Origin of the sequence: Streptomyces sp. NPDC007907, assembly GCF_042959365.1 — a bacterium.
Classification (GTDB): domain Bacteria; phylum Actinomycetota; class Actinomycetes; order Streptomycetales; family Streptomycetaceae; genus Streptomyces; species Streptomyces indiaensis.
Genome location: NZ_JBIBKR010000001.1, coordinates 397,010 through 453,191 on the forward strand (window position 1 = coordinate 397,010; position 56,182 = coordinate 453,191).

Below are 56,182 nucleotides of genomic sequence, written 5' to 3' on the forward strand. Positions count from 1 at the left end.
GTCGCCTTCAGCAGGGCGTCTCCGGCCGCGTGGCCGAAGGTGTCGTTGATCTGCTTGAAGCGGTCGACATCGGCCAGTACCACGACCGCCCGCGGGTCCCGCAGCAGCGCCGTGGCGCGGCGGGTGAACGCCTCGCGCGTCCGTAAGCCGGTCAGCGGGTCGCGGCGGGCGACGTTCAGGCGCCGGCGCAGCCACAGCGTGTGGGCTGTCCAGCCGGAGGCGACCGGAGCGGCCGCGGCGAGCATGGTCAACAGAGTGTTCATGCAGCCGCCCCCTCAGTTCCCTCGTCGTCGCCGTCGATGGAGTGCAGGCGGCGTCCCTCGGCCCGTTCGGTCAGCAACAGGTCACGCAACACGCGGGAGTTGGCCGCAGAGCAGTGCAGCGTGGTCCGGATGGCTTCCGCGTTGATCGCGTCATCGGCCCAGTCGGACGTAGCTTCACGCGCCTCGATGAACAGTTCCGCAGGGGTTCGCGGGGTCTTGCCGCTCTTGGCCTTGCCCTTGGTGCTGGCCGGGCGCTTGCGTGGCGCCTTGGGCGCCTCCGGCTTGGACTCCTCCGCCTGCGGCGGAACGGGCGGGACATCCTCGCTCGCCGGGGCCAGCTCGCCCAGCTTCAGGAGCACGCGTTCCGGGCGCGGGGTCTTCGCCCGCCACCGCCGACCGTGCCGGTCCCGCAGCCGGGCGCGGGCCAACTGCCGCTCACGCTCCCGCTTCAGCGCCTCCGAGTACGACGTGATCTCCCACAGCGTCATCCGCCGCCACAGGGCGAACGTCGACAGCGGGGCGAGCATCCAGCGGGAGAACCGCACCTTCTCCATCCGCCGGCCGGTCGCGGCACCGATCCGTACGGCGTAGACGTGGGCGCCGATCTCGGAGAACACCACCCACAGCAGCGGCATCGTGCCGTGCGCCACCTTGGCCCACAGCGTGTGCCCGGCGGCGACGTTCAGCCCGCAGGTGATGAGCGTGAGGACCCAGGGAACGAATCGCACCCACGCGAGCGCCATATCCATCCGGATCAAAAGCAGGTTGGCGACGGTGAACACCGGAATGGCTACGTCGATGCCGACGGGCAGCATCCACGGCTCGCCGAAACCCCAGTTGGCCGCTGCGGCCGACACGGCGTCGAATGAGGCGATCAGCCCCAGGGCACCTACACCCGCCGCGGCGAGCGCACCCAGTCCGGCAAGGCCCATCTCCGGCTTCGTCAGCGGCGGAACCGCCGGACGCCCCGTCTCGGTTGCGGTTGTCATGCCGCCGCTCCCTTCCGGGACGACCGGCGTCGGGTCCCCGGGCGCGCCAGCGGGACGACGTTGAAGAGCTCCGGGGCGTGTGCCTCGATCACCTCGGCGGCGATTCGCGCCACGTCGTCCGGAAGGCTGCGGTACTCGGGGTCGGCCAGGATGTCGCGCGCCGCGTCCAGACGGGCCGCGCGCTCTACTTCGGTCTCGCCCTCCACGCCGAGCCACAGCTCAACCGGTGTGCCAAGGGCCAGTTCCACGAAGTCCTCAGCTGAGACGGCCTGTTGATGGCCGACGTACGTGCGCATGGATGTTCTCCTAAGTCGATGGGCAGGGAGGACCGCGGCGGAGGGCGACCTTGCTGGGGAGTCCCAGCGCCATGGTCGTCATTCAGATTGACCTAGGTCAATCTGGCTGTCAAGAGAGTCTGAGCGAAGAGCAGAGATTGACCTAGGTCCGGCTACTCTCGAACCCATGGAGCAGAGCCCAGAAGCGCCCAAGCACACGCCCACGGCCAAGGAGATCGCTGCGGAGTTCCGCGAGAAGATCACGGGCCCCGACCGCGAGTACGCCCCGGGAGATCAGCTCCCCGCGGCTCGCAAGCTCGCCAAAGACCTTGGCGTGCAGCTCATGACCGTGCAGAGCGCGTTCGGCCAGCTCCGCGACGAAGGGTTGGTCCTCACCCAGCAGGGCCGCGGGACGTTCGTCCGTGACCCCTCGATGCCGCTCGGCACCGAGCCGGGCAGTAGCCCCGCGTTCACCGCTCTGGCCACAGAGCTCAGCTCGATTCATGACGCTCTTCGTCTGCTCGGTGAGCGATTGGACCGCCTTGAACGGCTTGTCGGCGATGGGACTCCACCCTCGCCGTGAGTTCGTCCGCACGCTGTAGCAGTCGTTCAACCGTGGCGTGCGCCTTGCTCAAACTCGCTTCGATCAAGGCAAGTTCCGTGGGAGTCAGACCTCCCAACTCGCCGCTTCGCTCATTGATCCCTGACATGGCAATGAGCATGCGGCCGGAAATGGAAGAGGACCCGGACAGACTGTCCGGGTCCTCTTTCCTTGCAGGTCACGCAGGTTGACGACTCGTCATCGCGTGGCTTCCTCCACGGCGTCCAGCACTGCGGCCCACGGAAGTTCACGCCCCGCCGGCGCTTCCCTCGGCTCGTACAGCGGCCAGACGTCGGGGCCATAGACGACGCGCACTCCCCCGGCCCGAAGAGCGTCGATGTGGCCTTGCCACGCTGGATGGCGAGCATGCGCAGCGTTCACCCGCGGGAAGACGACGACCGGCAGACCGAGGGTGCCAATAGCCTCGCCAACCTGCGTCAGTGCCTGGTTGTCCATCAGGCCAGTCGCAAGCTTGGCGACCATGTTGGCGGACGCGGGAGCGACCACGTAGCAATCGACCGGCGGATGCGGCCGGGACTCACCGGGCAGGCGCGGTTCGTCGCGTACGGGTAGGCCGGTGAGCTTCTCCAGCCGCTCAACCTCCCCGCTCATCCGCAGCCACTGACCTGCGGTCGGCGTCAGCGTGACGGCCACCTGCCATCCGCGGTCCATCGCGGGTTCGACGAGACCGGTACGCAGTGCCTCTACGCCCCCGGCCGCCGACCCGACGACCCCGAGCACCCCGCGCTTGCCTGGACTCACTGCACCGCCCTGCACCGTTGCGCCATCACGAACACCTCGGACGAACGCCAGCCGCCCGTCACGGGAGACTGCTTGATCAGGTCCCGCAGCGTCTCGCGCACCCTCGGATTGTTGCGTACGAGCTGCGGCGACGTGCGCTCGGCCGTCCGCAGCTCCGCGAACGCCTCGTCTCCCTGGCCGGCGAGGGATAGAGCTCGCGCGTAGTCGATGCGGTGGGAGACGCTGCGCTCCTGCGGCATGTGGTCGACGTTGATCCGGCCGTGTTCCACCACGTACGAGACGTTGTCGAGGTCCAGCTCAACGGACAGGCGATGGAGCAGGACGTTCGTCGGCCCGAATCCGGTCTGCCAGTAGTTTTCATCTGAGCCGAAGTCGTCCGCGAGTTCTTCGGCACGGCCCAACAGCCCTGTGGCGGTGGGCCGATCCTGATGCCGCGCTGCCGCGACTGCGGCACGCAGGTGGATCATCCCGAGCAAGCTGAGCGCGGCCGGGTCACTCTCCGTCACCTGGGACGACAGCCACCTCGCCGCCGTGTTACCCAGTTCGAGAGCGTCGTCGTAGCGCCCGCTGGCAAGCAGGGCATGCGTGCCTGACCGGGCCGCGGATGCCAACACGAGCGGGTCGTCCGACTCGTCAGCGGCTCGCATCGCGCGCTCTGCAGCGAGCCACGAGATGTCAGACTCACCGATCTTCGCGAGCGTCGTAGCGGCGAGGTGGTGTGTACGGGCCGACACTGCCCAGCAATCGCTACGGTCGTCGCCGCGGCGCGCCGCGCGATCCTCCAACTCCTGTGCGGTCTGAAGCAGCGCGGGCAGAGCGGCGATGACGCTGCCGAGCCGTCCGCCCTGGTAGTCGTTCCATGCCTGTTCCACACGTACGGCCACCGGGGCGGGTGTCGGCAGCTGAGTCTCTGCCTCGGGGCCGAAGAGCAGACGCGAGAGGCGACGCGGGGTCATAAGGGCGTCGCGTACGGCGGGGACGTCGTCCTGTTGGCGCTCGTCTTCCATGAGGACGGTTTGTCCGAGCAGGTCTCCAAGGGGCACGCGCAGGACGCGCGCCAGCTCCGTGAGCATGTCGATGCGCGGCGGGTTCCGGCGCCCGGTCTCGATCTTCGCGAGCCAGTCGGTGCTACGACCGACCAGGCCGGCCAGCACCTCTTGCGTGTAGCCACGGCGCTTCCGGTAGAACGCGATGCGCTCGCCGATGCTGAGGTGATCTCCAAGACCACGCATGGGGTGTTGCCTCCCGCTGCTGAGTAGGGGGACTTTCAAGGTACCGACGTGGCGGGGAAGGCGTAAGTGATCTCAGCCCTGACCGCTTATGACCAGCGTGCGGCACTGAACAGGCGAGGACCCGGACGGATTGTCCGGGTCTGATGGAACCATGCCGGGAGGTGTCCACACTGTCCGGCTGTCCGGTTATGGCTCCCACCTGCACAAACACCCCGGACAGCCACAACAGATGGTGTCCGGGGTGTCCGCGCTGGAGTCGAATTCAGATGTCGCGGACGAGTCGAGGCCTGGGGGAAGGAGCGGTTCACGACATCAACGTGCGCACACGCCTCCCCCTCACCCCGGACAGCTCAAAGTGCAGGTGTCCGGGCTGTGCGGTCACATACGGCCGTGCAGCTAGTTATGGCAGCACTCGAAGATGATCATCAATTGGCACTGTTGACGGGGGAAGTGTCGTGATCAGGAGCTCGTCAGCAGCACGCTTCCCAACCTTGCCAGCCGCCGAATATCGCGTACTTACCAGCCTCTTAGTGATACGCCAACGCCGCACCCCTAGATTCACTCGGTCAGATTCCAAGGGATTCATACGGTCACGCGCGTATAGCCATGTACTATCAGTAAGTGATGGGTGGTTATCATAGCTCAGCAGCCATCTGAACTGAGCCTTAGTCCTAAGGTAATGAGCGAGACTGAGATGCAGAAATTCTGTGCCCTTTCCTGAGTCCACTCCTCCGGAACTACCGTAGCCACCTCGCGGGTCAAAGGAAGTTCTGTACAGCATTGATGACTTATCAATATACGGCGGATCTAGATAGGCGATCACTCGTGACGGAAGTAGTTGCGGATACCGCTCCGGAACATCATCTAGCGTACGCCTCCAGTCCTTCCGCCAAACATCGACAAGTCGCCCGACATCGTACAGATGACCAACGTACCGAACGCGCTCGGCAAGGGCTTCTGGATTCCATCGACACCCGATGGGGTATTTACTTTCTTGTGCTCGACCGCCAATAGGTCCAGCTTTTCCGTGCAAAATCCCCGAGAAAGTAGTTCGATTTAGGAAAAGGCATTGCATAGCAGCCGCAAGGCGACGGTCGCGCGGCGCCATATCGGCCGACGGCCTCCAATTCCTCCAGTAGTCCCATCGCTCGACAGCAGCAGGGCCCCCGCGCCTTACAAAGCGATTCCACTCATCGTACATACGGTCCACCAGCCGCTCTGTGTCCTCGGCTGCAACCTGCCAAAAAGCGGTAACGAGCGGATCGGCGTCGGCGAGTAGGATGCGATCAACGGTACCGTCGCCGATCATCCGCAGTGAGGCAGAGGCTCCCCCGGCAAAGGGCTCCACGAGCAAATTAATCTCAGGGACCTCGCGTGACTGCTTCGCTGAAGTGATCACTCGCGCGATCACAGGAGCAAGTGCAGACTTGGCGCCTGGGTAACGAAGGGGAGACTGGTAGCGCCCGCGTGCAAGACCGTGATCCACTGAGGCCAAGTTCGCGGTAATCGCCTTTTCATGGCCGTTGATCGCGTCACCTGTACCCAAGAGCGCAGCAGTTCGCGCCAGCTCATCGGTTGTAGTGGCCGCGATCGGCTCTGTCAGGGTGGACATGCTCGTATTCTGCCTGATAGCGCCGCCACTTGGTACATGCTGCTACCTCTTGAAGTAGGTCGGTGGCTGCACCGCCTGCAAGTCAAGCTTAAGCCCCGGAATGTTCTGCTGAGCCATCATGGTCAGAACCGAACGACCAACTCCGAGCGGGAGCGCTGCCGCGGAGTGCGCCAACGCCACAGGAATGACCGCATGTTGGTACATACGGGTTCGCAACGAGTCCAGCACCTCGCAAATCAGACGAAGCGTCGGGTACGCGTCCCAGCCCTCGGCAGCGCTGCTGCCATCGTAAGGACTGACTCCGGGTGCCGCAGGCACCGTGATCACCAGTGGGTCGCCGGCCTGGGTGCGATAGATGAATCTCCGTCCGTAGAACTCATCCACCCCGTAGTGGTTACTCTCCGACCGGCCCGAGATCCGATTGATGTAGTCGTTAGTCAGGCGCATCACGTGGCCAACAGGAATCCAGTCAGCGATCTGCTCTGCGTGTTCTACGAATGCTCCGCTCTTCTCAATCCCGACCATCAGCGGAGCAACTAGGTTCTGACCCTTGCACCAACTAGCGAGATCTCCAAGGTGTTCGACAAAACGTCGCTTGAGCGGTGCCAACGGACCGTGCAATGCGAGAGGCCCATCCGTGACAAAAAGCGTATGCCGGAGGACCTCAGGAGCCGAATCCGCGAAAAAGTTCAGATAGCACAAGGTCATCAGCCGCTCAGCCACGCTCATCACACGGCCCATGGGTGTGAAGTTGGAGCCTTCTACGTTGTACTCTTCGTGCGTGCGAAGCGCGTCAGAAAGGTACAGCGTGCCGCCGCAGGATGGACAACTACCACCACTCGCTGCCACGGTAAGCTGTGCTCCATTCGGGGCGGATTCACCGCAGTTGGGACACACTCGGAGAGGAATACGTTCCGCACGAGCTTTTCGGGTTCCGTGCAGCGCGAGAAGGCCGTCAGCCAGAGTCATGGTGGTACTGGAGTCGAACCGAGAGCTCATGAGGAAAGCATCGAGCTCACTTCGCCACGTATCGACCCCACTCATTCCGGGTCGCACGAGTTGCGACCCGGGCAGCGCAACGTCGAACGCGTACTCTGTCTGCGCCTTTCGAACAGCGCGGGGGTCGATGTAGCGCTCAACAGCCAGGGCTCGGAAAGCGTCGAGCTGCACCATTGAGCCAGCTACCCTCAGGTAGCCAACCTTGACGGTCGGATGGTCGCGTGTAGCCTCAACCTCAGTATCTGATCCGTCAACTGTGATGGAAAAGTCGACATCTTCCGGGTCACCCACGCGAGGTAGGCCTTCCAGGGGAAGAGACAAACTTTCGATCTCGTCCTTGCTGTTGGGCCTGGAACTCGTTATCTCCCACCGTTGCAAAGCGGCCTTCACCGCTTCGTTTCGGACGGTGTCCACATGGCCGAGGCGAGAGGCCTTCTCTCCGGGGTACGGCATGAGTCACCGGTCGCTTTCTGCCGGTGAAATATTGGCCAGGCCAGCCGCCTTGCGAGCCTCGTTGACCATTGCATGGTCAAACTTGGCAATCTGTGCAGGGACGATGTACTTCCCCGAGTACGTCTTCATACGGACGAAGCCCACGTCTTCTGCACGAATGATGCTCGGAGCCCAGACCCTGAAGTCGTAATAGTGGGAAAGCTCGCGAGTTTCGTGATCTGAGTTCAAGTGCGCCACTAGCCAGTTAGATGTGTTGGACAAGATGCGCTTGTCAACAGACGTAACTTCTTGCGTGGCGTAGATCAACCCCATCTTATATTTTGCAGCTTCCTTGGAAAGCCGCACCCAAGGGTCTTCAGCCACTTCCCGTCCTCCACGCTCAAACAGGTTGTGAGCTTCCTCTACTACGATCTGCATTTCCAGCGGGTCCGCATCCTCTCGGAACCGCTCACCCGCCTTGTTGAGCAAGTGTGTAACAATCCGCTCCGACATGACCTTGGCGACAAGCTCATTGCCGCTTGACAGGTCAACAATCGATAGACGACCCGCGACCATGTCCTGCCAGAGAAGTTCCGCTACGTCTCCTGCCGACTCGGCGCCGTGAAATGGCCGAATCGTCCTGATAGCTGACGTTACACCCGTGTATTCATAGACCCCAAAGATATCCGGGAAACGCGAATTCTCGTCGTGCCACTTCGGAAACTCGGCGGATCGCTTACCCACCCAGTTAGCAAGAGCTAGTGCAGCGGTAGGCGAGTTGACGGCGTACTTACCCCTCCCGGCCGGCACAATGGCATTCGGGTTTTCCTTGAGGAAAGCATCAGCCTTTTCCTGGGGCAGAGCAACGTTGAGCGCCGAGAAGCGAGGGGTTGTGAAGCCACATTTGGCGAGCAACCCGTAGAAGGCTACGAGCGCCCAGCCCCAACGGTTATGGGCGCTAAAGTCCTGACGGTCGGGTTCAGTCAGGTCTGCGGAGCGAAAGCTCTTGGCGTAGTTAGTGTTTACCTGCGCGGTCGCGTCGCTTACGAGGCTCCATGCGGCCTCCAGCACGTCGCGGTCATAGAAGTTTAGTCGAAGTGTCTTCTCGCGGGAATCGCTCGGATCCGGAACAACCTTGTAGATTCTCACGGTCCGATCATCGTCGCCCAGCAAGCGGAGCCCCGTACCGTCCTGCCGATTGACGTTTGCATACTCACCCTGAGGGTCGAAGATGAGCTGACCTATTGAACGCTGATGCTCAGAGGCGTATCGATGAACGGCTGTCACAAGCGTCTTGATGGTATTGGACTTACCTGTCCTGGTCATACCAAACACTGCGGTCTTGCGCCCAACGAAGTCCGAAACGTCAATGCGAACGTCTGCCTGGTCAGTGCCAGCAATCAGCGCCTTACGCCGCGTGGCAGCGAACCGGACCTTGCCAATGGCGAGGGAATCGCGTTCGTCGGCGGCCGCTGGGTACGAAGCTAGCCACGACAGGACGTCAGTCGACGGCAGGAATACCTGATATCGAGCAGAGACAACAACATTGTCGATATCGGCGCCATACTCGACTCGCGCATCTCGTGCATCTGTCTCGGTATAGAAGGTTCCCAAAACCTCACAGTCGAAGGCAGACTGCTGGAGCTCGTTCCGCGTCAGGACGTCCGTGACGTCATCAAAGTCAACTCCCGAGGCACCAGCGTCGCGTACGACGGCAAGCCGGGTTTGAATGAGCTCAGACTCGTTGGGAAGCGGCGCAGTGCCACGAACACGGAGCAAGATGATCTCTTGATCTTCAAGGATGAACCCAGCCTCCGTGCTGTCCCCGGCCACTGCAAGCAGAAAGCCACCCCGAGGGACGCCGCCAGCCTCATGCTTCTTGAAATCGTCAGTAAGGACCACAGCTGAGTCGTAGTCCAGCCGGAAGATTCCGCCGACCGGCTTACAGCCTTGATTGATCAAAGCCGTCAGAGGCTTCCTGAGCTGCGTCGAGTGCTGAACCTTCGCCGCGATCCCTGTCACGCAGTCCCTCCCTCATCCCCCCGCGCACGAGCGCGACGCTACGTCCGATGTCCCCAGTAAGCGCGGCAGATCGTACTGCTGCCTACTGACAGTCAGTTTCGGCGTCAGCGACTATGTGTGTGGCAAGTTCAGCCCAAGTGACCGAAATTGATCGATTGGCTCATACATAAGACCGCGTCGCCCCTTCCAAACCGGCTGATTGCATCCCTTGCCTTCATAAACATCAGATATAGCCCAAAGTGCACCTTTCCGGACTGTGCGGTTAAATCGGCTGTAACACTCAGGGGCGTCGCTCCACCCGCATAGGACAATCTGTTCGTCGAATGGCGTGAGCCTCTCGGAGGGACGCCGCGGTATCTCGAAGCGCTGCTATGCGCTGCACCGTCTCCGCTCATCGGTGCGCTCGGGGCACCAGCGGTAATAGCTGTCGTCGAGGTTGCGGCTGTGCGTTGTCCGGCCGTGCTTGGGTCGCCATCCACGCCAGTAGCGGGTGTTGCAGCGATTGCACAGCGGCGCGCGTACAAAGCCGTGCGTGTGGCAGTGGTCCCACACCGCTGCCCTCACGGTCATGCAGCTCGCGCACATGAACTGTGCAGCGGTCGGCCAGTTCCGTCGGCCGGCGGGATCGACCCGGTAGTGCTCACCGGCCAGCTCGCCGTGATACACCACCGCGTCCGCGTCGCTGCCTCTCGCGCCGTAGACGACCGCGGTGCGGGTGACCTCGCCTTGCTCGGCCACCACTGCATCGCCGACACGCTCGAACCAGCCTGCGGCATCCTGTCCGTGGTGCTGCCCCAGACATGAGCACTGGCATTCAGCGCCTGTTGCTTCCAGACATGCCCTGGTGCATTGCGACAGCCTCGACATATCTCGGTAGAGCACGATGAACCCGTACCGGTCGACCGCCGCCGTCACCAGCCGCACGAGGCTGCTGCGCGGCAGGTTCCATCGGTCGCCGTTGAACTCCGGGGAGCGGATGCCCACTGTCTCGTGCAGCCAACGGCGGTTGCCCTTCCGGGGCGGGATCTTGGCGATGACTTGCCCGTTCAAGGGGAGCCACACCATCGCCACCGCTCCGATCCCGGGTTCCGTGACTACACGTCCATCGACGATACGTACCGGTAAGTCGGCCATCATGATCCAAAGGTGACATGCCCATTGGCAGTTAGGAACCCCGCCTCCAAGCATGGGACCGAGGCCGGCGGTTCCGCTCGGATGCAGGCACCACCTCGCAGGACAGCGCCCCCAAGTGTTGCAGCCCGTCGGCGAAGTGTTACAGCCCGTCGGCGGAGCCGACCTCTCAATGGGCGCAGGAGCCGGAGGCGACTTCCGACTTCGCACTATCTGCGATACGGGAGGGCACGTCACGCCTCCCGGGATCAAGGAACCTGCTGTTCAGAGCCCATTCGCAAGCCGAACTCTGATTGTGCTCCGGAGCCGTGTGCGCAGGTTCGAATCCTGCCGGGGGCACCTTGGGTTAAGGTGCCTGAAGACCCCGCCATCAGCGCTTTTGCTGGGGCGGGGTCTTCGCATATGTGCCGGCGTGTGCTGCTCGGAGCGGCTGTGTCTCGGGGGCTGTTGACGCCGTGGGCTGACCGTGGGGCAGGAATTCGCAGGTCTGGCCCGGGAAATGGCGGGACCCCCGGACTGTGGTCCCGGGGCCCCGCGGTGCAAGTGTCGGAGGGTTCAGGTTCTCTTCCCGCCCCGCGAGTGTCGTGGCGTTGGTTTTCATCTGGCCGCCAGAAGTGCCACTGCGGGACGGTGATCCGGAGCGTTCCGTCTCGTGCGCGCTCATGACCGGGCGGTGCCGGCCACACTGCTCGGTCATGAGGTGACGCCTCAGCTGTTGACGAAGTCGCGTACCTGGCCGTAGACGGTCGGGTCCGAGCCGATGGCGATGTGGCCGAGGCAGGCGGTCTGGGTGTTCGTCGCACCGCTCAGGGCGACACTGCTGTCCGGGTTGATGACGGTGTCGCAGGGCGACCACCAGGTGCCGTAACGCGGGGTGCCCGGCGTTTCGTCCCCGGAGTTCAGCGAGGTGACGAAGGCGGACCCTATGCGCATCTCGATGCAGGAGGTGTAGCCGCATCCGTTGGCCCAGTCAGTGCCGTGGTTGGGACCGGCCAGCGAGACCCAGGCGTCGATCTTTCCGCTGCCTCCCAGGTTCTTGGCGTAGTACCGGCTGGACAGCCCGCCCATGGAGTGGGTGACGACGTCGACCTTGGCTGCGCCGGTGGCCGCGAGCAGACGATCCACCTCAGCGGCCAACTGCTGGGCGGTGGTGGCGTTGGACTGTCGCCAGTCGTAGCTCCACTGGTCCAGGTGGGACGACGGCCAGCCGTCGGCCCTGAAGGCGTCGGCCATGGTGTTCCAGTAGGAGCCGGACGAGCTGTACCCGTGGACGAACAGGACGGGGTGGCTGGACGGGCCGAAACTCGATGTACCGGCGGCGTGGACCGGAGCAGCGGAGGTGAACGCCAGCAGAGTGCTCACGACGGCGGAAAGCACGTACTTATTCAACGCGTACCTCTGGTGATCGGCGGCTCTGTGGGGGGAGGCCGCGAGGAGGTTACTTCCCAGTAGGTCAGCGGAGTCAATAGCCGCGCAGAAATCAGTACAGGGTCGTTCACCTGTACTTTCGCTCCATGTCGTAGCGTTTTCCGAGCCTGGCCGTCGTCGACCGGCCCCTGTGTCTGCGGCCGTGCATGACGCAGCCTGCCGGTGCTGCGCGCAGGCCCCACGCAGCCCGCACAGCGGTGCTCAGCCAGCCGTGGACTGTCCGTGGACCCGCCTGGTTTGCTGTCGCGGTTGCTTCGAGAGCAGGTCGTGAACAGGCCAAAGCCGACGGCGCCCAGGGCTGCGTGGATCCAGCCCCAGGCCGTCGGGTCGAACGGGGAGACGTGATGTGCGCGTCGTGGTGAAGACGTCGTCGTCGGTCATCCCCGCTACGCCGCGCCCGATGGCGATGATGCCGGTGATTCGTCAGCATGAGGGCCGAGAACGCCGTCAGCCGGTGGCCCTTCGTTGAGTGGTGCCGGGCCCACCCGTGCGCAGCGGTCATGCCCCGCTAGCGCATTCTCACGTCGTCCGGCGAGGGGTGGCCGCCGGCCAGGACCAGTTCCTTCGCCCTGCGGAACTCCTCGTCCGTGATGTCGCCGCGGGCGCGGATCTCCGACAGCTTGGCGAGCTCGTCCACGCTGCCGGAGCGGTTCTCGCCGCCCTTGGCTGTCTCCCGGACGTAGCTCTCGAACGCCTCCTGCTGGGCGCGCGCCTGGGCGGCCTCGCGGCGGCCCATGTTCTTGCCGCGGGCGATCACGTAGACGAAGACCCCGAGGAACGGCAGGACGCAGCAGAACACCAGCCAGCCGGTCTTCGCCCAGCCGCTCATCGAGTCGTCCCGGATGATGTCGACGACGATCCGGAACAGCAGGATGAACCACATGATCCACAGGAAGATCCAGAACACCGTCCAGAAGGCGCTCAACAGTGGAAAATCGTAGGCGAGATACGTCTGCGCGCTCATGGTCGTCCTCCGTTCCGGGCGCGGTCGGCGCGGGGGACCCGGCCGGTGGCGCATGCCGTGTCTCAGCGTGCCCACGGCAAGACGGGGAGGGCTTCACCCGTGAAGGGTGAGGTGCAGGAACGGCGAATTGCCACTTTCGCCCCATCCGCACCGGTGTTCTACGGTGGAGAGGAACGACGCTGCTCATCCCCTCACCACCATCGAGGTGACGGTTATGACCGAGACCACTCAGCGCAGGAACACAGCGGGCAGGCAGGACGGGGCGCCGTCGCAGGGCGGCAGGGGCGCTCCCGGCACCCGCGGGAACACCGCCATCGCGGACACGGTCGTCGCGAAGATCGCGGGTATGGCGGCCCGTGAGATTCCCGAGGTGCACAGCCTCGGCGGAAGCATGACCAGGGCCTTCGGGGCTGTGCGTCAGCGGGTGCCGGGCGGGGGCAGCGGTGTCACCCAGGGCGTGAAGGTCGAGGTGGGCGAGCGTCAGGCCGCCGTCGATCTCGACGTGGTCATCGAGTACGGCGCCGCCATCGTCGACACCGCCGCGGACGTACGGACCAACGTCGTCAACGCTGTGGAGCGGATGACCGGGCTGGAGGTCGTGGAGGTCAACATCGCCGTCGACGACGTCCATCTGCCGGACGAGGAGGACGAGTCCGAGGAGCAGGAGGGCCGGAGGGTCTCCTGACCGACCCGAGGGCCCGAGCGGCCCGGGCGGCCCGAGCGGTCTGACTGCTGGCACAGGGGCCTTCCGCACGAAGCCCTTGCCCCCTCGCCTGCCCGTCTGAGGGGTCTTCCTCGGGAGACCCCTCCTCCTTCGCCGGACCCCCCTGACGGGCCTTCCTCGAGACACCCTCGGTTTCGCCCCTCAGTACACCTCCGGGACCGCCCCCGCACCGCACGGCAGGTGCACGCGGTCACCGTGGCCGCAGTGGACGACGCGGTCGCCGAGGCCGATGCGGTCGGCCTCGGCGAGGAACGCGGACAGGGGCGAGCGCATCACCGTGTAGTCCTCGTAGTGCACGGGCAGGACGAGGCGGGGGTCGAGGCGGCGGGCCAGTTCGGCGCCCTGGGTGCCGTCCATCGTGACCACGAAGCCTCCGGGGAGGCGGGTGCCGCCCAGGTGCAGGACGGCGAGGTCGGCTGCCGGGAAGCGGTCGGCGATCTCGTTCAGGCCGTCGTACACGAGCGTGTCGCCCGAGATGTAGAGGCGCATGCGGGGTGGCCCTCCGGCGGGGCCGAACTCCAGCATGCTTCCCATCACCGGTGGCAGCAGCCCGCGCAGCACCGCCTGGCCGGCGTGCCTGCCGGGCAGGGCGGTGACCGTGACCTGGACGCCGTCCCGTTGGAGGGTGATCCCCTTCCAGGTGCGCAGTCCCGCCGTCCGGTGGAAACGGTGCACTGTCCTGAGGCGGCGGGCGGCGTGCGGAGTGGTCAGGATCGGCACGGTGTGGTCCAGGTGCCGGCGGGCCCGGCGGTCCCAGTGGTCGCCGTGCAGGTGTGACAGCACGACGGCGTCGAGGCGGGGCAGTTCGTGCACGTCCAGGGCCGGTTCGGTCAGGCGGCGGCTCAGCAGGCCGTAGCCGAGGTGGGCGTACTGACCCCGGTGGAGGAAGTTCGGGTCGGTCAGCAGGGTCAGCGGGCCGTACGACAGCAGCACCGTCGCGTTTCCGATGAAGTGGACGTCGAGTGCGTCGCCGGTGCCACGACCCGGCCCGTTGCCGGCGTGGTTATCACTGTGGTCATCCGTGGGCTGCGGCATGCTTCCTCCGGTCTCCCCGGCTCCTCCGGTCTCCCCCGGCTCCCCCGGTTCCGCGCCTCCGCCGGTTCCGCGGTCTTTCCGGCCTCCCGTCCCCCGCGTCTCCTTGCTCTTCCCCGACGGGCGGCCCCCGGCGGAAGCCGGCCAGTACCGGGCGCGCGGGCTGTCAGGCCGAGCGCTTGCTGTCAGGCCGAGCGCTTGCGGGACGTCGACTTCTTCGCCGCCGTCTTCTTCGTGGTGCTCTTGGACGCCGCCTTCTTCGTCGTCCCCTGGCCCTGTGCGGACTTGGCCGTCGACTTCTTGGCCGCCGTGGTCTTCTTGGCCGCCGTCTTCTTCGCGGTGGACGTCGACTTCTTGCCGCCGGTCTGCTTGGGGGCCGCCCGGGCCGTCTTGCGCTGCGGGAGCGGCTTCACCTCGGCGTGCTCCGCCTCCTCGCCCCGGGACTCGCGGGCGGCGCGGACACTGCTCTCCAGGGCCGCCATCAGGTCCAGGACCTTGCCGCCCGTGGCCGGTTCCGGGGCCTGCGGCGGGGCCTCGCCGGCGGCCTTCGCGGCGATGACCTCCTCCACGGCCTCGCGGTACTCGTCGTGCAGGTCCTCCAGGTCGACCTCGCCCAGGGTGTCCATCAGCGCGTCCGCCAGGTCCAGCTCCTGGTCGCGGACGGTGACGTTCGCGTCGGGGGCCAGGCCCTCGGGGGCGCGGACCTCGTCCGGCCACAGCAGGCCGTGCATGGCGATGGCCTCGCCGACGACCCTGAGCATGCCCAGCCGCTCCCTGCCGCGCAGGGCGAACTTGGCGATCGCCACCTTGTTGCTGCGCTTCAGCGCCTCGCGCAGCAGGGTGTACGGCTTCGCCGCGGGGGCTCCGCTCGCCTGGAGGTAGTACGCGGCGTCCATCTGGAGCGGGTCGATCCGGTCGGCCGGGACGAAGGCGACGATCTCGATGGTCTTGGCCGTCGGGATGGGCAGGCTCGACAGGTCCTCCTCGGTGATCGGGATGATCGAGCCGTCCGCGTCCTCGTAGCCCTTGCCGATCTCCCCCTGGGTGACCTCGCGGTCCTCCAGTTCGCAGAATTTGCGGTAGCGGATGCGGCCGCCGTCCTCGGTGTGGATCTGGCGGAAGGAGATCGAGTGGCTCTCGGTGGCGTTCACCAGTTTGATCGGAATGCTGACCAGGCCGAACGAGATGGCGCCGTTCCAAATGGATCTCACGTGCAGCACCCTTCCGGTCACTCTGGGGAGTGTTCGTCATGGTTTGCGTGGGATTCTTATCGTATGGCGCCTATCACAGTGGTGGAGGGGCGACGGGTCGCTCTCAGCAATCTGGAGAAGGTGCTGTATCCCGCCACGGGCTTCACCAAGGGCGAGGTGCTGCACTACTACGCGACCGTCGCCGAGGTCCTGCTGCCCCATCTGCGGGACCGGGCGGTGTCCTTCCTGCGCTACCCGGACGGGCCGGACGGGCAGGTGTTCTTCACGAAGAACGTGCCGCCGGGTACGCCCGAGTGGGTCACCACCGCCGAGGTGCCCCGGGTCGAGGGGCCGTCACGCATGGTCCTGGTGCAGGATCTGCCGAGCCTGATGTGGTCGGCGAACCTCGTGACCGAGTTCCACACCCACCAGTGGCTCGTCGGCACACCGGACGAGGCGGACCGGATCGTGTTCGACCTCGATCCGGGGGCGCCGGCGAGCATCGTCCAGTGCTGCGATGTCGCCCTCTGGCTGCGGGAACGGCTCGCGTGCGACGGCCTCGAGGCCTACGCCAAGACCTCCGGCTCGAAGGGGCTGCACCTGCTCGCCGCCGTGCGCGGGGCCTCCTCCGAGCGCGTGTCCGAGTACGCCAAGGCACTCGCCGTCGAGGCGGAGAAGGCCATGCCCCGGCTCGCACTGCACCGGATGACCAGGAGCCTGCGCCCGGGGAAGGTCTTCGTCGACTGGAGCCAGAACGCCGCCCGCAAGACCACGGCGACCCCTTACACCCTCCGGGCCCGCCCCGAACCGACCGTCTCGGCGCCGGTCACCTGGGGGGAGATCGAGGAGTGCCGCGCCCCCGGGCAGCTGGACTTCCACGCGGTCGACATCGCCCCGAGGGTCCAGGACTACGGCGACCTCCTGGCCCCGCTGCTGGACCCGGACGAGGCCGGGACCCTGCCGTAGCGGGGCGACCGGCGGCTCACACCGCGGAGTGCGCCGACCAACTGCTCGCGCCGCGGAGTGCACCCCTACCAGCCGCTCACGCCACGCAGCACGGAGTGCGCCTCGGCCAACTGCTCACGACGCGGAGTACGGCCCTGCTCCCTCACACCCGCACCCACGTATTCCGGTCACGCGCCATCGCATGCAAGGCCTCCACGTCCGCCGGCTTCAGCACGCCGCCCCGTCGCGCCAGACCCTCCACCTCCGCCGCCGTCAGGACGTCGACCTCACGGGGTGCGGTCGGGATCGTCAGGGCGCCCGGGTCCACCAGGGCGAGCACGGGGCGGACCTCCGCCGTGAGGGCATGGGTGGCGCGCTCGGCGTCGGTGCGCAGGCGGCGCAGCAGGGGGTACGGGTCGCGGCGGCCCAGGGCGATCATGGGGTCGGCGACCCGGACGCGCTGCTTGCGCGCGTGCAGGGCGTGGACGGCGTAGAGGCCGCCGGGGCCGATCAGCAGGTGGTGGATGCGGTCGCCGCCGGGGAGCGGCACGGAGTGCAGGGTGTGCCAGCCCGCACCGTCGAGGCGGTCCAGGGCGTCACCGACCGTCTGCTCGGCCGCCAGGGCCCTGCGGCGCGGGTCGGGACGGAGCCGGTGGGTGGGGCCGGGGTCGCGGTCGAGGGCGACGACGAGGGCCTCGCCGGGGCGGTTGGGGGCCAGGTCGTCGTCGGGGTGGAGGGCGAGGCGGGCCAGCTCCGCGGGGGTAGGCACCGGGGGCGCCCCCACCGTCACGGGGCCGGTGATGAAGGGCCCGAGCGCCCTGAGGACGTCGTCCTCGCGGTCCCGGCCGAGCAGGTTCACCCGGGCGGCCTCACGGTCGTACCAGGCGATGTTCCGGCCGTCCGGGAGGCAGACGTAGAGCCGCTCCCGGCCGTGCCGCCAGGTCGGTATGACGCGCAGTCCGTTCATGCACCATCACCCCAGTCCATGGGAACAGGCGGGGTGCTGCGGGGGCAAGAACCTGGTTACCTTGGAGAGGAGTTGGGCAGGCGGCCCGCGGACCCTCGGGCGGTCATGGTGGGGAGGCGCCGTTGCGTACCCGCAGTAAACCGGACGTCCCCGCCCCGGAGAGTCCGTGGAGCGAGGTCGTTCCCGGGCTCTGGATGGGCGGTCACGAGTACACAGGGGCCTTGGGGCACCTGGAGTTCGCCGTCGTACGGGACGAGTTCGATCTCGTTCAGACGCTGCTGCGGCTGCCGGGGCACGGGCCCGATCCGGGCGTCCGGCACCATGTGTGGCCCATTCCCGACGGGCCGCTGGACGGGACGCAGCTGGCCGGGGTGATCCGGCTGGCGGAGGCCGCGTGTGAGGCGCTGGAGGAGGGCCGCCGGGTCCTCGTCCGCTGCTTCCACGGGTACAACCGCTCCGGTCTCGTGGTCGCGCACGCGTTGATGCGCCAAGGCAGCTCCGCGGAGGCGGCGATCCGGCTGATCCGGGCCCGTCGCTCGCCGTGGGCGCTGCACAACGACCTGTTCGTCGAGTATCTGCGGGCCGGGCTGGCCACGGCCCGGCTGCTGGAGGAGCTCACGGAGTAGCAGAACGCCGTACGGCTGCACGCACACGGCCCCCCTCTCGCGCAAATGGGACTTCCCCGCGAATAAGGTGTACGCGGCCGACCGTCTCATGTATGGCGCGGCCGGGCCGTCTCGTGCATGGCGTCACGTGCATGGCGCGGCCGGCCGTCACGTCCGGCGGGTGTCCGTCCGTACGCCGGCCGTGCGCCAGCCGTAGGCCCGCTCCATGTCCGCCGTGTGATCACCCGTGAACCCGGACCGCCAGGAGTGCAGTGCCCCTCAGCCGTCCCGGACAGGCCGCCCGCCGCCTGGCCGTCGTCGCCCCCCTGCTGGCCGCTGCCGTGGGCTGCGGGGACGCCGGCGGTCTGGAGGGCGCGGGGCCGACCCCAACGGCACAGGGGCCGGCCCGGCTCTGGCCGGAGCTGACGCCCGCCTCCAGCCCGGCGTTCGAGATCGGGGAGGTGAACACCGAAGTGGTCAAGGGGGTGAGGGTGCCCGGCGACGACATCCGCCGTGTCGACCCGGTCCGGATCGTCCGGGCCGAGATCGCCGGGAACCCGGACGACTTCGACGGCCCGAAGGCGCCCTACCGGGACACCAGGCGCGAGATGGCCGACTGCGGGCGGGGCCCGGGGCATGGGAAGTGCCCGGTGCTCAGGCCGTACTACCGGGACCTGACCGGCGACGGGCAGGACGACCTGACGCTGGGCTTCCCGCTGCTGCCCGGGAAGACGACCGCGGTGCGCGTCTACACCGTCGAGAAGCACCGGCTGGTGCAGGTGATGGCATGGGAGGACGCGCTGAGCGGTGTCGAGCTGGCCGGGCGTTCCCTGGTGATCCGATCGCCGTCGGAGGTCGCGGGCTACGAGTACCGCCTGCAGTGGACCTGGGACCGGGACCAGAAGGCCATGCTGCTCACCCACGACGAGATGCTGCGCACCGGTCCGCGCCCGCACTCCCGGCACCCCTCGTCCTCCGCCGGCGGTTCCCGGTCCGCCTCGCCCAACGCCTCCCCCACTTCCTCCACCAGCGTCTCCTCCACCCCCTCCCCCACCGTCTCCCCCTCGGCGAGCGGCGGATGAGGCCCGTACTCCCCCAGTGGTCCGGGACGCTCGCCGCGAAGGCCGCCGCCTTCATCACCGTGATGTGCTGCGCGCTCGCGGCGCTGCTCGGCGTCCTGGTGCACGTGCAGGTGACGAACCAGACCGTCGGCCAGGCCCGTGACCAGGCATTGCAGCGCCTGGCACAGGCGACCCGGCGCTACGAGGCCGGGGACACCCTGTGGCGGGGCGCCGGTGTGGATCCGCCCGAGCTGCCCGGGCAGCTGCGGGAGCTGGCGGTGGACGGGGACCGCGGCACGATGGTCGCCGACAGGCAGGGGCGCCCCGCGATGTGGGCGGCGGGGCCCGTCGACGGCGGGCGGGCGCTGGCCGTCGCCGTCGACTACTCGCAGCAGGCCCGCACGATCGAGGGCCTGGACCGGGCGATCGTGTGGTCGTCGGGCCTGGCCATCGGGGCGACGCTGCTGGTCGGGGCGTTCGCGGTGACGCGGGTGACGCGGCGGCTGCACACCACGGCCCGGGTGGCCCGGCGGATCAGCGCGGGCGACCTGGACGCCCGGGTGAACGATCCCCGCACGGGCCCCCGCACGAAGGCCAGTCCGCAGGACGAGGTGGCCGCGGTCGCCGCCGCGCTGGACTCCATGGCGGCGTCGCTGCAGGGGAAGCTGCTGGCCGAGCAGCGGTTCACGGCGGATGTCGCGCACGAGCTGCGTACGCCGCTGACCGGGCTGCACGCGGCGGCGGAACTGCTGCCGCCGGGACGTCCGACGGAGCTGGTGCGCGACCGGGTCGCGGCGCTGCGCACACTCACCGAGGACCTGCTGGAGATCTCCCGGCTGGACACCGGCCGGGAGCGGCTGGAGCTGGACACCGAGCGGTTGGGGCCGCTGGCCGAGCGGGCGGTGCGGGCGGTCGGGAGCGGCACAGAGGTGAGGGTCGTACGGGACGTGTCCGTGGAGACGGACCGGCGGCGGCTGGAGCGGGTGCTGGGCAATCTCGTGGTGAACGCGCACAAGCACGGGCGTGCGCCGGTGGTACTGACCGTGGACGGTCCGGTGGTGACGGTTCGCGATCACGGGGACGGGTTTCCGGAGTACCTGGTCGCGCACGGCCCGCAGCGGTTCCGCACGGAGGGCGGTACGCGGGGGCACGGGCTGGGGCTGACCATCGCGCGTGGCCAGGCGGAGGTGCTGGGTGCGCGGCTGGAGTTCGCGAACGCGCCGGAGGGCGGCGCGGTGGCCACGCTGAGACTGGCGGCGGAATGAGGGTCCGGAGGGCGTCCTCCTCTGGCCCAGCGTGAGGGGCGGTGCCCGCAACCCGCTCCTAATGTGGCGATTAGTCAGCTTCAGCACCTTCGCCACCACATGGAGGTATTCCCCATGCCCCTGCGTTTCCGCCTCTGCATAGCAGCCGCCGCCGGGCTCCTCGCCGCCGCGGCCGCCATCACACCTGCCGCCGCCGCGCACGACGACTGGGACCCGAACGGCGGCGACGGCAACAGCAGCAGCTGGCCCGGCAACGGCAACGGCAACGACGGCCAGGGCAACTGGAACGGCAACGGCGACAACGGCCAGGACAACTGGAACGGCAACGGCAACGACGGCCAGGGCAACTGGAACGGCAACGGCGACAACGGCCAGGGCAACTGGAACGGCAACAACCAGCACGACCCGAACGGCGGAAACGGCGGAAACGGCGGGAACGGCGGGCAGGTGCAGGGCCTCTACAGGGGCGTCGTCACGGCGAGCACGCTGGCGCTGCGCAGCGCCCCGAACCGCGGTTCGCAGATCATCCGGTACGCCCACCAGGGCGACGTCGTCAGCATCTTCTGCAAGACGGGCGGCGAGACCGTGGAGGGCAACCCGCTCTGGTACCTGCTGACGGACGGCACCTGGGCCTGGGGCGCGGCCCGGTACATCGACAACATCGGCCCCGCGCCACGCTGGTGCTGACACTCGGTCACTCAAAGACACACAAGTCGCACCGTCTGGGTAGGTTCCGGACATGAGCAAGGCCGGAATCACCGTGGCGACGGCGGACCCGCCCACGCCCGCCGTCCGCCGCCTCCCCCGGCGCCGGGGCATCGAACTCGCCCTCATCGTGCTGGCCGTCCTGCTGTCGGTGTACGGCTACTGCGCCGTCGGCCTCGCCCTGCACGGGACACTGCCGCCCGGTGCCGCCGGCTACGGTGCCGGCCTCGGCGTGCTGGCACTGCTGGCCCACCTGGCGGTACGCCTGCGCGCCCCGTACGCCGATCCGCTGCTCCTGCCGATCGGGGTGCTGCTCAACGGGCTGGGCCTGGTGCTGATCTACCGGCTCGACCTGGAGACCCCGGGCGACCGGGCGGCCCCGACCCAGTTGGTGTGGTCGACGCTGGGTGTGGCCCTGTTCATCCTGGTCGTGCTGCTGCTGCGCGACCACCGGGTGCTTCAGCGCTACACGTACGTCTGCGTGGTCGCCGCCCTGGCCCTGCTCACGCTGCCGATCCTGTTCCCGGCGGTGAACGGCGCCCGCATCTGGATCCGGATCGCCGGATTCTCCATCCAGCCGGGCGAGTTCGCGAAGGTGCTGCTGGCGGTGTTCTTCGCCGCGTACCTGGCGGCGAACCGCCACGCGCTGGCCTACACCGGCCGCCGCGTCTGGAAGCTCCAGCTGCCCACCGGCCGCGTCCTCGGTCCGATCGTCGCGGTCTGGCTGGTCAGCGTGGGCGTGCTGATCCTGGAACGCGACCTCGGCACGTCGCTGCTGTTCTTCGGCCTGTTCGTGGTGCTCCTCTACGTCGCCACCGGCCGCACCGGCTGGATCGCGGTCGGTCTGCTGCTGGCCGCGCTGGGCGCGGTCGCGGTGGGCCGGCTGGAACCGCACGTGCACAGCAGGATCGAGACCTGGCTGCACCCCTTCGCCTCCATCGAGGCGGGCGAGGGCGCGAACCAGCTCGCCCAGTCGCTGTTCGCCTTCGCGGAGGGCGGCATGCTCGGCACGGGCCTCGGACTCGGCCACTCCTTCCTCATCGGCTTCGCCGTGAAGTCGGACTTCATCCTGGCCACCGCGGGCGAGGAACTCGGCCTGGCCGGCCTCAGCGCCGTCTTCCTCCTCTACGGACTGCTGGTGGAGCGCGGCTTCCGGGCCGGGCTCGCGCAGCGCGAGCCCTTCGGCCGGCTGCTCGCGGTCGGTCTCGCCTCACTGGTGGCGCTCCAGGTGTTCGTGATCGCGGGCGGAGTGACCGGGCTGATCCCGCTGACCGGTATGGCGATGCCGTTCCTGGCGCAGGGCGGCTCGTCGGTCGTCACCAACTGGGCGATCGTGGCGCTGCTGGTCCGGGTGAGCGACTCGGCCCGGCGCGGTTACGACGGGCAGGACGCGCAGTGACCCGGCACATCCGGCACGCCGGGTACTTCTGCGTCCTGCTGCTGGTGGCGCTGCTGGTGAACGCCGCCCGGGTCCAGGTCGTCCAGGCCCCGTCGTACGACCGCAACCCGGCCAACCGGCGGCCCGACATCGCCCGCTACGAGCAGCCGCGCGGGGACATCTGGGTGGGCGGGCGCCCGGTCACCGGCTCCCGGGACACCCGCGAGCACCTCCGCTACGAACGGACCTACACGAACGGACCGTTGTACGCCCCGGTCACCGGCTTCGCCTCCCAGCTGTACGGGACGACGCTCCTGGAGAGCACCGAGGACGGTGTGCTGTCCGGCGCGGACCCGATGCTCGCGCCGTTCCCGCTGTGGAACGACTTCACCCGGGCGCGCAACGCGGGCGGGGACGTCGTGACGACGCTGCTCCCGGCGGCGCAGCAGGCAGCGTTCCGGGGCCTGGCGGGCCGCAAGGGCGCGGTGGCCGCGGTGGAGCCGTCGACCGGCCGGATCCTGGCCCTGGTGTCCGCCCCGTCGTACGACCCCCAGCCGCTGTCCGGCAACGGCTCCGCGGCGGCCCGGGCCTGGGCGCGGCTCACCGCGGACAAGGACAAGCCGATGCTCAACCGGGCGGTGCGGCAGACGTATCCGCCGGGCTCGACGTTCAAGGTCGTCACCACGGCCGCCGCGCTGGACGCCGGTGTGGTCACGGACCTCGAGGCGCCGACCGACTCCCCCGACCCCTACCGCCTGCCCGGCACGCGGACGCGCCTGACCAACTCATCGAAGGGCTGCGCGGACGCCTCCGTGCGTGAGGCCTTCACGTTCTCCTGCAACACGGTGTTCGCCAAGCTCGGCGTGGAGGTGGGCGTGGCGGGCATGACGGCCACGGCACACGCCTTCGGCTTCAACAACGGGGGGCTGAGGATCCCGTTCCCGGTGGCCCGGTCCACGTTCGACACCACCCTCGACCAGGCCCAGCTGGCCCTGTCCTCGATCGGTCAGTACAACACCAGGGCCACGCCGCTGCAGATGGCGATGGTCGCTGCGGCCGTGGCCAACGGCGGCCAGGTGCGGGACCCCTACCTGGTGGAGCGCACGACCCGGGCGGGTGGCAGCACCCTTGCGACGGCCGGTTCGCGCGGCATCCGCCAGGCGATGTACCCGTCCACCGCCGTCCGGCTGCGGGCGATGATGCGGGACGCGGTCGAGAACGGCACCGGGCGCGGTGCCGCCATCCCCGGCGCCAAGGTGGGCGGCAAGACCGGCACCGCTCAGCACGGTCTGGGCAACTCGGGCATCCCGTACGCCTGGTTCGTCTCCTGGGCGCAGGGTGCGCGCGATCCGGCACCACGGGTGGCGCTGGCGGTCGTGGTGGAGGACGCGGAGGCGGACCGCGGGGACATCAGCGGGGGCGGCGACGCGGCGCCGATCGCCCGGGCGGTGATGGAGGCGGTACTGAAGTCACCCTGACCCGCGGCCCAGTTGCTGAGACGGGGCTACCGGGCCGCCGGGCGCCCGACCTACCGTTCGGTCCATGACTGAACCCGCCGCGTACGAACTCGCCCAGGTCAACCTCGGCCGCCTCAAGGCCCCGCTGGACTCCCCGCAGTTGAAGGACTTCGTCGACAACCTCGACCCGGTGAACGCGGACGCGGACGGCGCCGACGGATTCGTCTGGCGCCTGCAGGGCGAGGCGGGCGACGACGCCACGGATGTGCCCGTCTTCGGCGACTCCTGGCTGATCATCAACATGTCCGTGTGGCGCGACACGAACGCCCTGACCGCTTACATGTACCAGGGCCGGCACCGGGAGATGCTCGCCCGGCGCCGGGAATGGTTCGAACGCGTTCAGGAGGCCATGGTCGCCCTCTGGTGGGTCCCGGCGGGGCACCGCCCCACGGTCGCCGAGGCGGAGTCCCGCGTGCTGCACCTGCGCACGCACGGCCCGACGCCGTACGCCTTCACCCTGCGGACGTCGTTCCCGCCCCAGGGGGCGACGCCGCTGCTCGGCGAGGTGCCGGAGGGCCTGGGCTGCGCGCTCTGACGGCCGCTCAGCCGCCGGCCGCTCGGCCCGCGTCGATCGCGCCCCGCACCTCGGCCACCCGCTCCTTCTCCTCCGCCGCGAACCGCTCGGCGTCCAGCTTCTCGGCGATCTCCTCGTCCTCGGACATCAGCAGGTCGAGGTTGGCGTCGCCCATCTCCAGGACGCCCAGGTCGACATAGGCCTGCTGGAGGCGTTTGCCCCACAGGCCGATGTCCTTGACGCAGGGGACGATGCGGCTGAACAACAGCTTGCGGAACAGGGTGAGGAACTCGGACTGCTCGCTGTACTCCTCCGCCTCCGCCTTGGGGATGCCGAAGTTTTCCAGCACCTCGACGCCTCGCAGCCGGTCGCGCATGAGGTGGCAGCCTTCGATGACGAACTCCTCGCGCTCCCTCAGCTCCGCGTCCGTGAGCTGCCGGTAGTAGTCGCGCAGGGCCATCCGCCCGAAGGCCACGTGCCGGGCCTCGTCCTGCATGACGTACGCGAGGATCTGCTGGGGCAGCGGCTTGTCCGTGGTGTCCCTGATCATGCCGAACGCGGCGAGCGCGAGGCCCTCGATCAGCACCTGCATGCCCAGGTAGGGCATGTCCCAGCGGGCGTCGCGCAGTGTGTCGTCCAGCAGGGACCGGAGGTTGTCGTTGATCGGGTAGAGCAGCCCGATCTTCTCGTGCAGGAAGCGGCCGTAGATCTCGGCGTGCCGGGCCTCGTCCATGGTCTGGGTCGCCGAGTAGAACTTCGCGTCCAGATCGGGGACGGACTCGACGATCCGCGCGGCGCAGATCATCGCGCCCTGCTCCCCGTGCAGGAACTGACTGAACTGCCAGGAGGCGTAGTGCTGCCGCAGCTGGCCCCGGTCCCGCTCGTTCAGCTTGGCCCAATGCCTGGTCCCGTACAGGGACATCGCCTCGTCCGGGGTGCCGAGCGGATCGTAGGGATCCACCTCCAGCTCCCAGTCGATGCGCTTGTGGCCGTCCCACTGCTTGTCCTTGCCCTTCTGATAGAGGGCCAGGAGGCGGTCGCGGCCGTCGTCGTACTCCCAGTTGAAACGGGCCGCACCGCTCGCCGGCACCTGCCGTACGGGCTCTTCCGGTTCCATGGCGTACAGGTCGAAGCTCGGCATGTCCGCAGGCTCACACGAGGTAGACACCGGGTCAACAAGTAGCGCGCAGGGGATTGACCAGCTTGCTGACAAGCAGTCTCATAAGTACATCAGTGACGTGTGCACAACGAGGTGGGCAACCATGACGACCCTGACGGAAGCCGACGCGCTCGACGGCCTGCGCGACGCCCTCGGCCTGCTGAAGGACCGGGAGCAGGTGGCCCAGCGGCTCCTCGACTCCTCCGCCAAGCATTCCTTCGACCCGGACAAGGAGCTGGACTGGGACGCGCCCTTCGAGGAGGGCAAGTGGTTCTGGCCGCCGGAGCTGGTCTCGCTCTACGACACCCCGCTGTGGAAGCGCATGGGCGAGGAACAGCGCATCCTGCTCTCCCAGCACGAGGCGGCGGCCCTGGCCTCCCTGGGCATCTGGTTCGAGATCATCCTGATGCAGCTGCTCGTCCGGCACATCTACGACAAGGCGGCCACGAGCGCGCACGTCCGCTACGCACTCACCGAGATCGAGGACGAGTGCCGCCACTCCAAGATGTTCGCCCACCTGATCTCCCACGGCGACACGCCCTGGTACCCGGTCAGCCGCACGCACCAGCAGCTGGGCCGCCTGTTCAAGACCATCTCCACCACCCCCGGTTCCTTCACGGCCACCCTCCTCGGGGAGGAGGTCCTCGACTGGATGCAGCGGCTGACGTTCCCCGACGAGCGCGTCCAGACCCTGGTCCGGGGCGTCACCCGCATCCACGTGGTGGAGGAGGCCCGCCACGTCCGCTACGCCCGCGAGGAGCTCCGCCGCCAGATGGTGACGGCCCCCAAGTGGTCCCAGGAGTTCACCCGCATCACCTCCGGCGAGTTCGCCCGCGTCTTCTCGGTGGCCTTCGTGAACCCCGACGTCTACACGAACGTGGGCCTCGACAAGCGGGAGGCACTCGCCCAGGTCCGCGCGAGCGGCCACCGCCGCGAGGTCATGCAGAACGGCTCCAAGCGCCTGACCGACTTCCTCGACGACATCGGAGTACTGCGCGGAGTGGGCCGACGCCTGTGGAAGTCGTCGGGCCTGCTCGCATAAGCCACACCGCACCCGCGCACGGCGAGAAGGGGACGTGTCGGGGGGTGTCCGCCCGCAGCGGTTGGCGCGTCGACGAACTGTCGGTCGGCGTGCAAGCCCATCGCGCCGTTCCGAGGACGCCCCCGACGCGGCCCCGACCCCCGCCCGGCGTCAGGCGAAGACGCACACCCCCACCCGGCAAGCAGGCGCAGGCCCCCGTACTCACATCGGCACCAGGCGCAGGACGGCGTCACCCGGCTGACGAGCTACGCACCCCTCGGCCGCCCCGATTACCCTGCGAGGCATGACACCAGCCGCCCCCACCCCCGCCTACCGGCGACTCAGCGTCGAGGAACGTCGCAGTCAGCTGCTCGAATCGGCGCTGAACCTCTTCGCCCACCGCGCCCCCGAGGAGGTGTCCCTCGACGACGTGGCGGAGGCGGCCGGTGTCTCGCGGCCGCTGGTGTACCGGTACTTCCCGGGCGGCAAGCAACAGCTCTACGAGGCCGCCCTGCGCTCCGCCGCCGACGAGCTCCAGCACTGCTTCGACGAACCCCGGGAAGGCCCGCTCCTCCCCCGCCTGTCCCGCGCCCTCGACCGCTACCTCACCTTCGTCGACCAGCACGACACCGGCTTCAGCGCCCTCCTCCAGGGCGGCAGCGTCGTCGAGACCTCCCGCACCACCGCCATCGTCGACGGCGTACGCCGGGTCGCCGCCGAGCACATCGTCCGTCACCTGATGGTCGCCGACCCCGGCCCGCGCCTGCGCATGACCATCCGCATGTGGATCACCGCCGTGGAGGCGTCGTCGCTCATCTGGCTCGACGAGGACAAGCAGCCCCCCGCCGAGGAGCTGCGCGACTGGCTCGTCGAGCAGTTGGTGGCCATGCTGACGGTGACCGCCCGCCGCGACCCGCAGACCGACGCGCTGGTCCGGGCCCTCGCCGAGGATGCCCGAGACTGATCCCGTGAAGAGCGAAGACACCCCCTTCGAGGGCGGCCCCATGGACGGCAGGGTCCTGCCCGTCCTCCTCGGCATCACCGGCCACCCGCCCAAGACGTACCGCATCCCCGTGCCCGACCCCGACGGCGGACCGGACACCGTCCTGGTCTACCGCCGCGTCCCCCGGGGCCCGGGCAAGGTCGGCCTGTCCAACCGCTGGAAGTACGAGTACGCCCCGGAGGGCGTCCCGCCCCGCCGGCTCCACTGGCCCTGGTCGAAGCCAGCCGCCACGCCGCCCGGCAAGCCGGACGACGCCGACGGGTGACCCGGTTGCGCCGAACCGCGCACACCCGCCGCGCGCACCGCACGCACACGCCTGATCCTCACGGTGTCCGGCGGCACCACGCCGCCCCCGCAACGGAGGTGATGGCATGTCAGCAAAGCTGCTGCGTCTGGTCTGCATCGCGGCGACGGCGGCCGGAACCGTCCTGGCACCCGTCCCGGCCACGGCCGCGCCCGAGCCGGACAAGGAACAGCGCGATGTCGCCGCTCTCCTGACAGATCTTCAGGAGTTGTACCGGAAGGCCGAGGAGGCCACCGAGGCCTACAACGGCACCGAGGAGAAGCTCAAGGAGCAGCGCGCCGAGACCGACCGCGTGGACCGCGCCCTCGCCCGCGCCCGGCTCTCCCTGCACGACAGCCGGGGCGCGGCCGGCCGGCTGGCCCGGCAGCAGTACCAGAGCAGCACCGACATCTCCCCGTACGTCCGTCTGCTGCTGGCCCGCGACCCGCAGCACGCGATCGAGCAGGGCCATGTGATCGGCCGGCTGGCGCGGGAGCGGGCCGACACCATCGGCAGGCTGACCGGCAACGAGCGCAAGGCCCACGAACTGGCGCGCAAGGCCCGCACGGCCCTGGACCGGCAGCTCGCTCTCACCGAGCGGCGCAAGAAGGAACGGGACAAGGTCCGTGCGCGCCTGCACGACGTCGAGGAGCTGCTCGCGTCCCTCAGCCGCGACCAGCTCGCCGACCTGGCGGAGTTGGAGCGGAAGGGCATCGCGAAGGCGCAGAAGGAGTTCATGGCGTCAGGGGCGCTGGGCGACGAGCCCGGCGAAGCCGAGGAGGCCGAAGCCGAAGCGGAAGCCGACGGCAAGGACACCACGGGCGGCAAGAACGGCAAGCACGGCGAACACAGCAGGCGCGGCAAGCACAGCAAGCACGCCATGGACAACGCCGGCGAAAGCCCCGCAGGTGAAAGCACCGGCATCCCCGCCCGCCCCCCGTCCGCCGAAGGCAGCCGTGCCGTGCGCTACGCCCTGCGCCAGCTCGGCAAGCCGTACGAGTGGGGCGCGGAGGGCCCGCGGACGTACGACAGCTCGGGGCTGACCTCACGGGCGTGGGCCGAGGCCGGGGCGCCCGTCCCCCGGACCAGCCAGGAGCAGTGGAGGCGGCTGGAGCGGATCCCACTGGCCGAGCTGCGCCCCGGCGACCTGGTCGTGTACTTCGAGAAGGCCACGCACATCGCGCTGTACCTCGGCGACGGCCTGGTCGTCCAGGCACCCCGGCCGGGCGCGAGGGTGAAGGTGTCACCGATCGCGGCCAATCCGGTCCTGGGCGCCGTACGCCCTGACCCGTCCGGGAAGCCCCTGCGGCACTACGAGCCGCCGGAGCTTCCCGAGGGCGCCAGGGACGGGTCGGACGAGGGATACGACGGTTACGCCGCGCCCGCGCCGGACACCTCGGCGAGGTAGGCCTGCGTCTTCTCCGGCTCGTAGAAGAAGTTCTCGAAGTCGGCCGGGTTGTCGAAGCCGTTGGCGAAGCGGTCGGCGACCGGCTGGAGCTCACCGGCGGCGCCGATGAGGTTCAGGATGTGCTCCGGCGGCGGCGCGAGCATGGCGTTGGTCCACTTGGTGACGTGCTGGGCGGTGTTCCAGTAGCGGTCGAAGGTGGCCCGCATCCACTCCTCGTCGAACGGCTTGTCGCCGTGCTCGGTGATCGAGGCGAGGTACGCGGCGGCGCACTTGGAGGCCGAGTTGGAGCCCTGGCCGGTGATCGGGTCGTTCGCCACGACCACGTCGGCCACGCCCAGCACCAGACCGCCGCTGGGCAGACGCCCGATGGGGTTGCGGACGGTCGGGGCGTAGCGGCCGGCCAGCGTGCCGCCGGCGTCGGTCAGTTCGACCTTGGTGGCCCGCGCGTACTCCCAGGGGACGTACCGCTCCATGAGTTCCAGGGTCAGGGAGAGGTGCTCCGCCGGGTCCTTCACGCCGTGGAAGGCGTCGAGCGGGCCGCCGGGTATGCCCTCCCAGAACAGGATGTCGGCGCGGCCGGAGGTGGTCAGGGTCGGCATGACGAACAGCTCGCCGACGCCCGGGACGAGGTTGCAGCGGACCGCTTCGGTGCCCGGGTGCTCGGGGCGCGGGCCCAGGCCGTGCACGTACGCGACGGCCAGCGCGCGCTGCGGCTCGCTGTACGGGGAGCGCTCGGCGTCACGGCCGAACATCTGGACCAGCTCGCCCTTGCCGGCGGCGACGAGCACCAGGTCGTAGGTGCGGGAGAAGTAGTCCAGGTCACCGACGGCCGCGCCGTGGATGACGAGCTGCCCGCCGCGCTGGGCGAACGTCTCCATCCAGCCGGCCATCTTCACGCGCTGGTCGACGGACTGCGCGTGGCCGTCGAGCCTGCCCAGCCAGTCGATGGCGCGGGCGGCGGGGCCTTCGGCCCAGGATCCGGGGGCGGCGACCGAGACGCCGAGTCCTTCGATCTTCGGGGCCTGGGACTCCCAGAAGTTCAGCTGGAGATCACGCTCGTGCTGCAGGGCCGTGTGGAACATGCACTGCGTCGACATGACCCGGCCGGTACGGATCTCGTCCGCCGTCCGGTTGGACATCAGGGTGACCTCGTACCCCTGTGACTGGAGGCCGAGGGCGATCTGGAGCCCGGACTGACCGGCTCCGACGACGAGTATCTTCCGCATGCGGGCTGTCCTCTACTCGGGGGTTTCGTCGAGCGCGTGGCCCACGAGGGCCAGGAGGGTCTCGATCACGGAGATCCGGCGACGCGCGTCCATGATCATGACAGGTATGTGTTGCGGGATGGTCAAGGCCTCCCGCACGTCCTCCGGCTCGAACAGCTCGCTGCCGTCGAAGTGGTTGACCGCGACCACGTACGGCAGCCCGGAGCTCTCGAAGTAGTCCAGGACCGGGAAGCAGTCCTTCAGACGGCGCGTGTCGGCCAGCACGACGGCGCCGATCGCACCGCGCACGATGTCGTCCCACATGAACCAGAACCGCTGCTGGCCCGGCGTGCCGAACAGGTAGAGCACCAGGTCGTCGTCGAGCGTGATGCGCCCGAAGTCCATGGCCACGGTGGTGGTGGACTTGCCCGGCGTGGCGGTGAGGTCGTCGGTCGCCTCGCTCGCCTCGGTCATCAGCGCCTCGGTCTGCAGGGGCGTGATCTCCGAGACGGCGGTGACCAGCGTGGTCTTGCCCACGCCGAAGCCGCCCGCCACCACGATCTTCGTGGCTATGGGAGCGCGGGTGCGGTCCGTCTCCCAGGCGTGCATGCTCTCGCCGGGCTCGACGAACGGGGATGAACCAGTGACGCCGTGAGCGGCGTCAGAGACGACGGAGTCCACTCAGCACCCTTTCCAGCAGAGCCCGGTCCGGGCGGCCCGTGCCATGGCCGGTGCCCGTTCCGTACACACGGATCTTTCCCTGGTCCGCGAGGTCGCTCAGGAGCACGCGGACCACGCCGAGCGGCATCTTCAGCAGCGCGGCGATCTCGGCCACCGTACGCATCCGGCGGCACAGTTCGACGATGGCCCGCAGCTCCGGCATGACGCGGGTGGACAGGTGGCCGTTCGTCAGCTCCTTGCGCTCCTCCGGGGCCTCCAGTGCGGCCGTGCTCGCCACGAACGTCTCCACGAGGAGGACGTGGCCGAAGCGGGTGCGGCCGCCGGTGAGCGAGTAGGGGCGGACCCGGGCGGGTTTGCGGTCACCGCCACGGACCGGGAGGTGGTGCTTGGGCGTACTGCTCATCGGGCACTCCCCGTCGTCTGGGAATCCTCCAGGGATTTCCGGAGCTCGCTGCGGAGCTCCGGCGTCAGGACGTGACCGGCACGGCCGACGAACAGGGCCATGTGGTACGCCACCACGCTCATGTCGCAGTCCGCGGAGCCGTGGACGCCGAGCAGCGAGCCGTCGCTGATCGACATCACGAACAGGCTGCCCTCGTCCATCGCGACCATCGTGTGCCGGACCCCGCCGAAGTCCATCAGGCGGGCGGCGCCGATGGTGAGGCTGCCGATGCCGGAGACGATGGTGGCCAGGTCGGCGGCGGAGCCGCGCGGGCCGGTGCGCGTGGTCCCGCGGTCCTGCAGGGCGTCCCGCGCCTCCTTGTTGCGGTGGTCGTCGGAGGAGAGCAGGAGCAGTCCGTCGGACGAGACGACCGCAACCGAGACGATGCCGGGGACCTCCTCGACGAGGTTGGTCAGCAGCCAGTGCAGGTTGCGGGCCTCACTGCTCAGTCCGATCAGTCCGAAGGTACTGGGAGCGGTCAACTGCTTGCCTCCTCGACTGTGCCCCCCGTGGATTCTTCGGATCCAGCTGGTCGTGCTGCGCCGCTGGCCGGCCGCTGGTGCGAGGCCGTCCTCTCGGCGATCTCCGCCTCCACGTCGCGGTACCCCGCCTGGGCGCCCTGGCGGAAGCCGCCGAGGCGGCGACGCAGGGCTTCGGCGTCGACGGAGCCGCTGCGCTGGCGCGGGGCGGTGGTCTGTGCGGTGATCTTCGGCGTGCGCTTGGGGAGGCCCTTGTCGGTGACGCGGTCCTCCTCCTCGTCGGCAGCGCGCTCGTGCTCCGGGCTCTCGTCCGGGTCCACGGCACCACCCGTGCCATGGGCTTCCTCGTGGGCGCGCTGCCCGAACGGGCCGGTCCCGCCCTCGCGGGAGGCGGCTTCGGACGCGGGCTGTCCCGACGGGCCGGTCCCGCCGCCGGTGACCGATGGTCCATGCCCCACCGGGTCCGGCTCCCCCGCCTGCGCGGGGATCAGCAGCTCCATCGTGGTTTCCGCGGGGGATTCCACGGGTGCGGCGGTCTCGTCCGGGCCGGCGTGCGCCGCCGGTTCGGGATGCGTCGCCGGGCCGGCGGGTGGCGTCGTGCCGGCGGGCGCCACCGAATCGGCGGGTGTCGTCGCGGCCGCCACCGCATCGGTGGATGTCGCCGAGGGTGCCGCCTCCGGCACCTCCCGCGCCCGCGCCGGTTCCGTCGCCTCGGCCGGTTCCGGCTCCCCTGCCGGTTCCGGGTGCTGGGCGGCGGTGGTGATCTCGGCGGCCTCGCCGCGCGCGACCGCCTTCTCCGCCAGGGCCACCAACGGATCGTCGCCGGAGGTACGGCCGGGCAGGACGTTGGAGTTGGCCTCGGCGTCGGCGCCCGGGAAGGAGAAGGAGTGGGTCGTGCCGGTGAGGGGGCCGGAGGCCGGTACGGCCACGGCGGGAGCGGCGGCCAGCAGCGTGCGGGGCAGGACGACGACCGCCGCGACACCGCCCTGCTTCTGCTCGCGCAACTGGACGCGCACACCGTGGCGGTGGGCGAGCCGGGCCACGACGTACAGGCCGAGGCCGAGACCGTCCTCGCCCTCCTGGTCGTAGGGCGCCTCGGGGTCGAAGTCGGTGAGGCGGGAGTTGAGGCGCTCCAGCCGCTCCTCGGTCATGCCGATGCCCTCGTCCTGGACGGAGAGCATGACCTCGCCGTTCTCCAGCAGCCAGCCGGAGATCTCGACGGGCAGGTCGGGCGGGGAGAACGAGGTGGCGTTCTCCATGAGTTCGGCGAGCAGGTGGGAGAGGTCGTCCGCGGCGAACCCGGCGATGTGCGCGTGTGGCGGCAGCGCGGCGATCCGGACCCGCTCGTAGCGCTCGATCTCGCTGACGGCGGCCCGGACGACGTCCACCAGCGGCACGGGACCGGCGGCGTGCTGGACGTGCTCGGTACCGGCGAGGACCAGCAGGTTCTCGCTGTGCCGGCGCATGACCGTCGCGAAGTGGTCGAGCTTGAAGAGCGTGGCGAGCCGGTCCGGGTCCTGCTCGCGCTCCTCCAGGTTCTCGATGACGGCCAGTTGCCGCTCCACGAGACCGAGCGTGCGCAGGGCGAGATTGACGAACGTGCCGCCGATGGCCGTGCGCAGCCGCTCCAGCTGGGCCGCGGACTCGGCGAGTTCGCCGCGCAGTTCCTCACGCGCGTCGGCCATCTTCTGGCGCTGCCCGACGAGGTGCTTGCGGTCGGACTCCAGCGTGGTGATCCGCTCGGTGAGGGCGACCGCGTGCGCATGCAGGGCGTTGACGGAGCGGACGGCCTGGGCGAACTCGTCGTTGCGGCCGGTGAACTTCACCGGCTCCTCGGCCGCCGGGTCGTCGGCCTCGGCGAGGCGCTTGGACCCCAGGCGCAGCACCGCGAGCGGGCGGGTGAGGCTGCGGGCCATGCCCGTGGCGACACCGACGGCGAGCAGCATGAGGGCGCCGAGGACGGCGATGCGGATCTCCAGCGCGGTGACGTCGTCGTCGCGCAGCGCTTCCAGGTCCTTGGTGCGGCGGTCGTAGAGGGCCGACTCCACGCCGCGCATCAGGTCGACGCGGGCGGACAGGGCCGTGTCCAGCTTCTTGGTACCGGTCGCGAGATCGCTGCGGGAGAGCGTCGGCTGGTCGGTGAGGGTGGCCAGGTACTTGTCGGCGGAGTTGACCTCGGTGCCGGTGACCGTGGAGTCGAAGGAGGCCCGGGCAGGCTTGGGCGCCGTGTCGCGGAAGTCGGCCAAGGCCGCGTCGGAGCGCAGCCGGGCCTGCTGGGCGGCGGCGCTGAGGGCGTCGCGCTGCCGGGTGTCGGCGTCCGAGGAGGTGGAGGTCTGGGTCGGCAGGCCGGTGACGGGGTCGAGGACCGTCCCGGTGCTGCGCGGCACGCTCAGCGCGGCGAGCAGCAGCCCGCGGGCCGCGGCGGCCTGCTGGACGGCGGAGTCCAGCTCGGCCAGCGCGTATCCGCCTTCGCCAGCGCGCGGCGGGGTCTGCTGCGCCAGTTGCTCGGCGAGCCGGTGGAGTTCGGTGATGGCGGCGGAGTACGCCTGGTGCGCTTCGAGGGCGCTGCTCTTGCCGGTGAGCGCCGCCCTGCGCACGACCGCTATGCCGTCGAGGTCCGAGCGGAGCGAGGCGGGCGTGTCGGTGTCGGAGCGCAGCTCCTCGACCTGCCGGTCCACCCGGGCGCCGCGCTGCTCGGAGGGCGCCTTGTCCTTGGGGCGTCCGGCCGCGATGTAGGAGGTGACCTCGTCCCGCTCGTCGGCGAGGGAGTGCGCGAGGGCGAGGGCGTCCTGCGTCTGCTCCGCGAGCGTCACCAGTTTCTGGCTGTCGTGGAGTTGCCCGGAGGCCGCCAGCACGGACGGGGTGCTGGCACCGGCGATGGCGGCGGCCACCACGGCAACGGCCACGATCAGCCGGTTGCGTACATGGGTGGGACGGCCCTTGCCGGTGGGGGGCGTCGGCTCAGCGCCCTGAACGGGGGCCGTCTGCTTGCCTGTGCGACGAGGCCGCGTCTTCTGCACCGGTGCTCGCATTCCTGACTCGTGAACCGTTGGGCCCGGATGACGCTCCGTCAACTGGCGCGCACTCCCGGTACATTTCCCGACCCTCCCAGCGCCGGTGGGCAGCGCACGCGCATCACCTGACCCGCCACCCGAAGGAGTGAACCCCGGACGGGAGTTGAGGGGCAAGTTCCGCAGGCCTTTGCAGAGGCCTTGCGTGGCACGCCGGTTGGACGACGGCGACGGCCGGTGGCAGTATTCGCCACCGCACCTTCCCGGAACAAATCATTCCATCCCAAACCCGGCGCCTGACCTGCGTGGCTGCGCCGGTCCGGCAACCGTTACCGGTCTTCTGTGGACGTTGTGAAAGGCTCGTGCAGACTGGCCGGATGCGCACTGAACTCGTGTCCGAACCGGGAGACGCCGACCGCCCCAACGAGGACTTCGCCGCTGTCGGACTACCGGCCTCGGGACAAGGCGGTTCGGTCGTCGTCCTGGACGGGGTCACACCGCCGAGAACGGGGACGGGCTGTCTGCATTCCGTCCCCTGGTTCACCGCACGCCTCGGCGGAGCACTGACCGAACTGACCGTTTCACTCCCGGATGTTCCCCTGGTCGACGCCTTGTCCCGCGCCATCGCGCGTACCTCCGAGGCACACGCCACAACCTGTGACCTTTCTCACCCTCGCACCCCCCAGGCCACGGTCGTCGTGGCCCGCTGGAATCCGGCCACGGTGGAGTACCTGGTCCTGTCCGATTCGGCCCTGCTGCTGGAGTCGCCGGACGGCGTGGTGACACCCGTCCTCGACGACCGGCTGGCCCTGCTCCCCCGCTCGGCGCTGGCCACGGACGCCCTGGTGGACTCCACGCTCCGCAACCTGGAGGGCGGCTTCTTCACGGCGGCCGCCGACCCCTCGGTGGCGGCCCGGGCGGTGACCGGAACCGTGCCCCGTGGCGAGGTCCGTGCACTGGCGGCGCTCACGGACGGCGCGACACGGTGGGTCGAGCGGTTCGAGGAGGGCGACTGGACGGACTGTCTCCGCCTCGTCCGCAAGGAAGGCCCGCAGGCCCTGGTGGACCGCGTCCGGACCCTGGAGCGGTCGGACGCCGCCGAGACGTTCCCGGGCCGGAGCAAGAGGCACGACGACGCGACGGCCGTGTACGTCGAGTTCTAGATCTCCGGGACGTTCGCCCGGCCTACTTCTCCATGCCGCGGTTGAGCTGGTGCAGCAGCCGGGCCAGTTCCGTGACCTCGCGGGAGTCCCAGTCGGCCAGGCGGCCGGCGTAGCGGGCACGGCGCGCCTCGCGGACCCGGCGGACGCGGTCGTGGCCCTCCTGGGTGAGGGCGACGAGCCAGGCGCGTCCGTCGGCGGGGTCGGGCTCACGCGCCACCAGCCCGAGTTCCTCCAGGGCGCGCAGCTGGCGGGACATGGTCGCCTTGCCGACCCCGATGTAGGCGGCGAGTTCGGTGGCCCGCTGCTTTCCGCACTCGTCGAGCCGCACGAGCAGGCCGTACGCGGACGACTCCAGGTCGGGGTGGACCTCGCGGGCCATCTCACCCTGGCTGGCCCGGGCGCGACGCAGCAGCACGGTCAGCTCGCGTTCGAGGGCCAGGAAGGCGGGCTGGTCCACACCGGTTCCGGCCACACCGGGACCGGGCACACCGGGTCCGGGCACACCGGGTCCGGGCACACCGGGTCCGGGCACACCGGCGTCGCGGTGTCCGTCGTCGTTGCCGCCCTCGTGCACGTCTGCCCCTGCCTCGGTCGTCGTCCGGCCCTGAGAGTTCCGGTACCTGGATTTTCCGCCACCTGCCGCCATCACCGCAGTTCGGCAAGTATTCCGCAGGTCAGGGCGCGCGTGTCCACAGGGCCGCGACACGGTGAAGGCCCGGGCCTCCCTCACGAGAACCCGGGCCTTCCTCATCCGGCCACGTCCGTCACGCCGCGACCGGAACCTCCGGCGCCGCCCCGTTGGTCGCGGGCGCGAGCGCCAGCTCCAGGACCTGGCGGACGTCGGTGACGGTGTGGACGTCGAGCTTGTCCAGCACCTCCGCCGGGACGTCGTCCAGGTCGGGCTCGTTGCGCTTGGGGATGATCACCGTGGTGACCCCCGCCCGGTGCGCGGCGAGCAGCTTCTGCTTCACACCGCCGATGGGCAGGACCCGCCCGGTCAGCGAGACCTCGCCGGTCATCGCCACGTCCGTGCGGACCAGCCGGCCGGACAGCAGGGACGCGAGGGCCGTCGTCATCGTGATGCCGGCGCTCGGGCCGTCCTTGGGGACCGCGCCCGCGGGGAAATGGATGTGCACGCCCCGGTCCTTCAGGTCGGCCACCGGCAGTTCCAGCTCGGCGCCGTGGGAGCGCAGGAAGCTCAGCGCGATCTGCGCGGACTCCTTCATCACGTCGCCCAGCTGACCGGTCAGGGTCAGCCCGGCCGCGCCCGTCTCCGGATCGGCCAGGGACGCCTCGACGTAGAGCACGTCACCGCCCGCCCCGGTCACCGCGAGCCCGGTCGCCACGCCCGGCACGGACGTCCGCCGCTCGGCGGGGTCCTGGGCGGACTCGGGCACGTGGTGGGGCCGGCCGATCAGCTCGCGCAGGTCCTCGTCCCGGACGGTGAAGGGCAGTTCCCGTTCGCCCAGTTCGTGCTGGGCGGCGACCTTGCGCAGCAGCCGTGCGACGGACCGCTCCAGGGTGCGCACGCCCGCCTCGCGCGTGTACTCGCCGGCGAGCTTGCGCAGCGCGCCCTCGTCGATGGTCACCTCGTCCTTGTCCAGCCCGGCCCGCTCCAGCTGGCGCGGGAGCAGGTGGTCACGGGCGATGACGACCTTCTCGTCCTCGGTGTAGCCGTCCAGGCGGACGATCTCCATCCGGTCGGCAAGGGCCTCCGGGATCGCCTCCAGGACGTTGGCCGTCGCGAGGAAGACGACGTCGGACAGGTCCAGCTCGACCTCCAGGTAGTGGTCCCGGAAGGTGTGGTTCTGCGCCGGGTCGAGCACTTCGAGGAGGGCTGCGGCCGGGTCGCCCCGGAAGTCCGAGCCCACCTTGTCGATCTCGTCGAGGAGCACGACCGGGTTCATCGACCCGGCTTCCTTGATGGCCCGGACGATCCGGCCCGGCAGCGCGCCGACGTACGTACGCCGGTGGCCGCGGATCTCGGCCTCGTCGCGGACACCGCCGAGGGCGACGCGGACGAACGTGCGGCCCATGGCGTGGGCGACGGACTCCCCGAGCGAGGTCTTGCCGACGCCGGGCGGCCCGACGAGCGCGAGCACGGCACCGCCGCGCCGCCCGCCGACCACGCCGAGGCCCCGGTCGTCACGGCGCTTGCGCACCGCCAGGTACTCGGTGATGCGTTCCTTGACGTCCTCCAGGCCCGCGTGCTCGGCGTCCAGGACGGCTTGGGCACCCCGGATGTCGTAGGCGTCCTCGGTGCGCTCGCTCCACGGCATCTCCAGGACCGTGTCGAGCCAGGTGCGGATCCAGGAGCCCTCGGGCGACTGGTCGGAGGACCGCTCCAGCTTGTCGACCTCCTTGAGCGCGGCCTCGCGGACCTTCTCGGGCAGGTCGGCGGCCTCCACCCGGGCGCGGTAGTCGTCGGACTCCTCGCCCTCCTGCTCGCCGTGGAGTTCGCGCAGCTCCTTGCGGACCGCTTCCAGCTGACGCCGCAGCAGGAACTCGCGCTGCTGCTTGTCGACGCCCTCCTGGACGTCCTTGGCGATCGACTCGGCCACGTCCTGCTCGGCGAGGTGGTCGCGCAGCTGCTGGGTGGCGAGCTTCAGGCGGGCCACCGGGTCGGTGGTCTCCAGCAGTTCGATCTTCTGCTCGGTGGTCAGGAACGGCGAGTAGCCGGAGTTGTCGGCGAGCGCCGAGACGTCGTCGATGGCCTGGACCCGGTCGACGACCTGCCAGGCGCCGCGCTTGCGCAGCCAGGCGGTGGCGAGGGCCTTGTACTCCTTGACCAGTTCGGCGAGATGACCGGGCAGGGGCTCCGGCACGGTCTCGTCGACGCCGGTGCCCTCGACCCAGAGAGCCGCGCCGGGACCGGTGGTCCCCGCGCCGATGCGCACCCGCCCGCGGCCGCGGATCAGCGCGCCCGGGTCGCCGTCGGCCAGCCGGCCGACCTGTTCCACGGTACCGAGCACACCGGTGTTCGCGTAGGTCCCGTCGATGCGTGGCACCAGGAGTACCCGGGGCTTTCCGGGTGTTGACCGGGCAGCGGCCTGGGCGGCCTCCACCGCGGCACGGACCTCGGAATCGCTCAGGTCCAGCGGGACCACCATCCCGGGCAGCACGACTTCTCCGTCGAGCGGCAGCACGGGCAGGGTGAGCGGTGAGGACGTCGAAGCCATGATCTCCCCTTCGGCAGTCAAGTTGAGCTATGCCGACTCAATGCATGGGCCTGTCCGTATGTTCCCCACGGGCTGTTCGCTGTCAGCGATCACTGATGACGCCGGGGCCGGGAGGGCGCGTAAGGTCCCTTGCGTAAGGGACGATCATGTATTGCACTCATTACAGGGGGATGCGTGGACAGCACCGTGCAGGCATGGGTGGACGGATGGGTCGTGTCGCGCGGGGCCGCCCCGCCCCTGCCCGAGCCGTGGGGCCGGACGATCGATGTGGGGATGTCCGGGCACGTCACACGGCATGTGTTCGGCGCGACGGGCGACGACCTCGACGAGGCGACCGTCCGCAAGGTGGCCGAGACGGTCACCGGGCACGGGGTGTGGCTGAAGGCCTTCCGGGACCCGTCGGTGGTCTCCGGCTGGCTCGACGACAGCTGGTGGATCGATCCCGAGCCGGGTTACCTGATGACCGTCCCGCTGGTGGCGGACGGCGCTCCCGAGGCGCCCGACGGCTACCGGCTGCGCCAGTGGTCGCGCGGCGGAGTGACCCGGCTGATGGTGGCCGCGCCGGACGGGTCCCTGGCGGCACGCGGCCAGATCGCCCCGACGGGTGTGACCGCCGTCGCCGACCGGATCGAGACGGCGCCCGAACACCGCCGCAAGGGTCTGGGCAGCCTCGTCATGAGGACATTGCAGAACGCCGCCGCCCGGCAGGGCGCGCGGACCGGCGTCCTGGCCGGGACACCCGCGGGGCGCGGGCTCTACGAGGCGCTCGGCTGGACCGTGGTGGCCCCGCTGACCAGCGCCCGGCACGACCCGCCGGCCTCCGCCCGGGCCTGAAGAACCTCACGCCTCACGCACGGGCCGAGCCGAGCCGAGGCCCCGCATACTCCCCTCCGCCCGGGCCGAGGAGCCTCACGGCTCAGGCGCCGGCCGAGCCGAGGCGTGCCGCGTACCACCGCCGGACCACCGGCCAGGTCGCGATGCCGATGGCCAGGGCGATGAGGTGCCCCCAGTTCGTCATCGGGTCGGTGAAGGCGAGCAGGTCCTGGAGCAGCATCCAGCCGAACCCGGCCAGCAGCGGCAGACGCAGCCACGGGGGCAGCAGCCCGGACAGGGCGCCGATGCCGGCGGCGACGCCGAAGCTGACCCCGTAGTCGAGGCGGTGCAGCGAGCTGTCGGGCAGGTGCCCGGCCAGGACCGCGAGGCCCACCGGGACCTCGGTCGCGAGGGTGGCGAGGACGTGCCCGAGCAGGAAGACACCGGCGGTGCGCAGACCCCCGATCCGCCGTTCCAGCGCGGTCAGCACCAGCACGAAGGCGATGGCGAACGGTGACGTCACCCCGCCCGCGACCCACAGCGCGCTGCCGAGCAGCACCAGCTCCGGCGTGCGGAGCAGGTGTGTCACATCCGTGCTGGAGCCCTGGAGCAGGGCGTGCACGAGGGCCGGGTCCGCGTGCGCGGAGATCAGCGAGGTGAGACAGAGCAGGAATGCGTATCCGAAGGTGAACGGCGTACCCGTCGGGGTCGGCAGCAGCCGCCACGGACGGATGCGCCGTGGCACGGGCTCCGCCGCCGGGGCGGACGGCCGTGCCTCCGCCACGGGTCTGTCCCTTGGGCCCCGCTGCCGCGGCACCCCGTCCAGCGACCCCGGGACCAAGGGGTCGGGCGCGCCCGACGGCGTCGGTGCGGCCGTCTCGCGGGGCGGCGCGGTGCGTTCCACAGCGGGCACTCCTTCCGTCGGGTCCCAGCCTTCGCCCCGGTCGCCGCGCTGTCTGTGACCCTCGCCACGCGAGAGCCGATGCACCGCAACCCGAAAGCCCTGACTCGCGTCCGCCGGCAGGCCCGGCGAATTGCGAGGCGCCACACGCCCCTCCCCTGTCAGGATGCCCCCATGCCTACCTCGTACGACATTCCCGATGTCCTGGACCGTCGCGAGGGCCCCCACGGTGAGGTGGTGCTGCGGCGGCACGGTGACCGGCTGGAGATCATCTCCAACGGCTGTTTCCTGATGGACACGTCCGACGGCCGCTCGGAGCGGCGGCTGGTCGACGCGGCCCTGGAGGCCCTGGCCGGCCGGGACCGCCCCGAGGTCCTGATAGGCGGGCTCGGCGTCGGCTTCTCTCTCGCGCACGCCGCGGCGGACCCGCGCTGGGGGCGGATCACGGTGGTGGAACGCGAGCACGCGATCGTCGAATGGCACCGCGACGGCCCGCTCTCCGCCCTCTCCGCCCGGGCCCTGGCCGATCCCCGCACGCACATCGTGGAAGCCGATCTCGTCGCACACGTCAATGAGACATCCGACACGTACGACGCCCTGTGCCTCGACATCGACAACGGACCCGGCTGGACCGTCACGGAGGGCAACGGAAATCTCTACCGGGAAGCCGGACTGGCAAGCTGCGCAAGGGTGTTGAGACCCGGCGGGGTTCTGGCGGTCTGGTCCGCCCAGCCGTCACCGGAATTCGAAGAAACCTTGCGGAATGCCGGGTTCCAACAGGTGCGTACCGAAGAGATCCCCGTTGCCCGGGGCGTTCCGGACGTCGTACACCTCGCCATCCGCCCTGGATAGCAAAGGCGTACTGACTCCCCGTACGCTGCTCCCCTGACGCCGATCATTCAAGCGTCAATCGCAACCATGCGCAGGCATAGCCAGTCAGAAGGAATCACCCCACTGATTCCGGAAAGCACACCCCAGGGGCGGGCGATGGAGCAGACACAGACCTCCCACAACGGTTCGGCGACGGCTACTCCGGGCGCACAGCGCCGGGTCCTGGTGGTCGAGGACGACGCGACGATCGTGGACGCCATCGCGACCCGCCTGCGCGCCGAGGGATTCCTCGTGCAAACGGCGGGTGACGGTCCGGCCGCGGTCGACACCGCCGAGGCGTGGCAGCCCGACCTGCTGATCCTCGACATCATGCTGCCCGGCTTCGACGGCCTGGAGGTCTGCCGCCGCGTGCAGGCCGCCCGCCCGGTGCCGGTCATGATGCTCACCGCGCGCGACGACGAGACCGACATGCTGGTCGGGCTCGGCGTCGGCGCGGACGACTACATGACCAAGCCGTTCTCGATGCGGGAGCTGGCGGCGCGCGTGCACGTGCTGCTGCGCCGGGTGGAGCGCGCCGCCATCGCGGCGGCCACCCCCCGCTCCGGCATCCTGCGCCTCGGCGAGCTGGAGATCGACCACGCGCAGCGCCGGGTTCGGGTGCGCAGCGAGGACGTTCACCTCACGCCCACCGAGTTCGACCTGCTGGTGTGCCTGGCGAACACTCCGCGGGCGGTGCTCTCCCGTGAGCAGCTGCTCGCCGAGGTCTGGGACTGGGCGGACGCCTCCGGCACCCGCACGGTCGACAGCCACATCAAGGCGCTGCGCCGGAAGATCGGCGCCGAGCGGATCCGCACGGTGCACGGCGTGGGGTACGCCCTGGAGACCCCGACGCCATGAGCGGCGGGCCGGCCGCACGGAGAAACCCCGGGGAGCCGGATCCCTGGGGCGGGGTGAGCCCGTTCTCGATCAAGACCAAGCTGGGCGCGCTGGTCGTCATCTCGGTGCTGATCACCACAGGTCTGTCGGTGATCGCGGTGCACACCAAGACGGAGCTGCGCTTCATCACGGTCTTCTCGATGATCGCCACGCTTCTCATTACGCAGTTCGTGGCCCATTCACTCACGGCACCGCTGGACGAGATGACCGCGGTGGCCCGTTCCATCTCGCAGGGCGACTACACCCGCCGCACGCGGGAGAACCGCCGTGACGAGCTGGGCGCCCTGGCCGTGACGATCAACGCCATGGCCGACGAGCTGGAGGCCCAGGACAGCCAGCGCAAGGAACTCGTGGCGAACGTCTCGCACGAGCTGCGCACGCCCATCGCGGGTCTGCGCGCGGTGCTGGAGAACATCGTCGACGGCGTCACGCAGGCCGACCCGGAGACCATGCGCACGGCCCTGAAGCAGACCGAGCGCCTCGGGCGGCTGGTGGAGACGCTGCTGGACCTGTCCCGTTTGGACAACGGCGTCGTACCGCTGAAACAGCGGCGGTTCGAGGTGTGGCCGTATCTGTCCGGCGTGCTGAAGGAGGCCAACATGGTCGCCTCCGTGCGCGCGGGCATCGCCACCGGCTCGGGCAGTCACACCCGTACGGACGTCCATCTGCACCTCGACGTCCACCCGCCGGAGCTGACGGCGCACGCCGACCCGGAGCGCATCCACCAGGTCGTCGCCAACCTGATCGACAACGCGGTCAAGCACAGCCCGCCGCACGGCCGGGTGACGGTCAAGGCGCGGCGGGGCGCCCTGCCGGAGTCGCTGGAGCTGGAGGTCCTGGACGAGGGCCCCGGCATTCCGAAGTCCGAGTGGCACCGCGTCTTCGAGCGGTTCAACCGCGGCAGCGCCAAGCGGCCGCAGGGACCGGGCAGCGACGGCGGCACGGGCCTCGGCCTGGCCATCGCCCGCTGGGCGGTGGACCTGCACGGGGGCCGGATCGGAGTGGCCGAATCCGAGCGAGGTTGCCGGATTCTTGTCACTCTTCCGGGACTTACATCTGTGCCAAGTTGACGTAAAGTTCGAAGCGGAGCCACAAGATCCACGGGCGTCCGCACTGACGGACACGTGTGATCAGGCACGGGCCCGCGCCACCGGCGCCCCGGGCCCTGCCCCGCTCTTGCCTCACGAAGCGGAACCACGCTTGTTTCCCGCCATTTCAAGCCCCGAAACACGGTTCCAGATGTGACTTGCACGACGTTGCGCGGGCCCGGCCTGACCTTCCCCGTCCAGGGGGCGTAGCCTTGATTCCCGCTGTCCATCATCTTGTGAAGCGGAAGAGGGCGGTTGCCGCCGTGTCGCCACAGTCCCCCAGTAACTCGAGCATCTCGACCGACACCGACCAAGCGGGGAAGAACCCTGCCGCGTCGTTCGGTGCCAACGAGTGGCTCGTCGACGAGATCTATCAGCAGTACCTCCAGGACCCGAATTCGGTAGACCGAGCCTGGTGGGACTTCTTCGCCGACTACAAGCCAGGGGCGGCCGCCGCCTCGGCTCCGGCGGGTACCGCGGCCGCGGGGGCCGCGGGGACCACCACCACCGCTCAGCCGGCCGCTCCGGCCACTCCCGCGCAGGCCCCGGCCCCGGCCGCCGAGAAGCCCGCCGCAGCGCCGGCCCCCGCCCCGGCTCCGGCCCCGGCGAAGCCCGCCGCTCAGGCCCCGGCGCAGAAGGCCGCCCCGGCCCCGAAGCCCGCCGCCAAGCCGGCCGCCGCCGCGAAGAAGGCCGAGCCCGCCGCCGAAGCCCCCTCGGGCCCCGAGCAGGTCGTGCTGCGCGGCCCGGCCGCCGCGGTCGCGAAGAACATGAACGCCTCCCTGGAGGTGCCCACGGCCACGTCCGTGCGCGCCGTGCCGGTGAAGCTTCTGTTCGACAACCGCATCGTCATCAACAACCACCTGAAGCGGGCCCGGGGCGGGAAGATCTCCTTCACGCACCTGATCGGCTACGCGATGGTGCAGGCCATCAAGGCCATGCCGTCGATGAACTACTCCTACGCGGAGAAGGACGGCAAGCCGACCCTGGTCAAGCCGGAGCACATCAACTTCGGCCTCGCCATCGACCTGGTGAAGCCCAACGGCGACCGCCAGCTCGTGGTCGCGGGCATCAAGAAGGCCGAGACCCTGAACTTCTTCGAGTTCTGGCAGGCCTACGAGGACATCGTCCGCCGCGCCCGCGACGGCAAGCTCGGCATGGACGACTTCACCGGCGTGACGGTCTCTCTGACCAACCCCGGCGGCCTCGGCACCGTGCACTCCGTGCCGCGCCTGATGCCCGGCCAGTCCGTGATCATGGGCGTCGGCTCCATGGACTACCCCGCGGAGTTCCAGGGCACCTCCCAGGACACCCTGAACAAGCTCGGCATCTCGAAGGTCATGACGCTCACGTCGACCTACGACCACCGGGTGATCCAGGGCGCCGCCTCCGGCGAGTTCCTGCGGATCGTCGCGAACCTCCTCCTCGGTGAGAACGGCTTCTACGACGACGTCTTCGAGGCGCTGCGCATCCCCTACGAGCCGGTCCGCTGGCTCAAGGACATCGACGCCAGCCACGACGACGACGTCACGAAGGCCGCCCGCGTCTTCGAGCTGATCCACTCCTACCGGGTCCGCGGCCACGTCATGGCCGACACCGACCCGCTGGAGTACCAGCAGCGCAAGCACCCCGACCTGGACATCACCGAGCACGGGCTCACCCTGTGGGACCTGGAGCGTGAGTTCGCCGTCGGCGGCTTCTCGGGCAAGTCGATGATGAAGCTGCGCGACATCCTCGGTGTCCTGCGCGACTCGTACTGCCGCACGACCGGCATCGAGTTCATGCACATCCAGGACCCCAAGCAGCGCAAGTGGATCCAGGACCGCGTGGAGCGGCCGCACTCCAAGCCGGAGCGCGAGGAGCAGCTGCGCATCCTGCGCCGTCTGAACGCCGCCGAGGCCTTCGAGACGTTCCTGCAGACCAAGTACGTCGGCCAGAAGCGTTTCAGCCTGGAGGGCGGCGAGTCCGTCATCCCGCTGCTGGACGCCGTGCTGGACTCGGCCGCCGAGTCCCGCCTGGACGAGGTCGTCATCGGCATGGCCCACCGCGGCCGGCTGAACGTCCTCGCCAACATCGTCGGCAAGTCGTACGCGCAGATCTTCCGCGAGTTCGAGGGCAACCTCGACCCGAAGTCGATGCACGGCTCCGGTGACGTGAAGTACCACCTGGGCGCCGAGGGCACCTTCACCGGTCTCGACGGCGAGCAGATCAAGGTCTCCCTGGTGGCGAACCCCTCGCACCTGGAGGCGGTGGACCCGGTCCTGGAGGGCGTCTCGCGCGCCAAGCAGGACATCATCAACAAGGGCGGCACGGACTTCACGGTCCTGCCGGTGGCGATCCACGGCGACGCGGCCTTCGCGGGCCAGGGCGTGGTGGCCGAGACCCTGAACATGTCGCAGCTGCGCGGCTACCGCACCGGCGGCACGGTCCACATCGTCATCAACAACCAGGTCGGCTTCACCGCAGCCCCCGAGTCCTCGCGTTCCTCCATGTACGCGACGGACGTGGCCCGCATGATCGAGGCCCCGATCTTCCACGTGAACGGCGACGACCCCGAGGCGGTCGTCCGCGTCGCCCGTCTGGCCTTCGAGTTCCGCCAGGCGTTCAACAAGGACGTGGTGATCGACCTCATCTGCTACCGCCGCCGCGGTCACAACGAGTCGGACAACCCGGCCTTCACCCAGCCGCTGATGTACGACCTGATCGACAAGAAGCGCTCGGTGCGCAAGCTCTACACCGAGTCCCTGATCGGTCGCGGCGACATCACCCTGGAAGAGGCCGAGCAGGCGCTGCAGGACTACCAGGGCCAGCTGGAGAAGGTGTTCACGGAGGTCCGTGAGGCCACGTCCCAGCCGGCGACGGTCGAGCCCACGGATCCGCAGGCCGAGTTCCCGGTCGCCGTGAACACCGCGGTGACTACGGAGGTCGTCAAGCGGATCGCCGAGTCCCAGGTCAACATCCCCGACCACATCACGGTCCACCCGCGTCTGCTGCCGCAGCTGCAGCGCCGGGCGGCGATGGTCGAGGACGGCACCATCGACTGGGGCATGGGCGAGACCCTCGCGATCGGCTCCCTCCTGCTGGAGGGCGTCCCGGTCCGCCTGGCGGGCCAGGACTCGCAGCGCGGTACGTTCGGCCAGCGCCACGCGGTCATCATCGACCGCAGCACGGGCGAGGAGTACACGCCGCTGCAGTACCTCTCCGAGGACCAGGCGCGGCTCAACGTCTACAACTCCCTGCTGTCCGAGTACGCGGCGATGGGCTTCGAGTACGGCTACTCGCTGGCCCGCCCCGAGGCGCTCGTGATGTGGGAGGCGCAGTTCGGCGACTTCGTCAACGGCGCGCAGACGGTCGTGGACGAGTTCATCTCGTCGGCCGAGCAGAAGTGGGCCCAGACCTCCGGTGTCGTCCTGCTGCTGCCGCACGGCTACGAGGGCCAGGGCCCGGACCACTCCTCGGCCCGCCCGGAGCGCTTCCTCCAGATGTGCGCGCAGAACAACATGACGGTCGCCATGCCGACGTCGCCGTCGAACTACTTCCACCTCCTGCGGTGGCAGGTGCACAACCCGCACCACAAGCCGCTGGTGGTCTTCACGCCGAAGTCGATGCTGCGGCTGAAGGCGGCGGCGGCGAAGGCGGAGGAGTTCACGACCGGGCAGTTCCAGCCGGTCATCGGCGACTCCTCGGTCGACCCGGCCGCGGTCAAGAAGGTCGTCTTCTGCGCCGGCAAGGTCTACTACGACCTGGAGGCCGAGCGTCAGAAGCGCGGCGTGACGGACACGGCGATCATCCGCATCGAGCGCCTGTACCCGCTGCCGGGTGCCGAGCTCCAGGCGGAGATCAAGAAGTACCCGAACGCCGAGAAGTACCTGTGGGCCCAGGAGGAGCCGGCGAACCAGGGTGCCTGGCCGTTCATCGCGCTCAACCTGATCGACCACCTGGACCTGGCGGTCGGCGCGGACGTCCCGCACGGCGAGCGGCTGCGGCGCATCTCGCGCCCGCACGGCTCGTCCCCGGCGGTGGGTTCGGCGAAGCGTCACCAGGCCGAGCAGGAGCAGCTGGTGCGTGAGGTGTTCGAGGCGTAATCGCCCTCGCGCGTCGTTCGCGGCCGGGCCGCATCCCCGCATCGGGGGTGCGGCCCGGCCGTTTTCGCGCACCTATCCTTGAGGCATGTACTTCACGGACCGTGGCATCGAGGAACTGGAGAAGCGGCGCGGCGAGGAGGAAGTCACCTTCGAGTGGCTCGCCGAGCAGCTGCGGACGTTCGTCGATCTCAATCCCGACTTCGAGGTGCCGGTGGAGCGGCTGGCGACGTGGCTGGCGCGGCTGGACGACGAGGACGACGAGTAGACACCGGCTCCGGTCCCGGACGGCTTGAAACGGTGTGTGAAGGCGTGAGCCGGGCCGGGGTTTTCCGTGCGTGGGTGCGTGGAGGTGTGAGGCAGGCCGGGGTTGTCAGTCGCGCGGGTGCGTGAAGGCGTGAACCGGGTCGGGGACGTCAGTCGCGTGGGTGTGTGAGGGCGTAGGTCAGTCCCAGCGCGCCGTGCGTGAGAAGCAGGGCTCCGGCCGTCACCCAGCCCCAGCCGCCGCTGCGCCTGCGCAGGCCCCAGGAGAGCAGCGGCGCGCCCGCCGCCACCGTGCCGGGGCCAGGGCGCGCGCTCCCGGCCCGCCGGTCCAGGGCATCCAGGGGCCGAGGCGGGCGGTGGTCGACGGTGTCGTGTGCGGCGACCGCGTCACGGGGGCCGGGCCAGTCGACGGCCACGCTGTCCGGCCTGCGGGCGGCGGCCTCCAGGAGACGGTCGGCCGGTTCCCCGGGGAGGAGTCCGGCGGGCAGGGCGACGCCCGCGCGCGAGGACCGCGAGCAGCCTGCGCAGGCGGGCGCCGGCGTCCGCCCCGGGGTGGGCATTGGTCAGCCGGTCGAGGGCCTGGACGTCCAGGACGGGGTCGAGCCCCATGCGTGCGGCGAAGGTGCGCAGAACCACGGTCCCCCCCACCGCCCCGCCGTTCACGACCCACTCGAAGCCGACCGGCCGGCGGAAGCCGGACGCGAGGGATGAACCCCATGCGCCGCCCGCACGAGTCAGCCGCATCGGTGTGCGCAGCAGGTGGGCGACGGGCGCGACGGACGCGGGAGCCGCCCGGCACAGCAGGAGCGTTCCGGCCGCGGGACCGGTGCGGGCATCTTCCGTCGACCTGGCCACCCGCTAGGCCGAATTCTCACAGTCTGGGCCCTTTGTCCGCCCTACCGTCCCCGAAACGAGTGCCTTGACTTTCCTCAACCGCGATATATCGTGAATACGAGAGGACGCGATATGGCGCGTCCGGTCGGGGAGGTCTTCGCCATGTCCGAGTGGTCCGTCTCAGAACCGAGGAAGCTCACCTTCGACGAGCCGGTGAGCGACCTGCGCGTGCGCCTCGTCAACGGCACGGTCAACGTGGTGGGCACCGACGAAGCATCCGCCCGCCTGGAGATCTCCGAGATCGAGGGCCCACCCCTCCTGGTCACCCACCACGACGGCGTCCTCACGGTGGCCTACGAAGACCTGCCCTGGAAGGGTTTCCTCAAGTGGCTGGACCGCAAGGGCTGGCGCCGGAGCGCGGTCGTCTCCCTGGCCGTCCCCGCCGGCACCGGCGTCGAGGTGGGCGTCGTGGGAGCCGCCGCCGTGGTCTCCGGGATCCGCGGCGCGTCGGTGGTCAAGGGCGTCACCGGCAACACGACTCTGGTGGGCCTCTCCGGCCCGGTGCGCGCCGACACGGTCTCCGGCAGCCTGGAGGCCCAGGACGTGACCGGCGACCTGCGGTTCAACTCGGTCTCTGGGGACCTGACGGTGATCGAGGGCTCCGGCCCCTCCGTGCGGGCGGAGTCGGTCAGCGGCTCGATGATCGTCGACCTCGACCCGAACGGCCCGACGGACGTCCGGCTGACCAGCGTCTCGGGCGAGATCGCCATCCGGCTGCCGTACCCGGCGGACGCGGACGTCGAGGCGAACACGGCCAGCGGATCCCTCTCCAACGCCTTCGACGGCCTGCGGGTGCACGGCCAGTGGGGAGCCCACAAGATCACGGGCCGTCTGGGCGCGGGCACCGGCAAGCTGCGGGCCACCACCGTCTCCGGCTCGATCGCCCTGCTGCGTCGCCCGGCTGGCGACGACGATCACGACGACGCGCCATGGGACGCCCGGCCCGGCAACGGCAACGGCAACGGCAACGCGGCGAAAGCCCCGGCGAGCGGCCGCCCGGACGGTTCGGGAGACAATTCCGTCTCCGGCCCGGGCGATGACGCCACCACCACCCCGGCCGACGGCACAACCGACAAGAAGGTGCTCTGACATGCCCCCCGTCTTCGCCCACGGCCGCCTCCGCCTCTACCTGCTGAAGCTGCTGGACGAGGCTCCCCGCCACGGCTACGAGGTGATCCGCCTCCTCGAGGAGCGCTTCCAGGGGCTGTACGCGCCGTCGGCGGGCACGGTCTACCCGCGCCTGGCCAAGCTGGAGGCCGAGGGGCTGGTCACGCACACCACCGAGGGCGGCCGCAAGGTCTACTCGATCACCGACGCGGGCCGCGCCGAACTGGCCGACCGCAGCGGCGAGCTGGCCGACCTGGAGCTGGAGATCCGCGACTCGGTCGCGGAACTGGCCGCGGAGATCCAGGCCGACGTGCGCGGAGCCGCCGGCGACCTGCGCCGCGAGATGCGCGCGGCGGCGACGGAGGCCCGCCGGGGCAACGGCACCGGGACCGGGACCGACGGTACGACGGGCGCCCCCTTCGGCGACTTCACGCAGCACGGCGACAAGGAGGCCTGGCGCATCGCCAAGGAGGAGATGCGCCGCGCCCGGCAGGAGTGGAAGGAACAGGCCCGGCGCGCCAAGGACGAGAGCCGCCGCGCCCGAGAGGACGCCCAGCGCGCCCGCCGCCAGGCGAAGGAGGCCCAGGAGCAGGCCCGCGCCCAGGCACAGGAGCAGGTCCAGCGCATCACCCGCCGTGTCCAGGAGCAGGTGCAGGACCACTTCGCCCGCGGCGACTGGCCGACGGGTCTGCGCGAGGGCCTGAGTGAACTGGTCAAGGAGGTCGGCGAGTTCGGGAAGGAGTACGGCAAGGACTTCGCCTTCGACTGGACCGGCACGAGCGCCGGCACCGGCAAGCCGACCGCGGAGCCGACCCCCTCACAGCCCGCGGAGGACTTCCCGGCCGCCTATGAACCCGCCTGGGCCCACGAGGACGCCGCGGACTCCACCGGCGACCCGGCCCGCGACCTGGACCGCCTGCTCGACCGCTTCCGGGACGACATCCGTGACGCGGCCCGCGACCACGGCGTCACGCCCGAGCAGCTGCGTGACGCCCGCCGCCACCTGTCGACCGCCGCGGCCCACATAGGAGCCCTCCTGCGCACCCGGAAGAAGTAGGCGCCCAGGCCGGGGCCCTTCAGCCGGCCTTGGCCTCGCCGCCGCTCCCGTACAGCACCCGCACCACGGACGCGTACGTCACCCCGTGTGCGGCGAGGACCTCGGCGGGCACTCCGGGGCGGGTGGTCAGGGCCAGCAGGATGTGCTCGTCCCCGATGTGCCGGTCCCGCTGGGCGAGGGCGACCCGCAAGGAGCGCTCCAGCACATCCCTGGCCCCCCGCCCGAAGGAGGAACGTCCCGACCACCACCGCTTGTCCTTCGAACCGCCCGCCAAGGCGCCGACCCCGTGCGTCTGCTCCACCCGGGCGACGATCTCCTCCACGTCGATCCCGAGCCCGGCGAGCGCGTCGGTCTCGGCCTGCGTCAGCCCGGCCCGCCGCCGTGCCTCGCGCAGCGCCTCCCGCACGGACTCCCGCCGCTCGCCGAGCCCGAGGGCGACGAGCGCGAAGGACCCACGACTGCCTTCCCGGTCGAGCAGCGCCAGCAGCAGATGCTCCGGCTCCACAGACCGCCCCTCCCCACCGCGCCCCTCCACATACGCGTAGGCGCCCTTGACCACGTCCCTGGCGTCTTTCGTGAACCGCTCGAACATCAATGCCTCCCGTACTTCTTGTGCACGGCCTGCCTGCTCACACCGAGTTCGGTGGCGATCTCCTGCCACGACCAGCCCTGGTTGCGCGCATTGCGCACCTGTACGGCTTCCAACTGCTCCAGGAGCCGACGCAGCGCGGCGACGGCCCGTAGGCCGACCCGTGGATCACGGTCACCCGCGCGCTCGGCCAGATCCGTTGCTTCGGTCATGCAGTCAACCTACGTTGACACCCGCCCCGCGTCAACCACAGTTGACATCCGAAACGCGAAAACGGCCGGCCCTGTCCGGACCGGCCGTCGACGCACCGTCGAGAGAACTCAGGGATTCGTCAGCACGACCTTCCCGAACTGCTCACCAGCGGCCAGCCGCTCGAAGCCCTCACGCGCCCGGTCCATCGGCAGGACCTCGTCGATGACCGGTCGCACACCGGTGGCGGCACAGAAGGACAGCAGGTCCTCCAGCTCGTCCTTGGTGCCCATCGTGGAACCGACGACCTTGAGCTCGAGGAAGAAGATCCGGGTCAGCTCGGCGTGGGAGGGCCGGTCGCCGCTGGTGGCCCCGGAGATGACCAGGGTGCCGCCGGGCTTCAGCGACTTCACGGAATGGGACCAGGTGGCGGCCCCGACGGTCTCGATGACGGCGTCGACCCGCTGCGGCAGCCGCGCCCCGGACTCCAGCGCCTCGACGGCCCCGAGCTCCAGGGCCCGCTTCCGCCTGGCCTCGTCGCGGCTGGTGGCGAAGACCCGGAGCCCCGCGGCCTTCCCCAGCACGATCGCCGCCGTGGCGACACCACCACCGGCACCCTGCACCAGCACGGAGTCCCCGGGCCGTACCCCCGCGTTGGTGAACAGCATCCGGTACGCGGTCAGCCACGCCGTCGGCAGACAGGCGGCCTCCGCGAAGGAGAGCTCCTTGGGCTTGGGCAGGATGTTCCAGGTCGGCACGGAGACCTGCTCGGCGAAGGTGCCCTGATAACGCTCGGTGAGGATGGAACGGGGTTCCTTCGGGCCGACCCCGTGCCCGCTCTGTCCGATCACGGAGTGCAGGACGACCTCGTTGCCGTCCTCGTCGACACCGGCGGCGTCGCAGCCGAGGATCATCGGCAGCTTGTCCTCTGCGAGGCCCACGCCGCGCAGGGACCAGAGGTCGTGGTGGTTGAGGGAGGCGGCCTTGACCGTGACGGTGCTCCAGCCGGGACGGGCCTCGGGAGCCGGACGCTCCCCCAATTCCAGTCCGGACAGCGGCCGGTCGCGGTCGATTCGGGCGGCATAGACAGCGAACATGGCCTTGACGATAGGTTCCGCAAGCACCCGAAGGAACCATCCACCCCTGTGAGACACACCCTCTTGCCAGGTGAAGGCGTTGTTGCTGGGGCCCGCGACCCCGGACGTCGACCACGACGCTCCCGCACCCGCATACGGCGATACGGGGACGTGTCGGGGGGGTGTCCACCCGCAGCGGTTGGCGCGTCGACGAACAGCCAGTCAGCGTGACACGTCCATCGCGCCGTTCCGACGATGGACACCCCCCGACGCGGCCCCGACCCACCCCACCCCACCCCACGCAAGGCGGAAGGCGCGAGTCACGAGCACCGCACCACCCGAACAGCCCCACGCCCAGGTAAAGAAATGGCCCCACCCGATCCCGGGCAGGGCCACCTCACACCACTGTCGGCGTCGGCGTCAGCGCCGGGCCACACCCTCGGCCCGAGCAGCCGCGGCCACCGCGGCCGTGACCGCCGGAGCGACCCGCTCGTCGAACGGCGACGGGATGACGTAGTCGGCGGCGAGATCGTCCCCGACCACGGCGGCCAGCGCCTCCGCGGCGGCCAGCTTCATCCCCTCCGTGATCCGCGAGGCCCGCACCTGCAGCGCCCCGGCGAAGATCCCCGGGAAGGCCAGCACGTTGTTGATCTGGTTCGGGAAGTCGGACCGCCCGGTCGCGACGACCGCCGCGTACTTGTGCGCGACCTCGGGGTGCACCTCGGGGTTCGGGTTCGCCATGGCGAAGACGAACGCGCCCTTGGCCATCGTCGCCACCGCGGACTCCGGAACCGTCCCACCGGACACGCCGATGAACACGTCGGCACCGTCCAGCGCCGCCTCCAGCGACCCGGTGATCCCGGCCTTGTTCGTGAACCCGGCCAGCTCCTGCTTCACCGCCGTGAGGTCGTCCCGGTCCGCCGACACGACACCCTTGCGGTCGGCCACCGCGACATCCCCGATCCCGGCCTCGACCAGCATCTTGGCGATGGCGACACCCGCCGCGCCGGCGCCGGAGATGACGGCCCGCAGCTCTCCCAGCGCCCGCCCGCTCAGCCGCGCGGCGTTCCGCAGGGCGGCCAGCGTCACGACCGCCGTACCGTGCTGGTCGTCGTGGAAGACCGGGATGTCCAGCCGCTCCTGGAGCTTGCGCTCGACCTCGAAGCACCGGGGTGCCGAGATGTCCTCCAGGTTGACGCCGCCGAACGACGGCGCGAGCCGCACCACGGTCTCGACGATCTCGTCGACGTCCGTGCAGTTCAGGGCGATCGGAACCGCGTCCACACCGCCGAACTGCTTGAACAGAATCGCCTTGCCCTCCATCACCGGGAGGGAGGCCTCGGGCCCGATGTCACCGAGCCCCAGCACGGCCGTACCGTCCGTCACGACGGCCACGACCGACGACTTCCACGTGTAGTCGTGCACGAGCTCCGGCTGCTCCGCGATCGCGCTGCACACCTTCGCGACGCCGGGCGTGTACGCCAGGGACAGGTCGTCCTTGTCGCGGACCGGCACGGTGGCCTGCACAGCCATCTTGCCGCCGCGGTGCAGCGCGAACGCCGGGTCGAAGGAGTCGAGGGGCTCCGCACTGCCCTCGTGCTCCGTATCGCCGGTCTTGCTCTCGCTGCGAGGATTGACGATCTCCGCTGCCACTTCGTTTTACCCCTTAAATCTTCATTGTTTTGAGGGTGGCCACTCCTGGTGAGGGGTGGGCGGGCACCGCGTAAGGCCCCTGTCGTGCTTGTACGTGTATACGTACGGGCGCGTACGCGACGGGCGCGCCGCACACGCGCCCTGAGCCCCGGATGAGGGGTGTAAAGACCCTTCTTACCGGACGGACGGTGTCGACGACGAGTCCATAACGCGAAGGTCACATGACAGGGCCCTGACGCTTCGCCCGAAATCGGGACAAGATCTAGACAAAGCAGCCACACCTACTCAACCATCCGTGAAGCCCTCGGCCCCCGTATTGAAATCTCGGGATTTACCGAAGATCTTCCGCCCGGAGCGGTTCATTCCTGCAGAAGGTCCGGCCGTGATGTACCGGAGTGGTGCGGTTCGGGGGTCGCCCGTTATCCGATTTTGACATGACTGGCCCCCAGAATCGCGCAGTCCGAATGGCAAGATGCCGTAATCACACGAGGTCGCGACACTCGAAGAGGTGTGCTCTCGTCGACCCACGGCACTGCCGAACCTTTCGGCGTGCCACGGCCGCGCCGAACCCATCGGCGGCGGCCCGCCCCATCGGCAACTCCACCCATCCGCCGGAGGAACCCACCATGACCGCAAGCTCCACCCGTCGTACCACCGCAGCGCACTCCCGGCTAGCAGCGGTCGGTGCGATCGCGGTCGCAGGCGCGCTGATGCTCACCGGATGCGGTGACCAGACCAAGGACACCGGCTCGAGCGACACCTCGGCCTCCGCCCCGCTCGCCGACAAGCTGCCGCAGGCCATCCGCGACAAGGGCGTCATCAAGGTCGGCTCCGACATCGCCTACGCCCCGGTCGAGTTCAAGGACAGCTCCGGCAAGGTCGTCGGCATCGACCCGGACCTCGCCGCCGCCATGGGCAAGGAGCTCGGGGTCGACTTCCAGTTCGAGAACGGCACCTTCGACACGCTGATCACGGGTCTGCGCTCCAAGCGGTACGACATCGCCATGTCCGCGATGACCGACACCAAGGACCGCCAGGAGGGCATCGACTCCGACACC

Annotated in this window: 51 protein-coding genes and 1 pseudogene (2 of these 52 cut by a window edge); 24 read left to right on the forward strand and 28 right to left on the reverse strand. The window is 69.6% G+C overall.

Translation table 11 applies throughout. The features are described from left to right. The 3 genes in view from ACFZDI_RS01805 to ACFZDI_RS01815 are tightly spaced (each overlapping or abutting the next) and all read right to left on the reverse strand, a layout consistent with a single transcriptional unit that may run on beyond the window. Positions 1–263: the 5' end (the start) of a diguanylate cyclase domain-containing protein gene (locus tag ACFZDI_RS01805; protein WP_391247092.1), read on the reverse strand. 388 nt of this gene lie to the left of the window's left edge; 263 of the gene's 651 nt are visible here — the first part of the coding sequence; it begins with the start codon at positions 261–263; its stop codon lies off the left edge, out of view. After that, complete coding sequence (locus ACFZDI_RS01810) at positions 260–1,252, reverse strand: DUF2637 domain-containing protein (protein WP_391247093.1); 993 nt, start codon at positions 1,250–1,252, stop codon at positions 260–262. Before ACFZDI_RS01810 ends, ACFZDI_RS01805 begins: the two co-directional genes overlap by 4 nt. Then, positions 1,249–1,548 carry a hypothetical protein gene (locus ACFZDI_RS01815; protein ID WP_391247095.1) on the reverse strand — a complete coding sequence of 100 codons (300 nt, stop codon included), beginning with the start codon at positions 1,546–1,548 and terminating at the stop codon, positions 1,249–1,251. The genes ACFZDI_RS01810 and ACFZDI_RS01815 overlap by 4 nt, the downstream gene beginning before the upstream one ends. 166 nt (positions 1,549–1,714) lie before the next feature. Between ACFZDI_RS01815 and ACFZDI_RS01820 the strand changes: the two genes are divergently transcribed. Further along, positions 1,715–2,110 carry a GntR family transcriptional regulator gene (locus ACFZDI_RS01820; RefSeq protein ID WP_391247097.1) on the forward strand — a complete coding sequence of 132 codons (396 nt, stop codon included), beginning with the start codon at positions 1,715–1,717 and terminating at the stop codon, positions 2,108–2,110. Between the two features lie 216 nt (positions 2,111–2,326). On the opposite strand, the gene ACFZDI_RS01825 is transcribed toward ACFZDI_RS01820, so the two are convergent. From ACFZDI_RS01825 to ACFZDI_RS01860, 8 genes are all read right to left on the reverse strand, one after another. Beyond that, on the reverse strand, positions 2,327–2,905 hold the full coding sequence (locus ACFZDI_RS01825; protein WP_391247099.1) for a flavoprotein: 579 nt from the start codon (positions 2,903–2,905) through the stop codon (positions 2,327–2,329). Next, positions 2,887–4,122 (reverse strand): helix-turn-helix domain-containing protein, encoded by a 1,236-nt coding sequence (locus ACFZDI_RS01830; RefSeq protein ID WP_391247100.1) that lies wholly within the window; start codon positions 4,120–4,122, stop codon positions 2,887–2,889. Before ACFZDI_RS01830 ends, ACFZDI_RS01825 begins: the two co-directional genes overlap by 19 nt. Before the next feature lie 400 nt (positions 4,123–4,522). Continuing rightward, entirely contained in the window at positions 4,523–5,734 is a 1,212-nt protein-coding gene (locus ACFZDI_RS01835) for a DNA adenine methylase (protein ID WP_391247102.1), read from the reverse strand. A gap of 42 nt (positions 5,735–5,776) precedes the next feature. Further along, a complete protein-coding gene (locus ACFZDI_RS01840) occupies positions 5,777–7,147 on the reverse strand; it encodes a hypothetical protein (RefSeq protein ID WP_391247104.1) in 1,371 nt (456 codons plus the stop codon). 42 nt (positions 7,148–7,189) lie between these two features. After that, positions 7,190–9,187 (reverse strand): helicase HerA domain-containing protein, encoded by a 1,998-nt coding sequence (locus ACFZDI_RS01845; RefSeq protein ID WP_391247106.1) that lies wholly within the window; start codon positions 9,185–9,187, stop codon positions 7,190–7,192. Between the two features lie 369 nt (positions 9,188–9,556). Continuing rightward, on the reverse strand, positions 9,557–10,324 hold the full coding sequence (locus ACFZDI_RS01850; protein WP_391247108.1) for an endonuclease domain-containing protein: 768 nt from the start codon (positions 10,322–10,324) through the stop codon (positions 9,557–9,559). 702 nt (positions 10,325–11,026) lie between these two features. Next, positions 11,027–11,695 carry an alpha/beta fold hydrolase gene (locus ACFZDI_RS01855; RefSeq protein WP_391247110.1) on the reverse strand — a complete coding sequence of 223 codons (669 nt, stop codon included), beginning with the start codon at positions 11,693–11,695 and terminating at the stop codon, positions 11,027–11,029. A gap of 559 nt (positions 11,696–12,254) precedes the next feature. Beyond that, positions 12,255–12,710: an SHOCT domain-containing protein gene (locus tag ACFZDI_RS01860; protein WP_234848802.1), complete on the reverse strand. Its 456-nt coding sequence runs from the start codon at positions 12,708–12,710 to the stop codon at positions 12,255–12,257. Positions 12,711–12,924: 214 nt separating this feature from the next. Between ACFZDI_RS01860 and ACFZDI_RS01865 the strand changes: the two genes are divergently transcribed. Continuing rightward, entirely contained in the window at positions 12,925–13,395 is a 471-nt protein-coding gene (locus ACFZDI_RS01865) for an Asp23/Gls24 family envelope stress response protein (protein ID WP_234848803.1), read from the forward strand. 180 nt (positions 13,396–13,575) lie between these two features. Here ACFZDI_RS01865 and ACFZDI_RS01870 read toward each other — a convergent pair whose 3' ends face one another. Continuing rightward, positions 13,576–14,469 (reverse strand): MBL fold metallo-hydrolase, encoded by an 894-nt coding sequence (locus ACFZDI_RS01870; protein ID WP_391247112.1) that lies wholly within the window; start codon positions 14,467–14,469, stop codon positions 13,576–13,578. Between the two features lie 182 nt (positions 14,470–14,651). After that, a complete protein-coding gene (locus ACFZDI_RS01875; RefSeq protein WP_234848818.1) occupies positions 14,652–15,686 on the reverse strand; it encodes a Ku protein in 1,035 nt (344 codons plus the stop codon). Between the two features lie 54 nt (positions 15,687–15,740). Here ACFZDI_RS01875 and ligD point away from each other — a divergent pair, with 54 nt between their 5' ends. Further along, on the forward strand, positions 15,741–16,622 hold the full coding sequence (ligD, locus tag ACFZDI_RS01880) for a non-homologous end-joining DNA ligase (protein WP_391247115.1): 882 nt from the start codon (positions 15,741–15,743) through the stop codon (positions 16,620–16,622). A gap of 142 nt (positions 16,623–16,764) precedes the next feature. Here ligD and ACFZDI_RS01885 read toward each other — a convergent pair whose 3' ends face one another. Then, positions 16,765–17,568, reverse strand: a complete 804-nt coding sequence (locus ACFZDI_RS01885) for an NERD domain-containing protein (RefSeq protein WP_391247117.1) — start codon at positions 17,566–17,568, stop codon at positions 16,765–16,767. 122 nt (positions 17,569–17,690) lie between these two features. On the opposite strand from ACFZDI_RS01885, the gene ACFZDI_RS01890 reads away from it, so the two are divergent. From ACFZDI_RS01890 to ACFZDI_RS01920, 7 genes are all read left to right on the forward strand, one after another. Next, positions 17,691–18,194: a dual specificity protein phosphatase family protein gene (locus tag ACFZDI_RS01890; RefSeq protein WP_234848807.1), complete on the forward strand. Its 504-nt coding sequence runs from the start codon at positions 17,691–17,693 to the stop codon at positions 18,192–18,194. A 251-nt stretch (positions 18,195–18,445) separates the two neighbouring features. After that, positions 18,446–19,255, forward strand: coding sequence for a hypothetical protein (locus ACFZDI_RS01895; RefSeq protein ID WP_391247120.1), 810 nt, complete (start codon positions 18,446–18,448; stop codon positions 19,253–19,255). Continuing rightward, positions 19,252–20,499, forward strand: a complete 1,248-nt coding sequence (locus tag ACFZDI_RS01900) for an ATP-binding protein (protein ID WP_234848809.1) — start codon at positions 19,252–19,254, stop codon at positions 20,497–20,499. Before ACFZDI_RS01895 ends, ACFZDI_RS01900 begins: the two co-directional genes overlap by 4 nt. A gap of 114 nt (positions 20,500–20,613) precedes the next feature. Then, positions 20,614–21,186: an SH3 domain-containing protein gene (locus ACFZDI_RS01905; RefSeq protein ID WP_391247122.1), complete on the forward strand. Its 573-nt coding sequence runs from the start codon at positions 20,614–20,616 to the stop codon at positions 21,184–21,186. 52 nt (positions 21,187–21,238) lie between these two features. Then, a complete protein-coding gene (locus ACFZDI_RS01910) occupies positions 21,239–22,603 on the forward strand; it encodes an FtsW/RodA/SpoVE family cell cycle protein (protein WP_391247124.1) in 1,365 nt (454 codons plus the stop codon). Next, complete coding sequence (locus ACFZDI_RS01915; protein WP_234848812.1) at positions 22,600–24,060, forward strand: penicillin-binding transpeptidase domain-containing protein; 1,461 nt, start codon at positions 22,600–22,602, stop codon at positions 24,058–24,060. Before ACFZDI_RS01910 ends, ACFZDI_RS01915 begins: the two co-directional genes overlap by 4 nt. Before the next feature lie 64 nt (positions 24,061–24,124). Then, on the forward strand, positions 24,125–24,634 hold the full coding sequence (locus ACFZDI_RS01920) for a DUF3291 domain-containing protein (RefSeq protein WP_234848813.1): 510 nt from the start codon (positions 24,125–24,127) through the stop codon (positions 24,632–24,634). 7 nt (positions 24,635–24,641) lie between these two features. Here ACFZDI_RS01920 and ACFZDI_RS01925 read toward each other — a convergent pair whose 3' ends face one another. Continuing rightward, a complete protein-coding gene (locus ACFZDI_RS01925; RefSeq protein WP_391247127.1) occupies positions 24,642–25,754 on the reverse strand; it encodes a diiron oxygenase in 1,113 nt (370 codons plus the stop codon). Between the two features lie 121 nt (positions 25,755–25,875). Here ACFZDI_RS01925 and ACFZDI_RS01930 point away from each other — a divergent pair, with 121 nt between their 5' ends. From ACFZDI_RS01930 to ACFZDI_RS01945, 4 genes are all read left to right on the forward strand, one after another. Next, a complete protein-coding gene (locus ACFZDI_RS01930; protein WP_391247129.1) occupies positions 25,876–26,814 on the forward strand; it encodes a diiron oxygenase in 939 nt (312 codons plus the stop codon). A 283-nt stretch (positions 26,815–27,097) separates the two neighbouring features. Beyond that, positions 27,098–27,757, forward strand: coding sequence for a TetR family transcriptional regulator (locus ACFZDI_RS01935; RefSeq protein ID WP_391247131.1), 660 nt, complete (start codon positions 27,098–27,100; stop codon positions 27,755–27,757). Positions 27,758–27,761: 4 nt separating this feature from the next. Continuing rightward, the gene (locus ACFZDI_RS01940; RefSeq protein ID WP_361118086.1) at positions 27,762–28,061 is read left to right on the forward strand and encodes a hypothetical protein; all 300 of its coding nucleotides are present in this window, start codon (positions 27,762–27,764) and stop codon (positions 28,059–28,061) included. A gap of 106 nt (positions 28,062–28,167) precedes the next feature. Next, a complete protein-coding gene (locus tag ACFZDI_RS01945) occupies positions 28,168–29,487 on the forward strand; it encodes an NlpC/P60 family protein (RefSeq protein ID WP_391247133.1) in 1,320 nt (439 codons plus the stop codon). On the opposite strand, the gene ACFZDI_RS01950 is transcribed toward ACFZDI_RS01945, so the two are convergent. From ACFZDI_RS01950 to ACFZDI_RS01970, 5 genes are read right to left on the reverse strand one after another with little or no spacing between them, the layout of a single operon-like run. Then, a complete protein-coding gene (locus ACFZDI_RS01950; protein WP_234850164.1) occupies positions 29,451–30,713 on the reverse strand; it encodes a styrene monooxygenase/indole monooxygenase family protein in 1,263 nt (420 codons plus the stop codon). The genes ACFZDI_RS01945 and ACFZDI_RS01950 overlap by 37 nt on opposite strands. A gap of 12 nt (positions 30,714–30,725) precedes the next feature. After that, positions 30,726–31,373: an ATP/GTP-binding protein gene (locus ACFZDI_RS01955; RefSeq protein WP_234850163.1), complete on the reverse strand. Its 648-nt coding sequence runs from the start codon at positions 31,371–31,373 to the stop codon at positions 30,726–30,728. After that, positions 31,354–31,776: a DUF742 domain-containing protein gene (locus ACFZDI_RS01960; protein WP_190902551.1), complete on the reverse strand. Its 423-nt coding sequence runs from the start codon at positions 31,774–31,776 to the stop codon at positions 31,354–31,356. Before ACFZDI_RS01960 ends, ACFZDI_RS01955 begins: the two co-directional genes overlap by 20 nt. Then, a complete protein-coding gene (locus ACFZDI_RS01965) occupies positions 31,773–32,297 on the reverse strand; it encodes a roadblock/LC7 domain-containing protein (RefSeq protein WP_234850162.1) in 525 nt (174 codons plus the stop codon). The genes ACFZDI_RS01960 and ACFZDI_RS01965 overlap by 4 nt, the downstream gene beginning before the upstream one ends. Continuing rightward, complete coding sequence (locus ACFZDI_RS01970; protein WP_391247136.1) at positions 32,294–35,326, reverse strand: nitrate- and nitrite sensing domain-containing protein; 3,033 nt, start codon at positions 35,324–35,326, stop codon at positions 32,294–32,296. Before ACFZDI_RS01970 ends, ACFZDI_RS01965 begins: the two co-directional genes overlap by 4 nt. A gap of 356 nt (positions 35,327–35,682) precedes the next feature. Between ACFZDI_RS01970 and ACFZDI_RS01975 the strand changes: the two genes are divergently transcribed. Continuing rightward, a complete protein-coding gene (locus ACFZDI_RS01975; RefSeq protein ID WP_391247138.1) occupies positions 35,683–36,468 on the forward strand; it encodes a protein phosphatase 2C domain-containing protein in 786 nt (261 codons plus the stop codon). Positions 36,469–36,490: 22 nt separating this feature from the next. Here the strand turns inward: ACFZDI_RS01975 and ACFZDI_RS01980 are convergent, their stop codons facing one another. Further along, entirely contained in the window at positions 36,491–37,042 is a 552-nt protein-coding gene (locus ACFZDI_RS01980) for a MarR family transcriptional regulator (protein ID WP_391247140.1), read from the reverse strand. Positions 37,043–37,232: 190 nt separating this feature from the next. Next, a complete protein-coding gene (lon, locus tag ACFZDI_RS01985) occupies positions 37,233–39,647 on the reverse strand; it encodes an endopeptidase La (RefSeq protein ID WP_391247142.1) in 2,415 nt (804 codons plus the stop codon). Positions 39,648–39,821: 174 nt separating this feature from the next. Between lon and ACFZDI_RS01990 the strand changes: the two genes are divergently transcribed. Beyond that, positions 39,822–40,481, forward strand: a complete 660-nt coding sequence (locus tag ACFZDI_RS01990; RefSeq protein ID WP_234850157.1) for a GNAT family N-acetyltransferase — start codon at positions 39,822–39,824, stop codon at positions 40,479–40,481. A gap of 82 nt (positions 40,482–40,563) precedes the next feature. Here ACFZDI_RS01990 and ACFZDI_RS01995 read toward each other — a convergent pair whose 3' ends face one another. Further along, the gene (locus ACFZDI_RS01995) at positions 40,564–41,364 is read right to left on the reverse strand and encodes a rhomboid-like protein (protein WP_391247144.1); all 801 of its coding nucleotides are present in this window, start codon (positions 41,362–41,364) and stop codon (positions 40,564–40,566) included. 171 nt (positions 41,365–41,535) lie between these two features. On the opposite strand from ACFZDI_RS01995, the gene ACFZDI_RS02000 reads away from it, so the two are divergent. The 5 genes from ACFZDI_RS02000 to ACFZDI_RS02020 all read left to right on the forward strand — a co-directional run bounded on the left by ACFZDI_RS02000 (position 41,536) and on the right by ACFZDI_RS02020 (position 48,563). After that, positions 41,536–42,213 carry a spermidine synthase gene (locus tag ACFZDI_RS02000; RefSeq protein ID WP_234850155.1) on the forward strand — a complete coding sequence of 226 codons (678 nt, stop codon included), beginning with the start codon at positions 41,536–41,538 and terminating at the stop codon, positions 42,211–42,213. Positions 42,214–42,348: 135 nt separating this feature from the next. Then, positions 42,349–43,089: a response regulator transcription factor gene (locus ACFZDI_RS02005; RefSeq protein WP_030851757.1), complete on the forward strand. Its 741-nt coding sequence runs from the start codon at positions 42,349–42,351 to the stop codon at positions 43,087–43,089. After that, complete coding sequence (locus tag ACFZDI_RS02010) at positions 43,086–44,198, forward strand: HAMP domain-containing sensor histidine kinase (protein WP_361118059.1); 1,113 nt, start codon at positions 43,086–43,088, stop codon at positions 44,196–44,198. Before ACFZDI_RS02005 ends, ACFZDI_RS02010 begins: the two co-directional genes overlap by 4 nt. Before the next feature lie 281 nt (positions 44,199–44,479). Next, positions 44,480–48,298, forward strand: coding sequence for a multifunctional oxoglutarate decarboxylase/oxoglutarate dehydrogenase thiamine pyrophosphate-binding subunit/dihydrolipoyllysine-residue succinyltransferase subunit (locus ACFZDI_RS02015; RefSeq protein WP_361118056.1), 3,819 nt, complete (start codon positions 44,480–44,482; stop codon positions 48,296–48,298). An 85-nt stretch (positions 48,299–48,383) separates the two neighbouring features. Then, on the forward strand, positions 48,384–48,563 hold the full coding sequence (locus tag ACFZDI_RS02020; protein ID WP_003992906.1) for a DUF6104 family protein: 180 nt from the start codon (positions 48,384–48,386) through the stop codon (positions 48,561–48,563). Positions 48,564–48,711: 148 nt separating this feature from the next. Here the strand turns inward: ACFZDI_RS02020 and ACFZDI_RS02025 are convergent. Further along, positions 48,712–49,414: pseudogene (locus ACFZDI_RS02025) on the reverse strand (hypothetical protein). Positions 49,415–49,555: 141 nt separating this feature from the next. Here ACFZDI_RS02025 and ACFZDI_RS02030 point away from each other — a divergent pair. Both ACFZDI_RS02030 and ACFZDI_RS02035 read left to right on the forward strand, forming a co-directional pair. Next, on the forward strand, positions 49,556–50,542 hold the full coding sequence (locus ACFZDI_RS02030) for a DUF4097 domain-containing protein (RefSeq protein ID WP_391248001.1): 987 nt from the start codon (positions 49,556–49,558) through the stop codon (positions 50,540–50,542). A 1-nt stretch (position 50,543) separates the two neighbouring features. Continuing rightward, positions 50,544–51,617, forward strand: a complete 1,074-nt coding sequence (locus tag ACFZDI_RS02035) for a helix-turn-helix transcriptional regulator (RefSeq protein ID WP_391247147.1) — start codon at positions 50,544–50,546, stop codon at positions 51,615–51,617. A 19-nt stretch (positions 51,618–51,636) separates the two neighbouring features. Here the strand turns inward: ACFZDI_RS02035 and ACFZDI_RS02040 are convergent, their stop codons facing one another. The 4 genes from ACFZDI_RS02040 to ACFZDI_RS02055 form a co-directional block, all read right to left on the reverse strand. Then, entirely contained in the window at positions 51,637–52,209 is a 573-nt protein-coding gene (locus ACFZDI_RS02040; protein WP_391247148.1) for a Clp protease N-terminal domain-containing protein, read from the reverse strand. Next, positions 52,209–52,418, reverse strand: a complete 210-nt coding sequence (locus ACFZDI_RS02045) for an HTH domain-containing protein (protein ID WP_003992902.1) — start codon at positions 52,416–52,418, stop codon at positions 52,209–52,211. Before ACFZDI_RS02045 ends, ACFZDI_RS02040 begins: the two co-directional genes overlap by 1 nt. A gap of 108 nt (positions 52,419–52,526) precedes the next feature. Next, complete coding sequence (locus ACFZDI_RS02050; protein WP_234850518.1) at positions 52,527–53,492, reverse strand: zinc-binding dehydrogenase; 966 nt, start codon at positions 53,490–53,492, stop codon at positions 52,527–52,529. Between the two features lie 399 nt (positions 53,493–53,891). Beyond that, positions 53,892–55,124, reverse strand: a complete 1,233-nt coding sequence (locus ACFZDI_RS02055; RefSeq protein ID WP_234849457.1) for an NADP-dependent malic enzyme — start codon at positions 55,122–55,124, stop codon at positions 53,892–53,894. A gap of 626 nt (positions 55,125–55,750) precedes the next feature. Here ACFZDI_RS02055 and ACFZDI_RS02060 point away from each other — a divergent pair. Further along, a protein-coding gene (locus ACFZDI_RS02060; protein WP_234849458.1) for an ABC transporter substrate-binding protein crosses the window boundary here: on the forward strand, positions 55,751–56,182 show its 5' portion. 519 nt of this gene lie beyond the right edge of the window; 432 of the gene's 951 nt are visible here — the first part of the coding sequence; its start codon is at positions 55,751–55,753; the stop codon falls past the right edge of the window.

Excerpts from the sequence above, each read along its gene's own strand:
- ACFZDI_RS01810 (WP_391247093.1), bottom strand. The coding sequence starts at position 1,252 with ATGACAACCGCAACCGAGACGGGGCGTCCGGCGGTTCCGCCGCTGACG.
- ACFZDI_RS01815 (WP_391247095.1), bottom strand. The coding sequence starts at position 1,548 with ATGCGCACGTACGTCGGCCATCAACAGGCCGTCTCAGCTGAGGACTTC.
- ACFZDI_RS01820 (WP_391247097.1), top strand. The coding sequence starts at position 1,715 with ATGGAGCAGAGCCCAGAAGCGCCCAAGCACACGCCCACGGCCAAGGAG.
- ACFZDI_RS01830 (WP_391247100.1), bottom strand. The coding sequence starts at position 4,122 with ATGCGTGGTCTTGGAGATCACCTCAGCATCGGCGAGCGCATCGCGTTC.
- ACFZDI_RS01835 (WP_391247102.1), bottom strand. The coding sequence starts at position 5,734 with ATGTCCACCCTGACAGAGCCGATCGCGGCCACTACAACCGATGAGCTG.
- ACFZDI_RS01850 (WP_391247108.1), bottom strand. The coding sequence starts at position 10,324 with ATGATGGCCGACTTACCGGTACGTATCGTCGATGGACGTGTAGTCACG.
- ACFZDI_RS01860 (WP_234848802.1), bottom strand. The coding sequence starts at position 12,710 with ATGAGCGCGCAGACGTATCTCGCCTACGATTTTCCACTGTTGAGCGCC.
- ACFZDI_RS01865 (WP_234848803.1), top strand. The coding sequence starts at position 12,925 with ATGACCGAGACCACTCAGCGCAGGAACACAGCGGGCAGGCAGGACGGG.
- ACFZDI_RS01870 (WP_391247112.1), bottom strand. The coding sequence starts at position 14,469 with ATGCCGCAGCCCACGGATGACCACAGTGATAACCACGCCGGCAACGGG.
- ligD (WP_391247115.1), top strand. The coding sequence starts at position 15,741 with ATGGCGCCTATCACAGTGGTGGAGGGGCGACGGGTCGCTCTCAGCAAT.
- ACFZDI_RS01885 (WP_391247117.1), bottom strand. The coding sequence starts at position 17,568 with ATGAACGGACTGCGCGTCATACCGACCTGGCGGCACGGCCGGGAGCGG.
- ACFZDI_RS01900 (WP_234848809.1), top strand. The coding sequence starts at position 19,252 with ATGAGGCCCGTACTCCCCCAGTGGTCCGGGACGCTCGCCGCGAAGGCC.
- ACFZDI_RS01905 (WP_391247122.1), top strand. The coding sequence starts at position 20,614 with ATGCCCCTGCGTTTCCGCCTCTGCATAGCAGCCGCCGCCGGGCTCCTC.
- ACFZDI_RS01910 (WP_391247124.1), top strand. The coding sequence starts at position 21,239 with ATGAGCAAGGCCGGAATCACCGTGGCGACGGCGGACCCGCCCACGCCC.
- ACFZDI_RS01920 (WP_234848813.1), top strand. The coding sequence starts at position 24,125 with ATGACTGAACCCGCCGCGTACGAACTCGCCCAGGTCAACCTCGGCCGC.
- ACFZDI_RS01925 (WP_391247127.1), bottom strand. The coding sequence starts at position 25,754 with ATGCCGAGCTTCGACCTGTACGCCATGGAACCGGAAGAGCCCGTACGG.
- ACFZDI_RS01930 (WP_391247129.1), top strand. The coding sequence starts at position 25,876 with ATGACGACCCTGACGGAAGCCGACGCGCTCGACGGCCTGCGCGACGCC.
- ACFZDI_RS01935 (WP_391247131.1), top strand. The coding sequence starts at position 27,098 with ATGACACCAGCCGCCCCCACCCCCGCCTACCGGCGACTCAGCGTCGAG.
- ACFZDI_RS01945 (WP_391247133.1), top strand. The coding sequence starts at position 28,168 with ATGTCAGCAAAGCTGCTGCGTCTGGTCTGCATCGCGGCGACGGCGGCC.
- ACFZDI_RS01950 (WP_234850164.1), bottom strand. The coding sequence starts at position 30,713 with ATGCGGAAGATACTCGTCGTCGGAGCCGGTCAGTCCGGGCTCCAGATC.
- ACFZDI_RS01960 (WP_190902551.1), bottom strand. The coding sequence starts at position 31,776 with ATGAGCAGTACGCCCAAGCACCACCTCCCGGTCCGTGGCGGTGACCGC.
- ACFZDI_RS01970 (WP_391247136.1), bottom strand. The coding sequence starts at position 35,326 with ATGCGAGCACCGGTGCAGAAGACGCGGCCTCGTCGCACAGGCAAGCAG.
- ACFZDI_RS01975 (WP_391247138.1), top strand. The coding sequence starts at position 35,683 with ATGCGCACTGAACTCGTGTCCGAACCGGGAGACGCCGACCGCCCCAAC.
- lon (WP_391247142.1), bottom strand. The coding sequence starts at position 39,647 with ATGGCTTCGACGTCCTCACCGCTCACCCTGCCCGTGCTGCCGCTCGAC.
- ACFZDI_RS02000 (WP_234850155.1), top strand. The coding sequence starts at position 41,536 with ATGCCTACCTCGTACGACATTCCCGATGTCCTGGACCGTCGCGAGGGC.
- ACFZDI_RS02005 (WP_030851757.1), top strand. The coding sequence starts at position 42,349 with ATGGAGCAGACACAGACCTCCCACAACGGTTCGGCGACGGCTACTCCG.
- ACFZDI_RS02010 (WP_361118059.1), top strand. The coding sequence starts at position 43,086 with ATGAGCGGCGGGCCGGCCGCACGGAGAAACCCCGGGGAGCCGGATCCC.
- ACFZDI_RS02020 (WP_003992906.1), top strand. The coding sequence starts at position 48,384 with ATGTACTTCACGGACCGTGGCATCGAGGAACTGGAGAAGCGGCGCGGC.
- ACFZDI_RS02030 (WP_391248001.1), top strand. The coding sequence starts at position 49,556 with ATGTCCGAGTGGTCCGTCTCAGAACCGAGGAAGCTCACCTTCGACGAG.
- ACFZDI_RS02035 (WP_391247147.1), top strand. The coding sequence starts at position 50,544 with ATGCCCCCCGTCTTCGCCCACGGCCGCCTCCGCCTCTACCTGCTGAAG.
- ACFZDI_RS02040 (WP_391247148.1), bottom strand. The coding sequence starts at position 52,209 with ATGTTCGAGCGGTTCACGAAAGACGCCAGGGACGTGGTCAAGGGCGCC.
- ACFZDI_RS02045 (WP_003992902.1), bottom strand. The coding sequence starts at position 52,418 with ATGACCGAAGCAACGGATCTGGCCGAGCGCGCGGGTGACCGTGATCCA.
- ACFZDI_RS02050 (WP_234850518.1), bottom strand. The coding sequence starts at position 53,492 with ATGTTCGCTGTCTATGCCGCCCGAATCGACCGCGACCGGCCGCTGTCC.